At 70.1% G+C, this 57,249-nt stretch carries 48 protein-coding genes, 1 tRNA gene and 1 other annotated feature (2 of these 50 cut by a window edge); of the genes, 21 read left to right on the top strand and 28 right to left on the bottom strand.

From position 1 onward, the window contains the following. The 4 genes in view from MMSR116_RS15500 to MMSR116_RS15485 are tightly spaced (at most 1 nt apart) and all read left to right on the top strand, a layout consistent with a single transcriptional unit that may run on beyond the window. Nucleotides 1-282, top strand: the final stretch of a protein-coding gene (locus tag MMSR116_RS15500) for a branched-chain amino acid ABC transporter permease (protein ID WP_010682203.1). It extends 753 nt beyond the left edge of the window; only the last 282 of its 1,035 coding nucleotides appear in the window; its start codon lies off the left edge, out of view; the stop codon is at nt 280-282. Further along, nucleotides 279-1,094: an ABC transporter ATP-binding protein gene (locus tag MMSR116_RS15495; protein WP_010682204.1), complete on the top strand. Its 816-nt coding sequence runs from the start codon at nt 279-281 to the stop codon at nt 1,092-1,094. The genes MMSR116_RS15500 and MMSR116_RS15495 overlap by 4 nt, the downstream gene beginning before the upstream one ends. Further along, on the top strand, nt 1,087-1,791 hold the full coding sequence (locus MMSR116_RS15490; RefSeq protein ID WP_010682205.1) for an ABC transporter ATP-binding protein: 705 nt from the start codon (nt 1,087-1,089) through the stop codon (nt 1,789-1,791). The genes MMSR116_RS15495 and MMSR116_RS15490 overlap by 8 nt, the downstream gene beginning before the upstream one ends. A gap of 1 nt (nt 1,792) precedes the next feature. Continuing rightward, the gene (locus MMSR116_RS15485; RefSeq protein ID WP_432419909.1) at nt 1,793-2,134 is read left to right on the top strand and encodes a Rieske (2Fe-2S) protein; all 342 of its coding nucleotides are present in this window, start codon (nt 1,793-1,795) and stop codon (nt 2,132-2,134) included. A 62-nt stretch (nt 2,135-2,196) separates the two neighbouring features. Here the strand turns inward: MMSR116_RS15485 and MMSR116_RS15480 are convergent, their stop codons facing one another. Next, a complete protein-coding gene (locus MMSR116_RS15480) occupies nt 2,197-3,093 on the bottom strand; it encodes a LysR family transcriptional regulator (protein ID WP_039892216.1) in 897 nt (298 codons plus the stop codon). Between the two features lie 116 nt (nt 3,094-3,209). On the opposite strand from MMSR116_RS15480, the gene MMSR116_RS15475 reads away from it, so the two are divergent. From MMSR116_RS15475 to atzF, 5 genes are read left to right on the top strand one after another with little or no spacing between them, the layout of a single operon-like run. Next, nucleotides 3,210-4,160 (top strand): ABC transporter substrate-binding protein, encoded by a 951-nt coding sequence (locus MMSR116_RS15475; protein ID WP_010682208.1) that lies wholly within the window; start codon nt 3,210-3,212, stop codon nt 4,158-4,160. Then, complete coding sequence (locus tag MMSR116_RS15470) at nt 4,157-5,014, top strand: ABC transporter permease (RefSeq protein WP_010682209.1); 858 nt, start codon at nt 4,157-4,159, stop codon at nt 5,012-5,014. Before MMSR116_RS15475 ends, MMSR116_RS15470 begins: the two co-directional genes overlap by 4 nt. Next, the gene (locus tag MMSR116_RS15465; RefSeq protein WP_010682210.1) at nt 5,007-5,789 is read left to right on the top strand and encodes an ABC transporter ATP-binding protein; all 783 of its coding nucleotides are present in this window, start codon (nt 5,007-5,009) and stop codon (nt 5,787-5,789) included. The genes MMSR116_RS15470 and MMSR116_RS15465 overlap by 8 nt, the downstream gene beginning before the upstream one ends. Next, nucleotides 5,789-6,703, top strand: a complete 915-nt coding sequence (locus MMSR116_RS15460) for a polysaccharide deacetylase family protein (protein ID WP_010682211.1) — start codon at nt 5,789-5,791, stop codon at nt 6,701-6,703. The genes MMSR116_RS15465 and MMSR116_RS15460 overlap by 1 nt, the downstream gene beginning before the upstream one ends. A 21-nt stretch (nt 6,704-6,724) precedes the next feature. Continuing rightward, complete coding sequence (gene atzF / locus MMSR116_RS15455) at nt 6,725-8,530, top strand: allophanate hydrolase (RefSeq protein ID WP_010682212.1); 1,806 nt, start codon at nt 6,725-6,727, stop codon at nt 8,528-8,530. A 249-nt stretch (nt 8,531-8,779) separates the two neighbouring features. Here atzF and MMSR116_RS15450 read toward each other — a convergent pair whose 3' ends face one another. Together MMSR116_RS15450 and MMSR116_RS15445 are read right to left on the bottom strand one after the other, a co-directional pair. Beyond that, entirely contained in the window at nt 8,780-10,129 is a 1,350-nt protein-coding gene (locus tag MMSR116_RS15450) for a sigma-54-dependent transcriptional regulator (RefSeq protein ID WP_010682213.1), read from the bottom strand. Then, nucleotides 10,126-11,955, bottom strand: coding sequence for an ATP-binding protein (locus tag MMSR116_RS15445; protein ID WP_039892514.1), 1,830 nt, complete (start codon nt 11,953-11,955; stop codon nt 10,126-10,128). Before MMSR116_RS15445 ends, MMSR116_RS15450 begins: the two co-directional genes overlap by 4 nt. Before the next feature lie 340 nt (nt 11,956-12,295). Between MMSR116_RS15445 and MMSR116_RS15440 the strand changes: the two genes are divergently transcribed. Next, the gene (locus MMSR116_RS15440; RefSeq protein ID WP_010682215.1) at nt 12,296-13,639 is read left to right on the top strand and encodes a dicarboxylate/amino acid:cation symporter; all 1,344 of its coding nucleotides are present in this window, start codon (nt 12,296-12,298) and stop codon (nt 13,637-13,639) included. A 473-nt stretch (nt 13,640-14,112) separates the two neighbouring features. On the opposite strand, the gene MMSR116_RS15435 is transcribed toward MMSR116_RS15440, so the two are convergent. From MMSR116_RS15435 to MMSR116_RS15420, 4 genes are all read right to left on the bottom strand, one after another. Then, nucleotides 14,113-15,618, bottom strand: coding sequence for an MFS transporter (locus MMSR116_RS15435; RefSeq protein WP_010682216.1), 1,506 nt, complete (start codon nt 15,616-15,618; stop codon nt 14,113-14,115). A gap of 498 nt (nt 15,619-16,116) precedes the next feature. Beyond that, nucleotides 16,117-16,191, bottom strand: a tRNA-Gly gene (locus MMSR116_RS15430). 108 nt (nt 16,192-16,299) lie between these two features. After that, a complete protein-coding gene (locus tag MMSR116_RS15425) occupies nt 16,300-16,764 on the bottom strand; it encodes an NUDIX domain-containing protein (protein WP_039892218.1) in 465 nt (154 codons plus the stop codon). A gap of 6 nt (nt 16,765-16,770) precedes the next feature. Then, on the bottom strand, nt 16,771-17,466 hold the full coding sequence (locus MMSR116_RS15420) for a fumarylacetoacetate hydrolase family protein (RefSeq protein WP_010682219.1): 696 nt from the start codon (nt 17,464-17,466) through the stop codon (nt 16,771-16,773). 136 nt (nt 17,467-17,602) lie between these two features. Between MMSR116_RS15420 and MMSR116_RS15415 the strand changes: the two genes are divergently transcribed. From MMSR116_RS15415 to MMSR116_RS15405, 3 genes are all read left to right on the top strand, one after another. Next, the gene (locus MMSR116_RS15415) at nt 17,603-19,039 is read left to right on the top strand and encodes an FAD-binding oxidoreductase (protein ID WP_432419897.1); all 1,437 of its coding nucleotides are present in this window, start codon (nt 17,603-17,605) and stop codon (nt 19,037-19,039) included. A gap of 272 nt (nt 19,040-19,311) precedes the next feature. Next, complete coding sequence (locus MMSR116_RS15410) at nt 19,312-19,605, top strand: DUF2218 domain-containing protein (RefSeq protein WP_039892515.1); 294 nt, start codon at nt 19,312-19,314, stop codon at nt 19,603-19,605. Nucleotides 19,606-19,791: 186 nt separating this feature from the next. Continuing rightward, nucleotides 19,792-21,384, top strand: a complete 1,593-nt coding sequence (locus MMSR116_RS15405) for an ABC transporter substrate-binding protein (RefSeq protein ID WP_039892220.1) — start codon at nt 19,792-19,794, stop codon at nt 21,382-21,384. Between the two features lie 14 nt (nt 21,385-21,398). Here MMSR116_RS15405 and putA read toward each other — a convergent pair whose 3' ends face one another. Beyond that, nucleotides 21,399-25,073 (bottom strand): trifunctional transcriptional regulator/proline dehydrogenase/L-glutamate gamma-semialdehyde dehydrogenase, encoded by a 3,675-nt coding sequence (gene putA / locus MMSR116_RS15400; protein WP_010682223.1) that lies wholly within the window; start codon nt 25,071-25,073, stop codon nt 21,399-21,401. Nucleotides 25,074-25,221: 148 nt separating this feature from the next. Between putA and MMSR116_RS15395 the strand changes: the two genes are divergently transcribed. Beyond that, a complete protein-coding gene (locus MMSR116_RS15395) occupies nt 25,222-26,268 on the top strand; it encodes a saccharopine dehydrogenase family protein (RefSeq protein ID WP_039892221.1) in 1,047 nt (348 codons plus the stop codon). 157 nt (nt 26,269-26,425) lie between these two features. Here the strand turns inward: MMSR116_RS15395 and MMSR116_RS15390 are convergent, their stop codons facing one another. The 15 genes from MMSR116_RS15390 to MMSR116_RS15320 form a co-directional block, all read right to left on the bottom strand. Continuing rightward, nucleotides 26,426-27,949, bottom strand: a complete 1,524-nt coding sequence (locus tag MMSR116_RS15390; protein ID WP_010682225.1) for a UxaA family hydrolase — start codon at nt 27,947-27,949, stop codon at nt 26,426-26,428. 35 nt (nt 27,950-27,984) lie between these two features. Beyond that, nucleotides 27,985-29,298 (bottom strand): MFS transporter, encoded by a 1,314-nt coding sequence (locus tag MMSR116_RS15385; protein ID WP_010682226.1) that lies wholly within the window; start codon nt 29,296-29,298, stop codon nt 27,985-27,987. A 75-nt stretch (nt 29,299-29,373) separates the two neighbouring features. Beyond that, the gene (locus tag MMSR116_RS15380; RefSeq protein ID WP_010682227.1) at nt 29,374-30,444 is read right to left on the bottom strand and encodes a malate/lactate/ureidoglycolate dehydrogenase; all 1,071 of its coding nucleotides are present in this window, start codon (nt 30,442-30,444) and stop codon (nt 29,374-29,376) included. A gap of 127 nt (nt 30,445-30,571) precedes the next feature. Continuing rightward, complete coding sequence (locus MMSR116_RS15375) at nt 30,572-30,934, bottom strand: M81 family metallopeptidase (protein ID WP_010682228.1); 363 nt, start codon at nt 30,932-30,934, stop codon at nt 30,572-30,574. A 33-nt stretch (nt 30,935-30,967) separates the two neighbouring features. Next, nucleotides 30,968-31,696 (bottom strand): DUF1194 domain-containing protein, encoded by a 729-nt coding sequence (locus tag MMSR116_RS15370; protein WP_010682229.1) that lies wholly within the window; start codon nt 31,694-31,696, stop codon nt 30,968-30,970. Nucleotides 31,697-32,097: 401 nt separating this feature from the next. Continuing rightward, nucleotides 32,098-32,865: a DUF1223 domain-containing protein gene (locus MMSR116_RS15365; RefSeq protein WP_010682230.1), complete on the bottom strand. Its 768-nt coding sequence runs from the start codon at nt 32,863-32,865 to the stop codon at nt 32,098-32,100. 7 nt (nt 32,866-32,872) lie between these two features. Next, on the bottom strand, nt 32,873-33,889 hold the full coding sequence (locus tag MMSR116_RS15360; protein ID WP_039892224.1) for a lipid A biosynthesis lauroyl acyltransferase: 1,017 nt from the start codon (nt 33,887-33,889) through the stop codon (nt 32,873-32,875). An 86-nt stretch (nt 33,890-33,975) separates the two neighbouring features. Next, nucleotides 33,976-34,998 carry a zinc-binding dehydrogenase gene (locus MMSR116_RS15355; protein WP_010682232.1) on the bottom strand — a complete coding sequence of 341 codons (1,023 nt, stop codon included), beginning with the start codon at nt 34,996-34,998 and terminating at the stop codon, nt 33,976-33,978. A gap of 12 nt (nt 34,999-35,010) precedes the next feature. Further along, complete coding sequence (locus MMSR116_RS15350; protein WP_010682233.1) at nt 35,011-35,322, bottom strand: SH3 domain-containing protein; 312 nt, start codon at nt 35,320-35,322, stop codon at nt 35,011-35,013. A gap of 5 nt (nt 35,323-35,327) precedes the next feature. Next, nucleotides 35,328-36,095 (bottom strand): SDR family NAD(P)-dependent oxidoreductase, encoded by a 768-nt coding sequence (locus MMSR116_RS15345; RefSeq protein ID WP_010682234.1) that lies wholly within the window; start codon nt 36,093-36,095, stop codon nt 35,328-35,330. Continuing rightward, nucleotides 36,092-37,375: a beta-ketoacyl-ACP synthase gene (locus MMSR116_RS15340; RefSeq protein ID WP_010682235.1), complete on the bottom strand. Its 1,284-nt coding sequence runs from the start codon at nt 37,373-37,375 to the stop codon at nt 36,092-36,094. Before MMSR116_RS15340 ends, MMSR116_RS15345 begins: the two co-directional genes overlap by 4 nt. 108 nt (nt 37,376-37,483) lie before the next feature. Further along, a complete protein-coding gene (locus MMSR116_RS15335) occupies nt 37,484-38,773 on the bottom strand; it encodes a Zn-dependent hydrolase (protein ID WP_010682236.1) in 1,290 nt (429 codons plus the stop codon). Between the two features lie 106 nt (nt 38,774-38,879). After that, the gene (locus MMSR116_RS15330; protein ID WP_010682237.1) at nt 38,880-39,341 is read right to left on the bottom strand and encodes a tellurite resistance TerB family protein; all 462 of its coding nucleotides are present in this window, start codon (nt 39,339-39,341) and stop codon (nt 38,880-38,882) included. A gap of 265 nt (nt 39,342-39,606) precedes the next feature. Beyond that, entirely contained in the window at nt 39,607-40,794 is a 1,188-nt protein-coding gene (locus MMSR116_RS15325) for a carboxylate-amine ligase (RefSeq protein ID WP_010682238.1), read from the bottom strand. Nucleotides 40,795-40,883: 89 nt separating this feature from the next. Continuing rightward, complete coding sequence (locus MMSR116_RS15320) at nt 40,884-42,398, bottom strand: CYTH and CHAD domain-containing protein (protein WP_010682239.1); 1,515 nt, start codon at nt 42,396-42,398, stop codon at nt 40,884-40,886. 358 nt (nt 42,399-42,756) lie between these two features. On the opposite strand from MMSR116_RS15320, the gene selB reads away from it, so the two are divergent. After that, the gene (selB, locus tag MMSR116_RS15315) at nt 42,757-44,691 is read left to right on the top strand and encodes a selenocysteine-specific translation elongation factor (RefSeq protein WP_106428224.1); all 1,935 of its coding nucleotides are present in this window, start codon (nt 42,757-42,759) and stop codon (nt 44,689-44,691) included. Here selB and MMSR116_RS15310 read toward each other — a convergent pair. Beyond that, nucleotides 44,679-44,978: a hypothetical protein gene (locus MMSR116_RS15310; protein ID WP_010682241.1), complete on the bottom strand. Its 300-nt coding sequence runs from the start codon at nt 44,976-44,978 to the stop codon at nt 44,679-44,681. The two genes, selB and MMSR116_RS15310, sit on opposite strands and share 13 nt — an antisense overlap. Before the next feature lie 469 nt (nt 44,979-45,447). After that, a complete protein-coding gene (locus MMSR116_RS15305; RefSeq protein ID WP_010682242.1) occupies nt 45,448-46,662 on the bottom strand; it encodes an MSMEG_0565 family glycosyltransferase in 1,215 nt (404 codons plus the stop codon). A 289-nt stretch (nt 46,663-46,951) separates the two neighbouring features. Here MMSR116_RS15305 and MMSR116_RS15300 point away from each other — a divergent pair, with 289 nt between their 5' ends. The 6 genes from MMSR116_RS15300 to MMSR116_RS15275 all read left to right on the top strand — a co-directional run bounded on the left by MMSR116_RS15300 (nt 46,952) and on the right by MMSR116_RS15275 (nt 54,605). Then, nucleotides 46,952-47,755 carry an SGNH/GDSL hydrolase family protein gene (locus tag MMSR116_RS15300; RefSeq protein ID WP_010682243.1) on the top strand — a complete coding sequence of 268 codons (804 nt, stop codon included), beginning with the start codon at nt 46,952-46,954 and terminating at the stop codon, nt 47,753-47,755. A 127-nt stretch (nt 47,756-47,882) separates the two neighbouring features. Continuing rightward, nucleotides 47,883-48,413, top strand: a complete 531-nt coding sequence (gene hslV / locus MMSR116_RS15295) for an ATP-dependent protease subunit HslV (RefSeq protein WP_039892521.1) — start codon at nt 47,883-47,885, stop codon at nt 48,411-48,413. A 320-nt stretch (nt 48,414-48,733) separates the two neighbouring features. Next, on the top strand, nt 48,734-50,404 hold the full coding sequence (locus MMSR116_RS15290) for a methyl-accepting chemotaxis protein (RefSeq protein WP_010682245.1): 1,671 nt from the start codon (nt 48,734-48,736) through the stop codon (nt 50,402-50,404). Between the two features lie 77 nt (nt 50,405-50,481). Continuing rightward, nucleotides 50,482-50,537, top strand: a sequence feature (sul1 is cis-regulatory element that is thought to sense ions involved in sulfur or methionine metabolism; They are found in Alphaproteobacteria). 59 nt (nt 50,538-50,596) lie between these two features. Then, complete coding sequence (locus tag MMSR116_RS15285) at nt 50,597-52,093, top strand: SulP family inorganic anion transporter (RefSeq protein WP_039892522.1); 1,497 nt, start codon at nt 50,597-50,599, stop codon at nt 52,091-52,093. 100 nt (nt 52,094-52,193) lie between these two features. Then, the gene (hslU, locus tag MMSR116_RS15280; protein ID WP_010682247.1) at nt 52,194-53,507 is read left to right on the top strand and encodes an ATP-dependent protease ATPase subunit HslU; all 1,314 of its coding nucleotides are present in this window, start codon (nt 52,194-52,196) and stop codon (nt 53,505-53,507) included. A 210-nt stretch (nt 53,508-53,717) separates the two neighbouring features. After that, nucleotides 53,718-54,605, top strand: a complete 888-nt coding sequence (locus MMSR116_RS15275; protein ID WP_010682248.1) for an EamA family transporter — start codon at nt 53,718-53,720, stop codon at nt 54,603-54,605. A 6-nt stretch (nt 54,606-54,611) separates the two neighbouring features. Here MMSR116_RS15275 and MMSR116_RS15270 read toward each other — a convergent pair whose 3' ends face one another. From MMSR116_RS15270 to MMSR116_RS15260, 3 genes are all read right to left on the bottom strand, one after another. After that, nucleotides 54,612-55,013 carry a PTS sugar transporter subunit IIA gene (locus tag MMSR116_RS15270; RefSeq protein WP_010682249.1) on the bottom strand — a complete coding sequence of 134 codons (402 nt, stop codon included), beginning with the start codon at nt 55,011-55,013 and terminating at the stop codon, nt 54,612-54,614. A 175-nt stretch (nt 55,014-55,188) separates the two neighbouring features. Then, nucleotides 55,189-55,629 (bottom strand): HPr kinase/phosphorylase, encoded by a 441-nt coding sequence (locus MMSR116_RS15265; protein WP_010682250.1) that lies wholly within the window; start codon nt 55,627-55,629, stop codon nt 55,189-55,191. Then, on the bottom strand, nt 55,629-57,249 hold the 3' portion of the coding sequence (locus MMSR116_RS15260; protein WP_432419908.1) for a stimulus-sensing domain-containing protein. The gene runs 137 nt beyond the window's last position; only the last 1,621 of its 1,758 coding nucleotides appear in the window; its start codon lies off the right edge, out of view; the stop codon is at nt 55,629-55,631. Before MMSR116_RS15260 ends, MMSR116_RS15265 begins: the two co-directional genes overlap by 1 nt.

Genomic DNA, 57,249 nt, shown 5'->3' with positions numbered 1-57,249 from the left:
TTCCTGTTCGCCACCACGGTCAGCATGGTCATCATGGTGGTGGCGGGCGGCAAGGGCACCCTGATGGGCCCGGTCGTCGGCGGCCTGATCTTCGGCCTGCTGCCGGTGGCGCTCCGCCCGGTCATGGCGCCGGAGGCGCAGTGGATCGTCTACGGCCTCGTGCTGATCGTGATCCTGTTCGTGATGCCGCGGGGCATCGTGCCGGGACTGGCGGCGCTGCTGGGCCGCCGCCCGGCCCCGGCCGCGCCCGTCCTCGAGGCCAACCCGGCGGTGCAGCGATGAGCGCGATCCTCTCCGTCGAGCATGTTGGGGTCCGCTTCGGGGGCCTGGTCGCCATCGCCGACCTGCATTTCGACGTCCGGGCCGGCGAGATCGTCAGCCTGATCGGCCCGAACGGGGCCGGCAAGACGACGGCCTTCAACGTGATGACGGGCTTCCTCAAGCCCAGCCAGGGCGCGGTCCGCTTCCGCGGCACGTCCCTGAAGGGCCTGCCGCCGCACGCGATCACGCGGCTCGGCCTCGCCCGCACCTTCCAGCGCACCAGCGTCTTCCCGGACGACACGGTGTTCGACAACGTGATGATCGGCCTGCACCAGATGGGCGCCGCGGCGGGCCGCGCGCCCATTCTGGACGCGCTCCTCGGCCGCGCGGGGGCCGGCGAGAGGCAGCTGCGCGTCCGGGCCGCGGCGCTCCTCGACTGGGTCGGGCTCGCCGGACGGGCGCAGGAGAAGGCCGGCGCCCTCGCCTACGGGGAGCAGCGCCTCGTCGGCGTGGCGCTGGCGCTGGCCACCGAGCCCGCCATGCTGCTCCTCGACGAGCCGGTCTCGGGAATGAACGCCTCCGAGACGCGGGTCTTCGTGCGGCTGATCCGGCAGATCCGGGAGCGCGGCGTCACCATCCTCCTCGTCGAGCACGACATGCCGATGGTGATGGAGGTCTCCGACCGCATCGTCGTGCTCAATTACGGCCGCCTGATCGCCGAGGGGCCGCCGGACCGGATCCGCAGCGACCCGGCGGTGATCGAGGCCTATCTCGGCCAGGGCAGCGCCGCCCGGCAGGCCGCCGCGGCGGTTCGGGAGGCGGCCCATGCTTGAAATCCGCGACCTCGTCTGCGGCTATGGCCACGTCACCGCACTCAAAGGGCTGTCGATCGACGTGCGCGAGGGCCAGCTCGTCGCCCTCGTCGGCGCGAACGGCGCCGGCAAATCGACGACGCTCCGGGCGATCTCCGGCCTCGTCCCGCCGCGCTCCGGCACGATCCGGTTCGACGGCCACAGCATCGCGGGCGCGGAGGCCCGCCGGATCCTGGCCGCAGGCATCGCCCATTGTCCCGAGGGCCGGCGCGTCTTCCCGCAGATGACGGTGTCCGAGAACCTCGCCACGGGCGCGTATCTGCGACGCGACCGGGCGGCCGTCGCGGCGGATCTGGAGCGGATCTACGGCGAGTTCCCGCGCCTCGCCGAGCGCCGCGACCAGGCGGCGGGCACGCTTTCGGGCGGCGAGCAGCAGATGCTGGCGATCGGTCGGGCGCTGATGGGGCGTCCGAAGCTCGTGATGTTCGACGAGCCCTCCCTGGGGCTGGCCCCCAACATCGTCGAGCGGATGTTCGCGGTCATCCGGGCGATCCGCGACGCCGGCACGACGGTGCTGCTCGTCGAGCAGAACGCCTTCGCGGCCCTTGAACTCTGCGACTACGCCTATCTCCTCGAGACCGGCCGCATCGTGCTGGAGGGCTCGGGGCAGGCGCTCATCGCCGACCCGCACGTCCGGGACGCCTATCTCGGTGGCTGAGATCGGTCGGCCGACGCGCCTGCGCCTCGGCCCGGCCGACCTGCTCGGCGACCGGGACCTGATGCCGGTCACCGCGGGCGGGCATCACTGGCTGCTCGTGCGCGATGGCGCGCGGATCGTCGCCGCCGAGCGGGCCTGTCCGCACGAGGGGGCGGACCTGGCGCTCGGCCGGTGCGCGGGTGGACGGCTGCTCTGCCCCAGGCATCTCGCCTCCTTCGACCTTCGGGACGGTTCCGTCTCGCCGGGCTGGTCGTTTCGTGCCCTTCGCCTGTTCGCGGTCGAGACCGTATCCGATGGGCTATGGCTCCGGCTGGGAGACAGCGTCCGGAAGCAAACGTCCTGATCAACTCCGAGACGCGTCTCCGACTCTGAGGAGCTGGGCGCGGTATCGACACGCACGACGCGTCAGGGATCGTCACGGTTGAGCCGGACGGCGAGCTGATCGGCAAACTTCGCCGCCGCCACGGAGAGGGATCGACCGCGCAGCTGTGCCAGGACCAGGGTCATCGGCGTCAGGTCGCGGGTGTCGATGGGCCGGCTGTGCAGGCGTGGATCCTGCGGGATGCCGCTCGGGATCTGCAGGCTGACCACATCCTCCCGCAGGGTGAGATTGCGCAGGAACTCCAGGGACCCCGATTCGACCACCGGCCGCAGTTCGACGCCGCGGCGGGCGAGCGTGTGCTCGATGTGGTGGCGGATCGCGAGCGAGCGGTCCGGCAGGGCCAGGGCATGGGCGAGGCAGTCGCGCAGTCGCACCGGGCCGCTCTCCGCCGCCAGGGCATGGCCCCGGCGCATCAGTGCGCAGAGTGTCTGGTGGCCGGAATAGAGCGGGTGCAGCTCCGCCGAGGGCGGCGGCTGCAGGATCAGGGCGAGGTCCGCCTCGAAGGCCGCGAGGGCGGTGACCGCCTGCGCGTGATCGCGGACCTGCACGGTGAAGCCGACCTGGGGAAATCGGCTGCGATAGGCCTCCACCTCCTCCGGCACGACCTGCGTGATGAAGGCCTGGCTGCAGGCCAGCGCCACGTGGCCCCGCCTGACCCCGGAGAGGTCGGCGATCTGCGAACGAACCCGGTCGAGGTCCGCAGCCTGGTCGCGGATATGACGGACGAAGAGTTCGCCGGCCGCGTTGAGCCGCATGCCCTGCGGCAGGCGCTCGAAGATCGGCGTGCCGAGCTCGTGCTCGAGATCCTGGATCTGGCGGGTCAGGGCTGACGGCGTCAGGTTCAGCCGCTCCGCAGCGCGCCGGATCGAGCCGGCACGGGCGACCTCGGCGATGTACGTGACACTGCGCAGGTGCTTCAAACGATCGGCTCCGGTCCGTTTCCCGAAACGCAACACCATGCTCAGATAATAGCACTTCCTTGCAACATCGTGCGCCCCTAGCGTCGTGGACATCGGGACTCTGCAGGAGCCATGCGATGATCCGCCGCCGTACCCTCCTGGCCGGTTTCGGGGCCGGCCTCGTCGCCGGGCCGTTGTCCGGGGCACGCGCCCAGAGCACTCCGGTTACCATCCGGATGGGCTCGCTCAAGCTGATCCACTCGATCGCGCCGAGCTTCTACGAGCGGTTCACCCCCGCGGGCGTGACGGTGGAGGTGGTGCCGTTCGAGAGTCCCACCGAGTGCAAGAACGCCGTCGTCACCAAGTCGGTCGATTTCGGCACCTTCGGAATCGCGGCGGCGACGCTGGGGGCCGCGGCCGGCGAGCCGATCGTCGTCATCGCCTCCACCTGCAACCGCGGGATGGCGGTGATCGCCAAGAAGGATTCCGACATCCGCGCCATCAAGGATCTCCGCGGGAAGCGCGTCGCGATCTGGCCCGGCAGCACCCAGGAGGTCTTCGTCCTGGAGCGGATGCGCATGGAGGGCCTCTCCGTGAAGGACATCACCCCCGTGCGGGTCTCCTTCTCGGAGATGCACATCGCGCTGGCCCGCGGTGACGTCGATGCCTATGTCGGCGCCGAGCCGGGCCCCGGCGTGAGCCTCGCCTCGGGGGTCGGGCAGCTCGTCGAGTACCCGTACGGCACCGAGATGGGCGCGCTGAACATGGTGTTCGGCGCCCATCGCGACACGCTGGCCGAGCGGCCGGACCTCGTCCGGACCATGCTGGAGATCCACCGCAAGGCGACCGACTTCGCGGCCGGCGACCGCAACGCGATGATCGCCATGGCCGTGGCCAAGCTCGGCCAGAAGCGCCAGGCGCTCGAACTCTCGGCCCCGAACGTCGAGCTGACCTGGCGCCTCGGGCCGGACGAGGTCCGTCAGGCCGGCGCCTACGCGCAGCACATGCTGGCGCTCAAACAGATCAAGCGCCTTCCCGAGGCGGGCTTCATCGACACTCGCTTCGTCGACGCGATGGGGCGGGCGTGACCACCGGGGTCGAGGCCGGCGCCCTGCCGGTGACGCCGGCCCCGACCCGCGGGGCCGGCCGGGCCGGGTCCGGGCTCGTCCATCTGCGCCGGCTGGCGCTCGCCGGCGTGGTGCCGGCTCTGCTCCTGGCAGTCTGGCAGGTGACCACCGCGGGCCGGCCCTACAGCCTGATCCCGCCCCCCGCCGACGTCTGGGCCGAGCTGCAGGATCTCGCGGTCGGCGGCGTCAACGACGACGCGTTCAGCGGCACCTTGTGGACCCACCTCGCGGCCTCGCTGGGACGCGTCTACGGCGGCTTCGCGCTCGCGGCCGCCGCGGCCCTGCCGCTCGGCCTGCTGATCGGCCGCGTCCCGCTGATCCGGGCCCTCCTCGATCCGGTGCTGCAGGTGCTGCGGCCGGTCCCGGTTACGGCGTGGCTGCCGCTCGCCATGATCCTGTTCGGCCTCGGGCCGCGCTCGGCCTTCTTCCTCGTGTTCCTCGGGGCGTTCTACCCGATCCTGGTCAACACGGTGTTCGGGGTCCGCTCGGTGGAGCCGCGCCTGTTCGAGGCGGCCGCGATGCTGGGCTGCACCGGGCCTTCCCAGTTCGGCCGGGTGGTGCTGCCGGCGGCGCTGCCGTCGATCTTCACGGGCCTGCGGCTCGGCCTCGGCTTCGCCTGGGTGGTGATCGTCGTCGGCGAGATGACCGGCGTCCAGACCGGCCTCGGCGCGATCATCATGGAGGCGCGCCAGCTCTCGCGCACCGAGATCGTGATCTGCGGCATGGCGGTGATCGGGGTCGCGGGCTTCGTGTCCGACTGGCTGGTCATGCAGCTCGGCCGCCGCCTGCTCGCCTGGAGCCCCACCCATGGCTGATCCCACGATCCCGATCCTCGACATGCGCGCAGTCTCGAAGACCTACACGGCGGGTGGGCGCCGCACGGAGGCCCTGCGCGAGGCGAACCTCACCGTGTCGCGGGGCGAGTTCGTCTGCCTGCTCGGCGCCTCGGGCTGCGGGAAGTCGACGCTGCTGCGGGTCGCCGCCGGCTTCGAGGCGCCGAGCGCCGGGGAGGCCCTGATGTGGGGCAAGCCCATCGCCGGCCCGGGGCCGAGCCGCGGCATGGTCTTCCAGGATTACGGCCTGTTCCCGTGGCTCACCGTGCGGGACAATATCGGCTTCGGCCCGAAGGCGCGGGGCCGCTCCGCCGCCGAGGTGCGCGACACCGCCGAGCGCTACATCGCCCTCGTCGGCCTCCAGGCCTTCGCCGACGCCTATCCGCACCAGCTCTCGGGCGGAATGAAGCAGCGCGTCGCCATCGCCCGGGTACTCGCCAACGAGGCCGAGGTGGTCCTGATGGACGAGCCCTTCGGGGCGCTCGACGCGATGACCCGCGAGCGCCTGCAGGACGAGCTGCTCGACCTGTGGTCGCGCACCGGGCTGACGATCCTGTTCGTCACCCACGCCATCGAGGAGGCGATCTTTCTGGCCGACCGCATCGTGATGATGTCGCCGGGTCCCGGCCGGATCGAGGCGATCCATCCGGTCGAGCTGCCGCGGCGGCGCGACGTGTCGAGCCCCGCCTTCAACGACCTGCGGCGGATGCTGACAGCCCAGCTCCACAGCCACCACGCCCCGCGGGCCGCCGCCTGATGGACACGGCCCCCGACGATCCCCGCCGGCCTGAGAACCGCCTCGCTTACACCGCCGCCATCGACCGGCCGCGGCTGACCCTGCCCGATGGCAAGCACGTCGCGATCTGGCCGGTGGTCAATGTCGAGCACTGGCTGATCGACCACCCCATGCCGCGCCAGATCCTGGTGCCGCCGACCGCCGCGAGCCTGCTGCCCGACATCCCGAACTGGGCGTGGCACGAGTACGGTATGCGGGTCGGCTTCTGGCGCTTCCTCGAGGCCTTCACCAGCCGCGGCATCCGCCCGACCCTGTCGATCAACGGCTCGGTCTGCCGAGCCTATCCGCGCATCGCCGAGGCCGCCCACGCGGCCGGCTGGGAGTTCATGGCCCACGGCTTCCACCAGGTGCCGACCCACCGGATCGACGACCAGCCGGAGATGATCGCCCGCACCATCGCGGCGATCACCGAGATCACAGGGCGCCCGCCGCGCGGCTGGCTGGGGCCGGGTCTCACCGAGACCCTCGACACGCCCGACCACCTGCACGCGGCCGGCCTCGAATATGTCGGCGACTTCGTGGTCGACGACCGCCCCTGCCGCGTCGCGACGCGCACCGGGCCGCTCTTCGCCCTCCCCTACTCGGTCGAGCTGAACGACATCCCGCTGCTGGCCATCCAGCACCACCGGGCCGATGAGTTCGTGGACCGGGCGCTCGCCAACCTCGACCGGCTCGCTCTCGAGGCTGCGAGTCCCGGCCCGCTCGGCGGCGCCAAGGTCATGGGTTTCGCGATCCACCCGTACATCACCGGCGTCCCGCACCGGATCGGCCTGCTGGAACGGTTGCTCGACGCGATGCTAACGCGCACCGACGCGGTCTTCTTGCAGGGGACAGAGATCCTCGACTGGTACCGCGCCACCGGCGACGCATCCTGAGCCGCGACCCGAGGAGCCGCCGTGCCGCCCTTCCCGACGATCCCGCTTCTGCACGCGGCCTATGCCGACGGCCTCGACCCGCGCGCCGTCGTAGCCGCGGCCTATCGCCGGATCGCCGAGGTCGACGATCCCGGCATCTTCCTCGCGCTGGTGCCGGAGGCCGACGCGCAGGCCGCGGCGGCCGCGCTGCCGCCCTTCGACCCCGTGTCGATGCCGCTCTGGGGCGTGCCCTTTGCCGTCAAGGACAACATCGACGTGGCCGGGCTGCCGAACACCGCCGCCTGCCCAGACTTCGCCTATAGCCCTACCGAGACCGCACCCGCCGTGGCGCGCCTCCTGGCGGCCGGAGCGATCCTGATCGGCAAGACCAATCTCGACCAGTTCGCCACCGGGCTCGTCGGTCTGCGCACGCCCTACCCGGCCCCGCGCAACGCGATCGATCCGGCCTTCGTCCCCGGGGGCTCCAGCAGCGGCTCCGCCGTGGCGGTGGCGCACGGGATCGTGTCCTTCGCCCTCGGGACCGACACCGCGGGCTCGGGCCGTGTGCCGGCGGCGCTGAACAACATCGTCGGCCTGAAGCCGTCCCTCGGGGCGGTCTCCAGCCGCGGCATGCTGCCGGCCTGCCGGACCCTCGACACGCTCTCGGTCTTCGCCGGCACCGTCGCCGACGCCGACGCGGCCTTCCGGGTCATGCTGGGTCCGGACAATACCGATCCCTGGTCACGGGCGCTGCCCGTGCCGCCCGCGCCCGCCGGCCTGCCGCCGGGTCTGCGTCTGGGGCTTCCGGATGCGGCGAGCCGGCGGTTTGGCGGCGACGGCCTCTCGGAGGCGGCCTTCGCGGCGGCGGCCGCGGATCTCGAAGCGATCACGGGCGCGGGGGTGCCGGTCGACCTGGACCCCATGTTCGCCGTGGCGGCCCTGCTCTATGACGGTCCGTGGGTGGCCGAGCGCTACGCGGCGGTCCGGCCGGTCATGGAGACACGGCCCGGGATCCTGCACCCGACGACGCGGGCGGTCATCGCCGCGGCCGAGCGCTACAGCGCCGCGGACGCCTTCGCGGGCCTCTACAGGCTGGCGGAGCTGCGCCGGCACGCGGACGCGATCTGGGATCGCATCGACGTCCTCGCCGTGCCGACCTATCCGCGCCCGCGGACCTGTGCGTCCGTCGCCGCCGACCCGATCGGGCCGAACAGCGAACTCGGGACCTACACCAACTTCGTCAACCTGCTCGATTGGTGCGCCCTCGCAGTCCCGGGACGCTCCAGGACCGACAGCTTTCCCTCCGGCGTCACCCTGCTGGCGCCGCGCGGGTGCGACGGGTTGCTCGCCGCTCTGGGCGCGCGCCTGCACGCGGCCTCGGCCGGCCGGATCGGCGCCAGTGCGGCACCGGTCCCGACCGCGAAATCGGGGCCGGCTTCGGCGAGGCCCGGCGAGATCGAGCTGGCGGTCGTGGGAGCGCATCTGTCGGGCCTGCCCCTGAACGGCGAGCTGGTCGCATGCGGCGCCCGGTACCTCCGCGCGGGGGTGACGCGGCCGGATTACCGCCTCTACGCCCTGCCCGGCGGGCCGCCGCATCGTCCCGGCCTGCTGCGGGTGGCCGCCGGTGAAGGAAGCGGGATCGAGACGGAGGTCTGGGCGTTGCCGCCGTCCGCCTTCGGGACTTTCGTGGCCGGAATACCGGACCCGCTCAGCATCGGTACCGTACGGCTCAACGACGGGACCACGCCGAAGGGCTTCCTGGTGGAGGCGGCCGGTATCGCGGGTGCGGCCGATATCACGCGGTTCGGCGGCTGGCGCCGCTACGTGACCGGCTGTGCGGCGGCGTGACCGGCGTGCCGCAGCTGGCCAAAGCAGAATGAGGGCTTCGAGCAACTCCGCCGGGGAGGCGGGCGAACCTCAACCAAACCGACCCTGCTCCGCGAGCGCGGCCGCTCGATTTCCGCAACCCGCCTCGCCTCATCCGGCGTGTCGGTCGTGGACTGCGCGTCAGACAGGTCGGATCGTAATCTGCTGACCTGATCTGGAGGAGGCGCAGCAGAATGAGCCGTTGAGATCAAACGATCCCCAAGATCGCGGCTACCGGTAATCGGCCGGGTTAAGTCGGTGGCGCGTCATCTTATCGTAGAGCGTCTTGCGCGGCAGGCCGAGCGATTCAGCGGCCGCGCGGACGTCCCCGCCCGCGACCTGCAGCTCCTCCCGAATGAGCCGGCTCTCGTAGCGGTCCATCTGCTCGGCCAGCGTTCCGGCGGACCCCTCGGGCGCGACTTGATGCACTTCGACGAAGCCCAGGGCGTAGCGTTCGGCGAAGTGGCCGAGCTCGCGGACGTTGCCGGGCCAGGCGTGCTCCCGAAGGTGATCGCGAATGGCCGGGGTGATCGCCGGCACCGCCTTCCCGAAGCGCTCGGCCGCGCGGCGCAGGAAGTGCTCGAATAGCAGCATCACATCATCGCCCCGGTCGCGCAGGGGCGGGATCGCCACCGTTATGACGTTGAGGCGGTGGTAGAGATCGTCGCGGAACGTGCCCTGCGCCGCCGCTTGCCCAAGATCGACCTTGGTGGCTGCCACGACCCGCATGTCGACCGGCCGCACCTCGTTGGTGCCGAGCGGTTCCACGGCGCGCTCCTGGAGCACCCGCAGGAGCTTGACTTGAAGTGGCAAAGGCATGCTCTCGATCTCGTCGAGGAACAGCGTGCCGCCGTGGGCATGCTCGATCCGGCCCACGCGGCGCTTGACCGCCCCGGTGAAGGCGCCCGCCTCGTGCCCAAACAGCTCGCTCTCCACCACGGAGTCCGGCAGGGCACCGCAATTCATCGCCACAAGATTGCGCCCGGCGCGGCGGCTCCAGCGGTGCAGGGCGCCCGCCACCACCTCCTTGCCGGACCCGGTCTCGCCGAAGACGAGCACGTCGACATCGGCTCGCGCCACCTCGCGCACGAGCGTCCGCAGACGGTCCATCGCGGGGGAATCGCCCAGAAAGGCGGAGTCCTCCTTGACCGCCGCGTCGAGCCGGGCACGCAGCGCCCGGTTCTCCAGGACGAGACGCCGCCTCTCCAGTGCCCGGCGCACCGAGGCGACCAGTGCCTCGGCCGGATAGGGCTTGGCCAGGAAATCGTAGGCACCGCCCTGCATGGCCGCCACGGCCATGCGGATGTCGCCGTGGCCTGTGATCAAGATCACCGGCAGATCCGGATCAACCCGTTGCAGCCGTGCCAGAAGGCCGATCCCGTCGAGGCCCGGCAGACGCACGTCGCTGATCACGACGCCTGGCGGAGAGGCCAGGATCGCCGCGAGGGCCGGCTCGGCCGCCGGGAAGGCCTCGACGGCAAAGCCATCGAGCTCCAGACTCTGGCCGTTGGCCCGGCGCACCTCGGCTTCGTCGTCGATGAACACGACGCGCTCGGGCGTTCCCGCTCCGCCTTCACTCACTGCGCCGCCCCCACGCGCTGCCCCGATGCCCGATCCGCCCCCGCCGCCCGGATGAGCTCCATCCGGAAAACCGTGCCGCCCCCCGGTTCGCAGACCAAAGTCAGGTTCCCACCGCAATCCTCCACGATCCCGCGGGCGATGGCGAGGCCGAGCCCGAGGCCGTCGCTTTTGGTCGTGAAGAACGCATCGAAGACTTGGCCGCGCTCCGCCGTCGGGATCCCGGGGCCGGAGTCAGTCACTTCCACCGCCACGCGCTCGGAAACCGCGGCATCGACGCGCAGACCGACGCGGGCGTCGGGACGTCCGGCCACCGCGTCGAGGGCGTTCTGGAGAAGGTTGACCAGCACCTGCTCCAGACGCGGCCCGTCCCCGAGGACGCGCAGCTCCGGATCGGACGCGTCCGCCTCCAGGGGCACGCCCAGGGCGGCGGCGCGGGCGCGCACCAGTTCCAGTGCGTTGTCCAGCACTCCGCCAAGCGGCACCGGCTCCCGGCGCGGCGAGGCGCGCCGGGCGAACCCCTTGAGCTGTCGCGTAAGCCCGGCGATGCGATCGGTGAGCCGGCCGATGGCGGCGGCGTTCTCGGCCGCGTCCTCCGTCCGGCCGCGGCGGACGAGGACCGCAGTGTTGTCCGCGTAGGAGCGGATCGCGGCGAGCGGCTGGTTGATCTCGTGCGCCATGCTGGCGGCGAACTGTCCGAGAGCCGCAAGCCGGCCGGCCTGGGCGAGCTCGCGGCCGAGGCGCTCGCGCTCGGCCTCAGCGCGCTGCCGCTCCTCGATCTCGGCGCGCAGCTGCGCGTTGGCTTCCCGCAGGGCGCGGGTTCGCTCAGCGACGCGGCTCTCCAGCTCTGCCCGGCGCGAGGCCGCTTCCGCAAGCCGCGCCCGCGTCCGGCGGCCCCGGTCAGCCAGGGCTACGGCCCCGAAGCCCGCCAGCGCCGTGGTCAGGGCAGCGATGATCCAGGCCTGAAGCCGCTCGCGCTCCACTGTGGTTCCGACCGGGGTCAGCGTGTGCAGGGTCCAGCCGGTCCCGGGCACAGGCGCCTGGGTGGTGATCGCCGTCCAGGCCGGGAGCGCCCCACGCCCGATGCGACTGACATCGGCCTGGCCGGTAGCATGCAGGGGCAACCGCTCCAGCGCCGCGGTTCCGAACTCGCGACCCGCCTTGATCCGGGCGCGTTCGGCAGCGTCCAGGGCGTCGAGCGTCCCGAAACGCCAGGACGGCTCGCTGGTGACGAGGACGATGCCGCGGGCATCGGTGACGAACGTGACTTCCTGAGCGGCCCGCCAAGCCGCCTCGACCGCGTCGAATTCGACCTTGACCACCACGACCCCGACCGCCGCGCCGATGCGCCGGGCCAGGTAGAGACCGGGCCGGCCGCTGACGGTGCCGAGGGCGAATTGCGAACCCGCGCCCTCGGTGACCGCCTGCCGGAAGTACGGACGGAATGCGTAGTCGCGCCCGACGAAGCTTCCGTCGCCGCCGGCATTGCTGGCCGCCACAGTTACCCCTTCGGCACCGATGACGTAGATCACCGCCGCGCCGGTGGCCGCTGCCACTTCGGAGAGCCGGCGGTCGACCCGGTCCAGGAGTTCGCGCCCGGCTCCCGATGCGACCGCCGCAGCGACCTCCGGGTCGGCGGCGAGCGCCAGCGGCAGGGATGCCTGCTTCTGCATCTCGGCAAGCAGCAAGCCGACTTGGAGCCCGATCGCCGATCGGGCCCCGCGCCGCAGATCCGTGAGCGCCCAGCGCTCCGCGGCGCGTCCCGCGAGCCAGGCCGCGGTGACGATTGCGCACAGGCAGGCGAGGACGATCAAGCCGCGACCCGGCATGATCCGGGCCGCCCGCTGCCGCGTGGTTTCCGAGGCCTCGATCACGGAACATCCACCGGAGCGGAGAACCAGACCGTTCCGGCCATGCGGGTGCGGATTTCCGCACGACCGGCGACCCGGCAGCCGATCAGCGTTTTGAAAAATCTCATACGGAACAACGTTTTAACAAAAGATCGTCGGCGCCCATCTCGTGGCACGGCCGTTGCCATTCACAGAATGAAACACAGCCATGTCCTCAAGGCAAAGCTGTGTTCCGGAAGGCCAAGACCAAGCGCGGAACCTGCCGGACTACGCCGGCGCCAGCCGCCCCGATGAAACCCGACGACAGGGAGAACGCCCCATGGTTGCCGTACCATCCCCGCTCACAGCACCCCATCCGCCCGCCAAGCCCAGGCCGATCTACAGGACCTTGTACTTCCAAGTCCTGGTCGCGGTGGCGATCGGCATCTTGCTCGGACATTTCTATCCGCAGCTCGGCGCCGAGCTGAAGCCGCTCGGTGACGCCTTCATCAAGCTCGTCAAGATGATCATCGCCCCGGTGATCTTCCTCACTGTTGTCTCCGGCATCGCCGGGATGACCAACCTCGAGAAGGTCGGCCGTGTCGGCGGCAAGGCGCTGATCTACTTCCTGACGTTCTCGACGCTGGCGCTGATCGTCGGCCTCGTCGTCGCCAACGTGCTCCAGCCCGGCAACGGACTGCACATCGACCCGAAGTCGCTCGATCCGAAGGCGATCGCCACCTACGCCGGCAAGGCGAAGGAGCAGAGCATCGTCGATTTCCTGATGAACATCATCCCCACGACGGCTGTCGGCGCCTTCGCGGGCGGCGAGATCCTGCAGGTGCTGTTCTTCTCGGTGCTGTTCGGCTTCGGCCTCGCCTTCCTGGGTGACCGCGGCAAGCCGGTGCTCGACATCATCAAGGTGCTCTCCGAGGCGATCTTCGGCGTCGTCAACATCATCATGAAGGTCGCCCCGATCGGCGCCTTCGGCGCGATGGCATTCACGATCGGCAAGTACGGCATCAGCTCGCTGGCCAACCTCGCCTACCTCGTCGCCGCCTTCTATCTGACGTCGGCGATCTTCGTGCTGGTCGTGCTGGGAGCGGTCGCCCGCTACAACGGCTTCTCGATCATCAAGCTCATCCGCTACATCAAGGAAGAGTTGCTTCTCGTGCTCGGCACGTCCTCGTCCGAGTCGGCGCTGCCCTCGCTGCTGGAGAAGATGGAGCGGGCCGGCTGCTCGAAGCCGGTGGTCGGCCTCGTGGTGCCCACGGGCTACTCGTTCAACCTCGATGGCACCAACATCTACATGACCATGGCGGCGCTGTTCATCGCCCAGGCGACCGACACACCGCTGAGCCTCGGCGAGCAGGCGCTGCTGCTGCTCGTGGCGATGCTGTCCTCGAAGGGGGCGGCGGGCGTCACGGGCTCGGGCTTCATTACCCTGGCGGCGACGCTGGCGGTGGTGCCGTCCGTGCCGGTGGTCGGCATGGCACTGATCCTTGGGGTCGACCGGTTCATGTCTGAGTGCCGGGCTCTGACCAACTTCATCGGCAATGCGGTCGCCTGCATCGTGGTTGCGCGCTGGGAGAACGAGGTCGATGAAGCCAAGCTCGCCGACGCCCTCGCCGGACGGAGCGTGCGTGAAGCTGTGCCGACGGGCGCGCTGCAGCCGGCTGAGTAATGGAAGCCGCAGTCGGTCGCCGCGCGACCGACTGCGGACAGAGCAGGCGGACCGGCCAATCGCTGTCATTGGACCGGTCCCGGCCCTTGAGCGTTCGGCGAACCCGCAGACATCCCGCGCAGGCACAGGTATCCAGTCCTGATCCGACTGGAAAGCGGCACGCCCCATTCGGATCCCATCAGTCCGATCGGCCGGTCGGCGGCAGAGGGCGCGATGCAATCGGCTCGGCTTGGCCGCACGCGGCCTTGGCAGTCGCGGCGCTCAAGTCGGAGAAGCGACGCTCGTTGTGATACGGGGACGGCGCGTTGCGCCGCACGCTGAGCGGCGAAGATTGCCGTGGTCATGATGCCGGCGACACCGGTACGCGGCGTCCGCTGAAAGCGATGCGTTCGGGCGCCGGAGCGCGCCCGGAAACACCCTCCGACCGGCATGCCTCTGCCAGGCGAGCCGACGAAGGCGGATCGGCGAAGGGATCAGGTAGGCTGCGTCCAAGACCACCCTCGATCTTCCAATGATGCGGCAAGCATCGTCGCCACCGCGAGCGCGGTCAGTAGGATCATCACGTCGCTCGCCGCGCCCAACAAGGCGTGCTCGCTCGCCCCAATTGTACGTCCGTGAACGCCAGACGCTAATTCCAAGCGCCATGCGAGCAACGTGGAAGCAGTTGCCACCCCTGTTGCCGTGCCGAATGCCCGCATGAGGTTCAACAGGCCGCCCGCCTGTCCGGCATGCTCGGCCGGTGCCGCCGCTAGAGTGGCGCTGTTGTTCGGGGCGATGAACAAGCCGAGTCCCACCCCATACATGGCCAGCAACATCATCATGGCCGGCTCGCTGCTGGGATTGCCGGTGAGCGTTCGGCTCAGACCGACAGTCGCAGCCGCGCACAATCCCATGCTGACCTTTGTCGTAAGACGCGGCCAGTGCTCTGAGAGGCTGCCGCTAAACGGCGCCACCACGCCGAGCGCAACGGGTATGATGGCGAGCCGCAGTCCCGCCGAAAGCGGCGCGTCGTGGTAGCCGCGCACCAGCGCGAACGACATGGTGAAGAACATCCCGTACAGCATCGCGTAGGACAGCAAGGTGGCGACCGTCTTGCCGGTGAAGGCCCGCGACCGAAACAAGCGCAAGTCGATCAGCGGTGCAGGGGCACGCTTCTCCCACCAGACAAACCCTGTCAGCAAAACGGCTGCTGACGTCGCGCAGATGAGCATCGCGGGCGAGTATGGCCACCAGGCATTCAGCTCGGTGAGCGTCATCATCAACGCGCTCAGGGCTGGGATCAGCAAAAGCGCGCCCCACCAGTCGAACGTAACTGCCTCGCTGAGCCGCGCGCTCACCGGCACGAGCACCCAGCCCAGCACCGCTCCGAGAGCAGCGAACGGCACGGTCACCCAGAAGATCCAGTGCCAGCCGAGGTTGCTCAGCAGCAGGCCACCGAGTGCTGGTCCCGTACTCACACCGATGGCCTGGGCGCTGGCGAACAGTCCCATCGCACGTCCACGCTGAGATTGATCTGTGGCTGCCACGAGGATGACGATGCTGTTCGCCCCGAGTAGAGCTCCGCTCATGCCTTGCAGCACGCGAAAGGCGATGAGCCACGGCAGACTCGGGGCTAATCCGCATAGAGCCGAGAACAGCCCGAACAGCGCGAAGCCGAGAAGGTACATCAGCTTGCGCCCGGCAATTTCGGCCAGCCGAGCGTAGACGGGCAGCACCGCGGCGAATGCGAGGCTGTAGCCCACCGCGACCCAGCTCACCTGATCGAGCGACGCATCGAAGGCTTGCTCCAGAGCTGGCAATCCCAGCTGGACGATGCTGGCATCGATCTGCCCAGCTGCGGCGCCTAGACAGGTGACGCAGACGACAAGGCAAGTATAGACGCCGAGCCGAGAGAAGGACTTGCTCGGAACCGGCTCCTGCAAGATAAACCTGGCTCGCTGACGCTGCACTTCCGGTGCGACAGGAACCTGCCTTTCCATGTCGAACTCCCGGCTCAGCCTTCGGGAGTAGAGCCCAGCAGACAGGCCAGATTCAAGCCGAAATCACCGGACCGGCCGGTCGTCGATTAACGGGGATGAGCTTGTTGTGGGCTCGCAAAGCCTATAATGCCGCTGCTGCATCAATATCAGCGTCATTCTTGAGCTAACACCGCGACCGTCTTTGGTAGTACATAAATTACAAGCAATCGTCGGTGATCGGACGTATAAAGGGGGCTCTCGTAATTTCGGCTTCCAAGATGCTCTGGAGGCCTGCTCGGTAGCTGTGATGGGCGCAACGCTGCCGGGCTGGCTTCGGGCCCGTCGCGCAGTGCCCCCGGACCCGGCAAAGTGGACCGCGCTCAGCGCAATGTTCTCGGTGATCCTGCACCAACGTTCGGATCAGACCGCCCGGTGGGGTAGGACGATCCCGCAACCGGTCAGGAACGACAAAGGCCGCGAAGGTGCGGCCTCGTAAATCAATAGATGGGTTGGGAAAACTGGAGCGGGCGAAGGGATTCGAACCCTCGACCCCAACCTTGGCAAGGTTGTGCTCTACCCCTGAGCTACACCCGCTCACTAGTGCCGCGCCGCCCGAACTTTCGTGCCGGCGGCCCCCGGCGGCGCTCTCTAAACACCATTCCGCCGGACGACGCAAGCGTCTCTTTTGCCCCGGGCGCCGATTCACCAATTCGGGGCGGGCGGACGTCCCAGGCGGAGTTCGTCGAGGCGGGTCCGCGTCCCGCGTGTCGTGTCGTCAGGCAGCGCATCGATCGGAAAGAATGCGCAGGCGGCGATCTCGCGGTCCGGGACCTTCGGCTGCGGGATGGTGAAGGCCTCAAGGATGAACAGCGCGACGTGGTCCCGCGGAGCCGCGACCACATTGCGGTAGAGGCCGTGGAGGCGGAGCCGCTCCCCGGCGACGATCCCCGTCTCCTCGCGGAACTCCCGGACCATCGCGTCGTGCGCCGTCTCGCCCCGCTCCACGCCGCCGCCCGGCAGGTGCCACCCGCTGACATAGGTGTGACGTACCAGCGCTACGCAGCCCTGCGCGTCCAGGGCGATGCCGCGCACGCCGAGCGTCATGCCTCGGGACGCGAGAGCCCCGAGGTGAAACAGGTGCCGGAACAGCGGCCGATCAAGGATCATGTCGGATCAGGCGACGTCGAGCGTGATCGCGCCGAGCCCGTCAATGGCCGCCACCATTCGCTGTCCGCGCTCGACGGGACCGACGCCGGAGGGCGTGCCGGTGAAGATCAGGTCGCCCGGCTGGAGGATGAAGTACTCCGACAGGTAGGCGATCTGCTCGGCCACCGACCAGATCATATCGCCCAGATCACCCTTCTGGCGCGTCTCGCCGTCCACCGACAGGGTGATCGAACCGCGCCTCGGGTGCCCAATCTCGGAAGCCGGGTGCAAAGCGCCGATCGGGCCCGAGCCGTCCGCTGCCTTCCCGAGGTCCCAGGGCCGCGCCATCTTCTTGGCCTCGTCCTGGAGATCGCGGCGGGTCATGTCGAGGCCGACCGCGTAGCCGTAGACGTGGTCCAGGGCGCTCGCCACCGGGATGTCGCTGCGGCCGCCGGCGAGCGCAGCCACCATCTCGACCTCGAAATGGTAGCTCCGCGTCTTCGGCGGGTACGCATGGGGCGTCGGCTCGGCACCGACGATCTGGAGCGCGTCGGCGGGCTTCATGAAGAAGAACGGCGGCTCGCGGTCCGGGTCCGCACCCATCTCGCGGGCATGGGCGGCGTAGTTGCGGCCGACGCAGTAGACGCGCCGGACGGGAAAGAGGTCGCTGCTGCCGACGATCGGAAGCGCGACGCGGGGCGGGTTCTGAATGACGGAGAGCATCTCTGCCTCTGCGGTGGATCGTTCGACGGCCGGACGACGCTCCGCCCGGCAACTACCGGACCGTTGTAAGCTCCGCGCCGGCCCGCGCCATCCCGGCGCTTGCCACGACGGCGCTGTGGCCTACAAAATTTTACCGATGACTCCGATGGCCGCCTCCCTCGACACTTTGCTCGCCGCGCTCCGGGATGGCCTGGGCGATCGGCACGTGGTGACCGATCCGGAGGACATGGCGCCCTATCTGGTCGAGAGCCGGAAGCTGTTCACCGGCTCGGCTCTCGCCGTCCTGCGCCCTGGCAGCACCGAGGAGGTCGCCTTCGCGGTCCGCGCCTGCACGCAGGCGGGCGTCGCGGTGGTTCCCCTCGGCGGTAATACCGGGCTCACTGGCGCCGGGGTGCCGCACGGTGGTGTCGTCCTCTCCCTGGAGCGGCTGGCGCGGCTGCGCGCGGTCGATCCCGTGGACGCCACCATCACCGTGGAGGCCGGGATGATCCTGCAGGAGGTGCAGGCGGCGGCCGACGCGGCCGGCATGCTGTTCCCGCTTTCCTACGCGTCGCGCGGCTCAGCCCGGATCGGAGGCGGCATCAGCACGAACGCCGGCGGTATCGCGGTCCTGGCCTACGGCAACGCGCGGGACCTCGTCCTCGGTCTCGAAGTGGTCCTGGCCGACGGACGGGTCTGGAACGGGCTTAAGGCCCTGCGCAAGGACAACGCCGGCTACGACCTGAAGCAGCTTTTCATCGGGTCCGAGGGCACGTTGGGCATCGTGACCGCGGCCGTGCTCAAGCTGTTCCCGAAGCCCAGGACCACCGGCGTCGCCTTCGTCGGCCTGGACTCGGCCCGGGCGGCCCTCGATCTGTTCGTGTTCCTCCGGTCCCGGCTGGACCGGGACCTCACGGCCTTCGAGTACCTGCCGCCCTTCGCCCTGGAGATCGTCCTGCGGCATGTTCCGGGTACGGTCCGTCCGCTGGCGGATCCGCACGGCGCCTACGCGCTGATCGAGGCGGCCTCGGCGCGGCCGGATGCCGATGCGCGTGCCGGGTTGGAGGCCGCCCTTTCAGACGCCATGGCGGATGGCCTGATCGCCGACGCGGCAATCGGCGCGAGCGGCGCGCAGGACGACGCCCTCTGGCGCCTGCGCGAAGGCGTTCCCGAGGCCCAGACGCGGGAAGGCGCTTCGATCAAGCACGACGTTTCGGTGCCGCTCTCGCGCCTGCCCGACTTCCTGGAGCAGGCCGAAGACGCCTGCATCGCCGTGATGCCGGGTCTCAGACCCTGCGGCTTCGGGCATTTCGGCGACGGCAACATCCACTTCAACCTGACGCAGCCCGCGGAGATGCCGCCTGCGGACTTCCTGGCGGAATGGGGTCGGTTCAACCGAATCGTCCACGACATCGTCCACGGCCTCGGCGGCTCGATCGCGGCGGAGCACGGGGTCGGCCTGATCAAGCGCGACGAGCTCGAACGCTACGGCGATCCGGTGGGTCTCGACCTGATGCGCCGGCTGAAGGGCGCGATCGACCCCCTTAACCTTCTCAATCCCGGCAAGGTCATCGCGCTCAGGCCGGACAGCTGACAGCGTCACGCGGCGCGATTTTGTGCGCCGCGCCATAATTCGGGACGCAGATGGGTGCAGGAGAGCCACGCGTCGTCGCGATCCGTCGCGGGCGCCTGAGGTGTTAAGCGGCCGCTAACGCTTCGGACCGACCTTCGCAGAGAGACGACGGCGACGTGTCCGTCACCGCTGGGCATGGCAATTGCTCTGAGGCTTTCCTATCTCGCATGTGCGAGATCGAGACACGACCCGTCCCCGACAGACAGTTCTTGATCCTTCTGGAGACCGACGGAATGCCTACCTCACAGGCCCGCGTGCAGACCACCGAAGCGAGCCGCTACCTGCAGCAGCTCTGCCGGCACTGGAGCCACAAGTTCAAGGTCGAGGCGACCTCCATGCACGGCACCGTGCCCTTCGGCGAGGACCGTATCTGCACCTTCGACGCCGAGCCCGACGCGCTGCTGATGCGGATCGACAGCGCCGACCCGGTCAACCTCACCCGGCTGGAGAACGTGGTCTCCGACCACCTCGCCCGCTTCGCCTTCCGCGAGAGTCTCGGCGACATTCGCTGGTCTCGCGCCGCGTGAGCAACCGCCTCCGGACTTGCCGCTAGACCTATAGGAAGACGCGCCGCGCGGGGCGCGTAGGCCCATTCGGCGCGACGCCGGACGGGCCTGCACGTTTTCGGAGCAAGCCATCTCTGGCGTACCATTTGCGAGCGATACGCGCCCCCCGCCGGGGCGACGACCTGCAGATGCGACCGGGATGGATCGATGAAGCGACGCACCCTGCTGCAAGGCGCGGGAGCGCTGATGGCCGGAGCCCTCGCGCGGCCAGCCCTGGTCCGGGCGGCCTCGGCGACGACGCTGCGCTTCGTGCCCTACGCCGATCTGGCCCTGCTCGATCCGATCATCACGACCAACTACGTCACGCGCACCCACGCGCTGATGGTGTTCGACACCCTCTACAGTCTCGACGCCGCCTACCGACCGCAGCCGCAGATGGTGGCCGGTCACACGGTTTCGGCGGACGGCCTGACGTGGCGCCTGAACCTCCGCGACGGCCTGCGCTTCCACGACGGCACACCGGTGCTCGCCCGCGACGTGGTGGCGAGCCTCAGGCGCTGGTCACAGCGGGATGCCTACGGGGGCGCGTTGTTCGCGACAGTGGACGCGCTGACGGCCCCATCCGATGCGGTGGTGGAGTTTCGGCTCAAGCGGCCATTCCCCCTCCTGCCGGACGCACTGGCCAAGCCGACCTCCTACGTCCCGGTGATCATGCCCGAGCGGCTGAGCACGGTGCCGGCCACGCAGGCGGTGCCAGAAGTGGTCGGCAGCGGACCCTACCGCTACGTCGCCGACGAGCGGGTGCCGGGTTCACTCAACGTCTACCGCCGGTTCGAGGCCTATCGGCCCCGCCAGGACGGTACGCCGAGCTTCACGGCCGGTCCGCGAATTGCACATTTCGACCGGGTGGAGTGGCGCACGATCCCCGATGGCGGCACTGCCGCCGCAGCCCTCCGCTCCGGTGAGATCGACTGGTGGGAGCAGCCCCTTGTCGACCTCGTCCCTGATCTGATGCGCCAGAGCGCCGTGCGCGTCGAGCTGGTCGAAACCGCGGGACTGATCGGACAGATCCGGCTCAACCACACGCTGCCGCCCTTCGACAACCCGGCGATCAGCCGCGCCCTGCTCTCGGCCGTCGATCAGGGCGAGATGATGGATGCTGTCGCGGGCAGCGACCCGGCCATTCGGCGCGGCCCGGCAGGCGTGTTCACGCCGGGCGGCCCGATGGCCTCGGACGCCGGACTTCACGTGTTCGCCGGCCCGCGCGACTTCGCGGCGTCCAAGCGTGCCCTGGCGGAGGCGGGCTACAAGGGTGAGCGTGTCGTGCTGCTCTCGGGCACCGACGTGCCGCGGATCAACGCGATCTGCGAGGTCATGGCCGACGTCTGCCGCAAGCTCGGGATGAACGTCGATGTCGTGGCCACCGACTGGGGGACGGTCAATCAGCGGATCCTCAGCCCGAAGCCGCTGGACCAGGGCGGCTGGTCGATGTTCGGGATCTTCTCCGGCGGACTCGACCACCTGTCGCCGGCCTACCATCTGGTGATCCGCGGCAATGGTCGCGCCGGGGTCCCGAGCTGGCTGACCGACGCGCCCCTCGAGGACCTGCGCGCGGCTTGGTTCGCGGAGCCCGACCTCGCGGCCCAGAAGGTCGTGGCCGCGCAGATCCAGGAGCGCGCCCTCGGCGTCGGCGCCTACATCCCGTGCGGCCAGTACTTCCAGCCAACCGCGTATCGGTGCGACCTCGACGGCATGCTCACGGGCCTGCCCCTGTTCTGGAACCTGCGCCGCGCCGCCTGACGAATGGCGGCCGCCTAGCCGATGCTCATGAGGCTGGCATTCCCCCCGGCCGCGGCGGTGTTGATCGCGGTCGAGACCTCCTCAATGAGGCCGGCCGCACCGTAGAGGTCGCCTGCGTTCAGCGCCTCCGACGTGCGCGCCTGGACAGGCACGATCGCCCCGGGGCGCGCCGCGACGGCCTGGTTCAGGCGAAGCAGGCCGGCCGCATCACCTTCGAACAGGACCGCGTGGAGCGCCGGTGCGGCCTCGAGATCTGCGGCCAAAGTAATCCGTGCGGCGCACGCGGGCGGAAGCCCAGGGAGGCTGAATCGCTCGTTCTCCGGGGTGACGACGATCGCGCTGTTCCCGCTGCCTAGAATCGTCCCGAGTTGCACGAGGAGTCCCGTCTCGGTCAGGGCGATTGCGGCGACGCGGCCTCGGGGACGGACCGTGTGAAGGTTGCGCTCGCCGACGGGCCCTTCCAGGATCGTTTCCGCGAAGGTGGGGAAGTGGACGGCCGCGAGACGGTCGGCGATCCGGCCGTGGCCGTTCGAGCGCAGCCAGTCCAGGAACGGGCGGATCGCCGCACCACCGGCTGCCCACTCGCTAACGGCGGCGCTCGACGGCCGCCGGGAGAGCCGGCCGAGATAGAGGGGGCCGCCGGCCTTCGGCCCGGTGCCGGACAGGCCTGAACCGCCGAAAGGCTGCACCCCCACCACCGCGCCGATCACGGTCCGGTTCACGTAACGGTTGCCAGCGCGCACCTGTCCGAGAACATGCGCGATCGTCTCGTCGATGCGGCTGTGCAGCCCGAAGGTAAGGCCGTAGCCGGTGGCATCGATGTCCCCGAGCAGCCGGTCGAAGTCGGTCCGGGCGTAGCGCAGGACGTGCAGGACCGGTCCGAACACCTCGTGCCCGACGTCGGCGACGCGCTCGATCTCGATCAGCGTCGGCGGCACGAAACTCCCGTCTCCCGTGCCCGGCGGAAGGGGGACCTGGTGCACGGCGAAGCCGCGGGCGCGCATCATCGCCACGTGGCCGGCAATGGCCTCGGCGGCCGCGACGGTGATGACTGGGCCGATATCCGTGGAGAGGCGGCGGGGATCCCCGATCGCCATCTCGCGAAGCGCCCCCAGCAGCATCGCGAGCGTCCGGTCGGCGATGTCCTCCTGCAGGCACAGGATGCGCAGGGCCGAACAGCGCTGACCCGCGGAATCGAAGGCCGAGGCGATGACATCCGCCACGACCTGCTCGGCCAGGGCCGAAGAATCGACGATCATGGCGTTCTGGCCGCCGGTCTCGGCGATGAGCGCGACGGGCTCGCCGTGACGATCGAGGCGGTCGGAGAGCACGCGCTGGATGCCTTTCGAGACCGCCGTCGAGCCCGTGAACATCACGGCCTGCACCCGCCCGTCGCCGACCAGAGCGCCCCCGACCGCGGCGTCACCGGGCACGAACTGGAGCGCTTCCTCAGGGACGCCTGCGGCATGCAGCAAGCGGACGGCCTCGGCGGCGATCAGGGGGGTCTCCTCGGCGGGCTTGGCGAGGACCGCGTTGCCCGCCGCGAGCGCCGCAGCCACCTGGCCGACGAAGATCGCCAGCGGGAAATTCCAGGGCGCGATGCAGGCGACCGGACCGAGCGGTGCGTGGTCGCCATCGCGCGTCCGCTCGGCCTCGACGGCATAGTAGCGCAGGAAGTCGATGGCCTCACGGATCTCCGCCACGGCGTTGGCGTAGGACTTCCCGGCTTCGCGCACGATCAGGCCGATCAAGACCGGCATTCTCGCCTCGAGGGTGTCGGCCGCGCGACGCAGCGTGGTGGACCGATCGCTGCAGGGGGTCGCAGCCCAGGCTGCAGAGGCGGCAGCGGCGCGTGCGATCGCTCGCTCGATCTCGGCCGGCGTGGCCGGCCGCCACGCGCCCACCCGGTCCCGTCGATCCGCCGGATTGATGACGGCCGCGTCGGCCGAAGCGGGATCGCTGCCAGACGGTACGGCGCGCCACTCGATTTGCCCGCTCACAGCAAGTCCTTCGGCGAGACAGCTGAGCGCCGCCTCGTCGGTGAGGTCGAGGCCGGCCGCGTTGGCACGGGTCGAACCGTAGAGAGCCCGCGGCAACGCGATGCGCGGGTGCGGCGCGCCCGGATGTGCCGCAGCCTCTACCGCGGCGACCGGATCGGCGATGAGCGTCTCCACCGGCACGGTGGCGTCGGCGACCCGGTTGACGAAGGAGGTATTGGCCCCGTTCTCCAGCAGGCGCCGGACCAGATAGGCCAGCAAGGTCTCGTGCGTGCCCACGGGCGCGTAGATCCGGCAGGGCCTCTGCAGGATCTCCCCGGACACCACCGCCTCGTAGAGGGGCTCGCCCATGCCGTGCAGGCACTGGAACTCGTACTGGCCGAGCCGGAATGCCGGGCCCGCCATCTCCACGATTGTGGCGAGTGTCTGCGCGTTGTGGGTCGCGAATTGCGGGAAGACGGCGTCCGGCGCGTTCAGGAGGCGGCGCGCGCAGGCGAGGTACGAGACGTCCGTGTGAACTTTCCGGGTGAAGACCGGGAAATCCGCGAGCCCGTCGACCTGAGCCCGTTTGATCTCGCTGTCCCAGTAGGCGCCCTTCACGAGACGCACCATCAGCCGGTGCCGGCTGCGCCGGGCGAGGTCGATCAGCACGTCGATCACGAAGGGACAGCGCTTGCCGTAGGCCTGCACGACGAAGCCGAGGCCGTCCCAGCCGGCGAGGTCCGGATGGGTCGCGAGGGCTTCCAGGACGTCCAGCGACAGATCGAGGCGGTCGGCCTCTTCCGCGTCGATGTTGAAGCCGATGCCACGCTCCTTCGCCAGGCGCGCGAGCCCAAGCGCCCGCGGCGTCAGCTCCGCCAGGACGCGTGCGCGCTGCATCCGCGAGTAGCGGGGATGCAGCGCCGACAGCTTGACCGAAATTCCGGGTCCGAGAAGCGCGCCGCGACCGGCCGCGGCATCCCCGATCGCCCGGATGGCCTCTTCGTAGGCGCGGAAGTAGGTTTCGGCGTCGTGCGCGGTCAACGCGGCCTCGCCGAGCATGTCGTACGAGTAGGTGAAACCCTTCGCCTCCTGCCGCGCGGCGTTGCGGAGAGCCTCCTCGATGGTCCGGCCGGCGACGAATTGCTCACCCATCATCCGCATGGCGAGATCGACGCCGCCACGGATCACCGGCTCGCCGCCGCGGGCGATCAGCCGCGTGAGCGCCGCGGACAGGCCGGCCTCGTCCCGGGTCGCTGTGAGACGGCCGGTGACGAGCAATCCCCAAGTCGCAGCGTTCACGAAGGGCGACCGGCTGTGCCCGAGATGGGCGCGCCAGTCGCCGCCCGCGATCTTGTCGCGGATCAGCGCGTCGCGCGTCGCGGTGTCGGGGATGCGCAGCAGCGCCTCAGCGAGGCACATCAGCGCCACGCCCTCCTGGCTCGACAGGGCATACTCGTGGATCAGACCCTCGACGCCCCCGCGGGGCATCCGGCGCCGCAGCGATTCGACGAGTTGTCGGGCTTGATCGGCCACGCGCCGGGCGGCATCGGACGGCAGGCGCGCTTGGTCGAGGAGCGGTCCGACGCAGTCGGGCTCCGGCCGCCGACAGGCCTCGACCACGGCCGCGCGCAGGGGCGACAGGGACGGCAGCGCGGCGGCAAAGGCCCTGAACGGACCGGCGGCACGCTCTGAGTCACGGGCGTCACGCATGAGCCATCCCCGAAGCGGGCCGAAGCTTCGCACCTCAGGCCTGCCGCAGGCTACGCCCTCCGGCGTCGCAGTTTAACAGGCGGCGTCTGCCCGTTTGCCCCGCGCCGCGCGCTTTGATACCGGCCGTCGCGGTGGCAGAAGCCCGGACATGACCGCGATCATGATCTACGGCGCCACAGGCTACACCGGCCGGCTCCTGGCCGAGCACGCCGTCGGACAGGGACTGCGACCGATCCTGGCCGGTCGCGACCCCGAGAAGCTCCGTCCCCTCGCCGCGCGGCTCGGGCTCGCGTGGCGCGCCTCCCGCCTCGACGATCCGGACGGCCTGCGCGCCGCCCTGGCGGACGTCGCGGTGGTGATCCACGCGGCCGGCCCCTTCTCGAAGACGGCACGCCCCATGGCCGAGGCCTGCCTCGCCGTGGGCGCTCATTACAGCGACATCACCGGCGAGATCAGCGTCCTGGAGGCTCTGGCCGCACGGGACGCGGACGCGAAGGCCGCCGGCATCGTCCTCCTGCCCGCGGCGGGCTTCGACGTGGTGCCGAGCGACTGCCTCGCCGCGCATGTGGCGGCGCGACTGCCCGGCGCGAACCGCCTGCGGATCTCGATCGGTGGGTTTGGCGGGTTCAGCCGCGGGACCGCCCGGACCATGGCCGAGGGGATCGCCTGGGGCACGCGGGTGCGGCGCGGTGGCCGGATCGTCGAGTTGCCGAGCCCGCCCCGCGGAAGCGCCGATTTCGGCCGCGGATCCCGGCGCACGGTCGGGCTCGGCTTGGGCGACGTGTCGAGCGCGTGGTACTCGACCGGCGTTCCCGATATTGATGTCTACTTCGAGGCTTTCCCCGCCATGGCGGCGGCGGCGGGGCTGCCGGCCGGCCTCCGCCGGATCATCGCCGCGGAGACGGCGCAGCGGCTGATCAATCGCGGGATCGACCGGCTGCCGGAGGGACCGTCCGCCGCCGCGCGGGCCTCGGCCCGCAGCACGTTCCTGGCCGAGGCCTGGGATGCGACGGGACGGCGCGTTGCCAGCCGGATGGAGACGCCCGAGGGCTACACCTTGACGGTCCGGACCGCCTTGGAGGTTGCCCGACGCCTCGCGGCCGGCGCCGTGGCCGCGGGATTCCACACGCCGGTCACCGCCTTCGGCGCGGATTTCATCCTGGGCTTCCCGGATGTGGTGCGGACGGATCTCTGATCGCGCATTTGTCCCCGCTCGCGCCGTCATCACGAGCGGAGCGAAGTGACCCAGGGCGGCGCGCGATCGAAGGGCGTGGCGCGACACTGGGTTGCTTCGCTTCGCTCGCAAAGCCGGTTTGGACATTCGCACGCGTGCTTGGCGGCAGCCTTCCGGCTCACACCGTCGCGCCGATCTGCCAGGGCGCGAACTCCGACGATCCGAAATCGAACTGCTCGCTCTTCGTCCGCTCGCCGCCCGCCACCCGCAGGATCAGATCGAAGATCCGCTGACCCGCCTGCTCGACGGTCTCGGCACCCTCGAGGATCGTGCCGCAATTGACGTCCATGTCCTCTTCCAGCCGCTTGTACATGGCCGAGTTGGTGGCGATCTTGATCGACGGCGAGGGTTTGCAGCCGAAGACGCTGCCGCGGCCGGTGGTGAAGCAGACGAGGTTCGCGCCGCCCGCCACCTGCCCGGTGGCCGAGACCGGGTCGTAGCCGGGCGTGTCCATGAAGACGAAGCCCTTGGCCGTCACCGGATCGGCGTAGCGCACGACGTCGACGAGGTTGGTGCTGCCGGCTTTCGCCATGGCGCCCAGCGATTTCTCGAGGATCGTCGTCAGGCCTCCGGCCTTGTTGCCCGGCGACGGGTTGGCGTCGATCTCCGAGCCTTCCTTGCGGGTGTACTCCTCCCACCAGTGCATCAGGTCGACGAGCTTCTGGCCCACCTCCGGGCTCACGGCGCGGCGGGTGAACAGGTGCTCGGCCCCGTAGGTCTCGGTGGTCTCCGACAGGATCACCGTGCCGCCGTTCCGGACCACGAGGTCGCTGGCGACGCCGAGCGCCGGATTGGCCGAGACGCCGGAATACCCGTCCGAGCCGCCGCACTGCAGGGCGACGATCAGCTCGCTCGCCGGCACCGGCTCCCGATGGACGACATTGGCCTCGGCCAGGATGCCCTTCACGAACGCAATGCCGGCCTCCACGGTTCTCCGGGTGCCGCCGAGGCTCTGGATGTTCATGCTGCGGATCCGGTCGCCGAGCCCCTGCTCCTCCAGGAACGCGCCGATCTGGTTCACCTCGCAGCCGAGTCCGATCATCACGATATGCGAGAAGTTGACGTGCCGGGCGTAGCCCGCGAGCGTCCGGCGCAGGAGCCGCAGGGGCTCGCCCATGGCCATGCCGCAGCCGGTCTTGTGCGTCAGTGCCACGACGCCGTCGACGTTCGGATATTCGGCGAGGGGATCGAGGCCGAGGATCGGGTGGCGGCGGAACGCGTCGGCGATCAGGTCCGCGACGTGCGCGCTGCAATTCACCGAGGTGAGGATGCCAACGTAGTTGCGGGTCGCCACGCGCCCGTCCGGCCGGCGGATGCCCTGAAAGGTCGCGGGCGGCGCGACGAGCCGCGTCGGCCGCGCGTCGACACCGAAGGCGTAGTCGCGTGCGAAGTCGCCCATGCCGAGATTGTGCACGTGCACGTGCTGCCCGGCGGCGATGTCGGCCTTCGCGAAACCGATGATCTGGCCATACTTGGTCACCGGCTCGCCGACGCGATGGGATCGGACCGCGACCTTGTGGCCGGCCGGAATGCGCTCCGCCACCGTCACGCCGTCCGTGACCGCCGTGCCGGACTCGATCGCGCCACGCGCCACGACGACGCCGTCGTCCGGACGCAGGGTGATGACGGGATAGCTGGACATCGGTCTCTCCTCACGATCCTCTCGCGCGGTACCGCTCACCGGGCGGCGCGCGGCTGAAGGGCCGGCGCAGATGCATCACGCACCGGCAGCGGCGCGATCTCGCCGACCACGAACAGGTAGATGAAGGCGCCCAGGAGGCAGAACCCGCCGGCCACGATCAGGGGGATCGCAAACGAGCCCTGCGTGATCGTGAGCATGACCCCGGTGAAGGTGGTCGTCACGATCCCCGCGACGTTGGAGGCGAAGTTCTGGATGCCGCCGATCGACGCCACGTGGGCGGGAGTGGGCGCCACGTCCCCGGGCAGCGCCCAGATGGAGGCGGCCGTGAAGGCGAGGCTGCCGTAGGCCACCGCGAAGCACAGCAGCGCCACGTAGATGTTCGGGGCGATCAGCGACAGGGTGATCACCGACGACATCAGCATGCCGCCGACCAGGCAGGTCTTCCGGGCGGCCGTGAGGCTCCAGCCGCGGCGGTAAAGGGCGTCCGACGCGAAGCCGCCGAGCCAGCCCGCCGGGATCGAAGCGAGCGCCGGGAGGCTGCCGAGGGTGCCGAGTTCGGCCAGCGAGAAGCCGCGGGCCTTGACGAGGTAGGTCGGGAACCACGTGATGAAGAAGTAGATCACGAAGTTCAGGCAGAAGAAGCCCGCCATCATCCCCCACACCGTGCGGTAGCGGAACAGTGAGAGCCAGGGTACCGCCCCCTGGGGCGCGTCCCGCGTCTCGGTCACCTGGGGCCGCTCCTGGCCGGCCCGGAGGCGGGCGAGTTCCTCGCGCGACACCCCGGGATGGTCCTCCGGCTCCCGGTACAGCCACATCCAGAACACCGCCCAGGCGAAGCCGAGCAGGCCGGTCACCACGAAGGATTCGCGCCAGCCGAGGGTTGCGATCACCCAGGTCACCAGGGGGATCGCCAGCGCCGAGCCGACCCGGGAGCCGCTGTCGAAGATGCTGCTGGCGAAGCTCCGCTCGCTGCGCGGGAACCACGAGGCCGCCACCTTGGCGAAGGAGGGATAGGCTCCCGCCTCCCCGACACCGAGGAGCATGCGCAGGCCGAGCAGCGACAGGAAGCCTCGTCCCACGGCCGTGAGCGCCGTGCAGGCCGACCACCAGACGACGGCGACCATCAGAGACAGTCGCGGGCCGACGCGATCGGCGACGTACCCGAAGGGCAACTGCATGATCGCGTAGGTCCAGAAGAAGCCCGACAGGATCAGGCCCATGTCGGTGGCGTCGAGGCCCAGCTCCTTCGACATCGACGGCGCGGCGACCGCAAGGTTGGCGCGGTCGATGTAGTTGATGGCGTTCGCCGCCATGCAGAGGCCGATCATCAGCCAGCGCAGTCTGGGCATGCTGTCACTCTCCGGAATTCCGGACGCGGCGTCCCGGTCTTCCCCGGGTCGCCGCGCGCGTCACGTCGGGCCGGCTCAGACGCGATAGGCGTCTCCGTCGAGCCCGTGCGGCCGGCCCGCCGCGAGGAGGGTCTCCCAGACGGGTTCCGGCAGCGGCACGCCTTCCGCGAGGCGCTGGGCGCGCATGCGGCGCTCCGGCTCGCCGGGCAGCAGCACCTCGGCTCCCGGCATCGGTCGGGCGCTCTTGAAGAAATCGAGATAGGTGCGCGCCTCGGTCGCCAGAACTTCCTCGGTGCCGAGGGCGGACGGCGTCACGTAGATCGACAGCATGCCGTTGCAGATCCGCCGCCGTCCGGGCCCCGCGGTGCCGGACCCGGTGAGCGCGCCGGCCAGGAGCTCGCACATGAGCGCGAGGCCCGAGCCCTTGTGCTCTCCGAAGGCCCGGATCGCGCCCGCGCCGCGCTGGTTGTCGCGTTCGACGCCATCCAGGGGACCGAACAGAGTCGCCGGGTCCGCGCTGAGCCGGCCGTCCGGCTCGATCAGCGCACCCTCCGGCAGCGGCTTGCCACCTCGGGAGGCGACCAGCACCTTGCCCTCGGCCACTGCCGAGGTGGCGAAATCGAGGATGATCGGCTCCGCTCCCGGCACCGGGAACCCGGCCGCGAAGGGCGCCGTGGAGAAGCGGCGCTCCACCGAGCCGAAGGGTGCCACCAGCAGGCTGCCCGCCACGTTGACGAAGTGCACCGAGACCAGCCCCGCCGCGGCCGCCCGCTCGGCCCATTCGCCGATCCGTCCGAGATGACCGGCATGGCGGAGCGCCACGATGGCCACACCACTCTCCTGAGCCTTGGCGATGCCGAGATCGGTGGCGAAGGGTCCCGCGGTCTGTCCGAAGCCGTACTGGGCATCGAGCAGCGCGAAGGACGGCGCGTCGGTGACGATCTGTGGCGTGCGGCCAGCCTCGACCTCGCCCGTGCGCAGCCACTCGACGTAGCGCGTGACGCGAACGACGCCGTGACTGTCATGCCCGGTGAGGTTGGCGGCCACGAGGAAGCGGCCGATCCGCTCGGCCTCCGCCTCCGGACAACCTTCCCGGATGAAAATGTCCCGTACGTAATCGGACAGCCTGTCGGCTGAAATCCGCATTGCCTCGCCTCCCTGGGCCGCGCCTCACCGGGCGCGTTCGGGATGAGCCTAGCGCCCTCGGACTTGCGGCGCGAGCATCGGGGGTGACGCTGCGCGGCACCTGTCGTCTCGGCGGTCGGGCTCCCGCTCACGGGCCGGGCGCCAGCGGTCCGGGCGAGTCGCCGTAGGGCGCCATGTAGACGCCATCGAAGGGCCCCTGCCCCCGTAGATCCGACAGCATGAGGGCCACGAAATGGGCGTAGGCGTCGGCTGTGATCCAGCCCGAGGCGGTGCCGGTACGCGGCCACAGCGGTGACGTGATGCCGACGAGCTCGACGTCCTGTTGCTCGCGCGCGACTTGTACGAAGCCGCCTATGTAACCCTTCGGATCGGTGGCCAGCAGGCCCGGACCCGAAGCGGGCGACCCGGGATAGATGAAGTCGTCCCGGATCGTGTCGTTGGGCAGGAACGTCACGGTCTCGTGCGTGAACTGGAGCACGGCAAGGCGCATCGGCGGAGTTCCTCGGGTCAGCGGGAGGGCGGGTCAGGAGATCTCGCGCACCAGTTTGGCGACCAGGGCGCGTCCGAAGGCTTCGAAGTTCTCCGCTGTCATGACGAAGGCCCCGTCCCCGCCGATCACGATGGCCCGGTAGTAGGCAGCCAGGCCGCCTGCCGGATTTGTGTGGTCCTTCAGGAAACTCGGCATGCCCTCCGGGTCGGTGAGGATGACGATGCCGTTGACGGTGATGCCGGCCGCTACGGCGGCATCTCGCGCCTCCGCGATGGAGCGACCGCTGTTGCCGGTGCCGTCGCCCGAGATGTCGATGACCTTTCGCCCGGTCCGGAACGGAGCCCGCGCCAGCAAGTCCGTGGCGAATGCAATGGCCGACCCGATGGCCGTGCGGCCGTAGAATGGGCGCGGCGCGGCTTCGAGCCTGGCCGAGAAAACACCGGCATCCTGTTTGGACCCGATGACCATCCAGTCGACCGCGACCTGCTGCTCGCCGGGGCCGGCCCAATCGAACAGGGCGACACCGATCCGGCCGGTCTCGCCCTCGCCGATGGCACGCAGCACCCGCGGATCGCTGAAGGCCTCGGCATAACCGCGCCGCTCCAGCTCGAACCGTGCCTCGCTGATGCTCAAGGAGACGTCGACGGCGAGGACCAGAAGGACGTCGACGGCCTGATCGGCGGCGTTCGCGCTGCGAAGCGCCGGTGACAGCGGCGCGAGAAGGCCGGAGAGGAGCCCGGATAGGAGGTGGCGTCGCCGCATGGCCGGGGCTCGTTTGGGGGGACGCCAACCCCGATCGGCGGACGGCCACCTGCATGCAACGAGCCTGCCGTCCCTGCGGTTCTATGGCGAGCCGGTGCCGGCATTCCGTGGCTCGGCCTCACCGCGATCCCTCTCGACGCCGGGGAAAACGTCCGCACGTGCCGCTCAAGGCAACACCGCGTCCGGCCCGATCACGCCGCTTCAGGCTGGCCCCGCCTCGATGCGACAAACGACGCTGCCGGCGCTGCCATCGATCGTGAGGGCCGGCGTATTGTTCACTGGCTCCGACGCGTCACTGAGCGCCTCGATGGGCGGATGGTGGTTCTCGCCCGCGAGCCGAGCGCGCACCGAGGGCGGACTGACTTTGCCAACCTGAAATAGCATCGTCGGCTTGCGCGGGCTCAGCGCTCGAGCCCCGGTCCCTTGGCCGCACCGAGAATCCGGCCGGGCCGCCCGTCCGCCGCTCCCTGGACCAGCACGACCCAGCTGTCGGCGTCACCCATCTCGGCCTGGAGGACGGGCACGTCGAAGCGCAGCGCCTGCCCGGTCCAGGCGCCGAGGCGTTGGAGACCCCGCACGACGTTGACGTAGGTCGCCGTCCGGCCGCCATTCTCGCCGGACTGGATCGCGATCGCCCGGCTGCGCAAGACCGGCAAGAGCCAGACCTCCCCGCGTGTGTCAGTCTTGACCTCCGGCGCGGCGCCGATCTCGACCACGATCCGGTCGCCTCGATTTTCTCCGCGCACGGGAACCGGCAGTCCGCCGCGCTGCACGGCATCGCGCAGCAGCCGGTCGAGGGCCGCCTTGTCCGAGCCCAGCGCGAAACCGCTGCCGTCGACCACGATCTGCGGCGTGAAGACCTGGCGGGCCCCGCGGCCGCGGGCGTAGGCGCGCTGGCGCTCGGTCAGCGGGCGCAGCGCCAGGGTGTCCTTCCAGCCGAGGTAATCCCAGTAGGTGACGGGAAGGGTCAGGGCGATCACGCCCGGCTGCCGGGCGAGATCGCGCAGGACCGGTTCCGCCGCGCGGCAGGCGCCGCAACCCTGGCTGGTGAACAGCTCGACGACGGCGCGGACCGGCTCGGCCCGGGCCGCGGACGCCGACACACAGATCAGAGCGGCTGCGCAGAGCGCGCGGCGGTCGCGAAGGCGGGCGCGGTGCCGGGGCGTCATGGCCGTATCAGAGCGTCTGTGACGCGGTCTGTGAAATCACGTTGGCTTGAGAGGCTTCCACCAGCGGTTGAGCCGGTGCCGAGTTCGTCCGAGCCTTGGGCAGCATGTCTGGGCGCCAGCGGCGATGCATCCAGAGCCATTGGCCGGGATGCTCGCGAACCCAGCCCTCGACCACCGCGGTCATCGCCTGCATGGCGCCCGTCACGTCGATGGTGCCGTCCGCGGCCCGGGGCAGGTCCAGGGGCGGCGTCAGTTCCAGCCGAAAGCGGCCCTCGGGAAGCCGCACGACGCGCACGCCGTGGACCGGGCACTCGTAGTGCCGGGCGAGCTTGGCGAGCAGCGGGTTGGCGAGGCAGGGCCGGCCCAGGAACTCGACCACGACGCCGCGGGTGAAGTGCTGGTCGATCAGCTGACCGAGATGTCCGCCGTTGTCGACCACGTCACGCATGGCGAAGACCGCGCCCGGCTTGGACGCCGCCAGCCCGCCCATGGACCTGCGGCGGACCTCCTGCACGAGCCGGGCGGCCGCGGGGTTGTTGGGCGGCCGGAACACCGCGGTGGCCTCCAGCCCGAAGCGGGCTGCGCAGATCGCCGGAAGCTCCCAGTTCGCCAGATGAGCCGAGAAGATCAGGCCCGGCTTCCCGTCGTCGCGCAGGGCGAAGAAGTGCTCGATGCCCGAGACCTCGGTCCGCAACGGCCCGCTCGCGGCGGGATCGTAGTCGAACAGGGTGTCGAGATGCGCGTACTCGGCGCCCGTCCGGCCGAGATTGTCCCAGGCCTCCAGGGCGACGCGCTTCCGCTGCTCTTCCGGCATGTCCGGAAACGCCGCGCGCAGGTTCGCCAGGGCGGTGCGGTGCGCCGGCAGCAGTGGGCCGACGCGGCGCAGGATGGCGGCGCCGAGCGCGGTCGACCGGGCCGCCCCGAGCGCGCGCGCGAGCCAGACGAGCGCGCGGATCAGCGGGACCATCGCGAAACCCGCGAGGCGCGGGTACGACCGTTTCAGGAGGAGGGCGAGACGCAGCACAATCGGTTCCCGGGCGTTCGCTTGCGGCCCCCGACGCGCGCGTAAAGCGAAGCTTAAGCCAAGTCTCTCGCAGCGCGAAATTGCGACTACAGGCTGACCAGGATCTTCCCGAAGACGCGGCGCGACTCGAGCCGTTCCAGACCCTGGGCGAAGTCGGCGAGCGGGTAGACCGTGTCCACGACCGGCCGGATCCCGGCGGCCATCTTGTCGAGCGACTGGGCGATATTGGCGAGCGAGCAACCGAACGATCCGGTGATTCGGTATTGCTGCTGAAACAGCTGCATCAGGTTCATGGTGGCCGAGACGCCCGAGGTGGATCCGCAGGTCACCAGCCGCCCGCCGCGCTTGAGGCAGAGCAGCGACCCGTTCCATGTATCTGCGCCGACATGTTCGAAGACGACGTCCACGCCCTTGCGCTTCGTCAGGCGCCGGACCTCGCCCTCGAACCGCTCCGTGCGGTAGTTGATCACATGGTCGGCGCCCAGGTCGGCCGCCTTACGGCCTTTCTCGTCGTCGCCGACGGTGGTGTAGACCGTACAGCAAATGGCCTTGGCCATGCGGATGGCTGCGGTCCCGATTCCCGAGCCGCCGGCATGGACGAGGACGCTCTCGCCGGGTTCCAGCCGGGCATTGTCGAACAGCATGTGCTGGACGGTGCCGAAAGCGATGCCCGCGCAGGCGGCGTCAGTATCGCCGACGCCGTCCGGGACCTTCACGACGAGGCGTTCCGGCAGGGTCACCAGCTCGCGGGCGAAACCATCGAGGTGGAAGCCCATCACACCCGAGACGTCCTCGCAGAGGTTGTCGCGGCCGTCTCGGCAGGCCCGGCACCGGCCGCAGGTCATCGCGCCGTACGGCACGACCCGATCTCCGGGTTTGAGGCCCGTGACGCCGTCGCCGATCGCCTCGACCGCGCCTGCGGCCTCCGCCCCGACGATCAGGGGCATCTTCCGCTTGGCGAACGCCATCCCGCGGAAACCCCAGACGTCGATGAAGTTCAGTCCGACGGCGCGGATGCGGATCCGGACTTCGCCCGGCCCCGGAGCGGGCGGTGGCTCGATCTCGGTCAGGCGCAGGTCGCGGTCGCCGAACAGCTGGAGGGCTTGCATCCTGTCTCTCGTTCAGTCCGGCGCCAGGTACCGCCGCCGCGCCCAGCCGAGCACCCGGCCAGCCTTGACCCGGCACCACGTGGTGCGGCTCGGCGTATCGTTGGTGCAGCCGAAAACCAGCGCCCGGGAGCGGATCTCGCCGATCTGCTCGGCGGACGGATCCGGCTCCGCGCGGATGCTCAGCGGCTCGCCGGGCGGCAGGCCCGAAATCCGGTAGGACTCGGGCTCGGCCCGGGCCTGGCTCACGACGAGGGTTGCCCCGAGGCAGAGGGCGGAGAGGGCGAGGCGGGCGCGCATCGGCAGGATCGTCGGGTTCGCTTGCATCACCGTCAGGTCCGATGGACGCCCATCATCGCCGTCAGGCCGCCGTCGACGGGCAGCACGGCCCCCGTGATGTAGGAAGCCCCCTCGCCCATCAGGAAGGTGGCGAGCGCGGCCACGTCGTCCGGCCGGGCGAAGCGTCCGGCGGGGATCTGCCGCTCCATACCGTCCCGGTAGGCGGCGTAGCGCGCCATCATGGCCGTGTCGACGAAGCCCGGCGCGATGACGTTGACGGTGACCCCGCGCTTGGCCGATTCGATCGCCAGGGTGCGGCAATAGGCGATCAGCGCGCCCTTGGTGGCCGCGTAGGCGGCATTGCCGGCATTGCCCCGGAGCGCCGCGACCGATCCGATCGCGACGATCCGGCCGGAGCGCGCCCGGATCATCTCGCGCATGAGCGCCTTCGCGAGCCGGGTCAGGGAGAAGAAGTTCACCTGCATCGCGGCCTCGGCGCGGTCCTGATCGAGCATCGCCGCCAAGGCGTCGCAGGGCTGACCGGCGTTGTGGACGAGCCCGGCATACCCGGCCGCCTCCGCGGTCTCGCAGAAGCCGTCGAGCGCGGCCTTGTCGGCGAGATCCACCGCATAGGCTTCGAAGGTGCGGGCCTGATGGGCCGTCCGAAGGTCTTCGAGCAGTGCCTGCGCGGCCTCGGCGGAGGCGCGATAGGTGAAGTCGACGGCGTATCCGGCTTCCGCCAGGGCGCGGACGGTCGCCGCGCCGATGCCGGTGGCGCCCCCGGTGACGAGGACGCGGCGGGGTGGGGATCCGGCGCTCACGTCGGCTCCGCGCCGAAGACCAGGCAGGTGTTCTGACCGCCGAATCCGAAGGAGTTGGACAGGACCGTACGCACCGGCAGGTCGCGGGCGGTCTCGACCACGTCGAGGGCGATCGTCGGATCCGGCACCCGGTGGTTGATCGTCGGGGGGATGCGGCCGTTGCGAATGGTCAGCAGCGACACCGCGGCCTCGATGGCGCCAGCGGCCGTGAGGGTGTGACCGATCATGGACTTGTTGGAGGTCACCGGCAGGACGGCCGCGCGGTCGCCGAACACCGCCCCGAGTCCCAAGGCCTCCATCTTGTCGTTCTCCGGTGTCGAGGTGCCGTGGGCATTGACCGTGTCGATGGCGTCGGCCTCGAGCCCGGCATCGTCCAGGCTCGCCCGGATCGCCGCGATGATCGGCGCGCCGTCCGGGCTGGAGCGGGTGCGGTGAAAGCCGTCACCCTTCTCCCCGCAGCCGAGCACGTAGCCGAGGATGGTCGCCCCCCGGGCAGCCGCGGCCTCCGCGTCCTCCAGGACCAGGGCGGCGGCGCCCTCGCCCATGACGAAACCGTCCCGGTCCTTCGAGAACGGCTTCGAGGCCGCCGCCGGATCGTCGTTGCGGGTCGAGAGCGCCGAGAGGAGAGAGAAGCGGATCAGCGATTCCGGATTCACCGACCCGTCCGTCCCGATGCAGAGCGCCGCCGCGGTCTCACCGCGGCGGATCGCCTCGACGCCGAGCTGGATCGCCGTCGCCCCCGACGAGCAGGCGGTGGAGAGTGAGATCGGCGACCCCTTCGTGCCGAAGCGGTCGGCGATGCGATCGGCGACGGTGCCGAAGATGAAGAGGTCGTGCCAGGGATCGAAGCGGCGCGTCGCGGCCGCCCGGAGCAGCCCCGCGTAGTCGACCGGCCCGTCGCCGCCCGCCGCCTCCGCGAGAGCCTGCCGCTGCGGCCACTCCATCTCGACCGGCGGCACCGCGATGAAGAGGGCGCCCGGAAACTCGCCCTTCGCGCCGATCCCGGCCTGCGCCACGGCCTCCTCGGCGGCCACCGCGGCGAAACGCTCTGACAGTAACGGTGCGACGAGGGGTTCGGTGTCGAGAAAGTCTACGGTGCCGGCGATCCGCGTGCGCAGGCCCTCCGTGGAGAACCGGTCGATGGCATGGATGCCCGACCGGCCCGCCACCATGGCCGCCCAGGTCTCCGCCTGTCCCTGACCGAGGGAAGAAACGACGCCGAGGCCGGTGACAGCCACGAGCGGCCGGCCTCTGGCGTCGCGATAGGATCGCGCGCTCATGCAGCGGTCCTTACGGGATTTTAAGGCGCGGTACACCTCCGGCCCGAACGGGTCACCGTCGCGGTGCGGGCTGACCCGACCGGGGCCGGGGCCGGGCCCGGTCCGTCGCTACGGACCTGACGGACCCGTGTGATCGCGCGCGGGCATGTTGGCGAGGCGCAGGACCGTCTGCAGCAGCACGTCGGCGCCGGCCGCGCAGTCGCCCTGCGTGGCGGATTCCGACTCGTTGTGGCTGACACCGTCCTTGCAGGGCACGAAGATCATCGCGGCGGGCACCTTCGCGGCGAGATTGCAGGCGTCGTGGCCGGCCCCCGAGATGATGCGACGGCGGGCGTGCCCGAGGCTCTCGGCCGCGGACTCGATCGCCGCCACGATGGCGGGATCGAACGGCACCGGCTCCTTGCGCCAGATGCGGTTGAGCGCGATCTCGACGCGTCGGCGTCCGGCGATCTCGGCCGCCGCTTCGTTCAGGGCCGCCTCCATGGCGTCGAGGGTCGCGGAGCGCGGGTCGCGCACGTCCACCGTGAAGGCGATCCGGCCCGGCACGACGTTGCGGGAGGGCGCCAAGATCACGGCCTCGCCGATCGTCGCCACCGCGGAGGGCGCGTGCGCCAGGGCGATCCGCTCAGCGGCCAGCGCGAATTCCGACAACGCCAGCAGCGCGTCCCGACGGCGCGGCATCGGCGTCGTGCCGGCATGGCTCTCGAAGCCCGTCACGACGCCGTCGAACCACATGATGCCCTGGCCGCCCTCGACGACGCCGATCGTTTTGCCTTCCGCCTCCAGGATCGGTCCCTGCTCGATGTGCAACTCGACGAAGGCGCCGATGTCCCGCGTGCCGACAGCTTCGACGCCGCGGTAGCCGATGGCGTCGAGAGCCTCGGCCACGGTGGTCCCGGCGGCGTCGCGCTTGGCCAGGATCTCGTCCGTCGTGAACGCGCCGGCATAGGCCGCCGAGGCCATCATGGCGGGGGCGAAGCGCGACCCCTCCTCATTGGTCCAATTCACCACCAGGAGGGGCGCCTCGGTCTCGATCCCGGCGTCGTTGAGGCTGCGCATCACCTCCAATCCGGCCAGAACCCCGAGCACGCCGTCGAACTTGCCACCCGTGGGTTGCGTGTCGAGATGAGAGCCGAAGGCGATGGGTTTCCGGCTCATGTCGCGGCCGGGGCGCAGGGCGTATTGAGTGCCGAGGGCGTCCACCGAGACCGTCAGGCCGGCCGCCTCGCAGGCATCGCGGAACCAATCGCGGACGCGCCCATCCTCGGCCGAGAGTGTCAGGCGGTTGATGCCGCCGGCCGGCGTGCCGCCGAAAGCGGCGGTCTCCAGGATCGTGGACCACAGGCGGGCGCCGTCTGCGCGCAGGTTGTGGGTCGTGCTGAGGCTGATTTCGGCCATGCCGGTTCCTTTCACGGCGCGACGCCGTGCGACACGTTAACGGTGAGGGAGCACCACCGGATTGGCGGAGCGCCCCCTATGAGCAACGGCGATGCCATCGCGTCGATCACGTCGGCGGTCGCCGCACAGGATTGGCGCGCAGCAGGCTCACGCCGTCGACCCGAAGGGCCGCGGCGATCTCGCCGAGCGCGCTCGCCTCAATGTTGCTGATCCCGTCCTGATCGGCGACATCGGCGGCTATGAGGAAGACGTTCTCGCGCTGGTTGGCCGGGCGCGCCACGACCGCCGCGACGTGCCGGAGGTTCTCGGCCCGGCCGAGGCGGGTGCGCGCCCGGGCGATGCCCTCATAGAGTTCGGTTTCCAGCATCAGCGCGTCGTAGCCCTTCATCAGGACCGGGTCGGCGCGCAGGCCGTGGAGCGCAGCGTCGAATTCCTGGCCGGCCACCTCGCCGTCGGCCACGATGACGTTCGCGGCGGCGGAGACGGCCGCCAGCATGAGCGCCCTGTCGCCCGCATAGGCCGTCACGGTGCGGCCGACTTGGCCGAAGAGGTCGCGGAGAAGGTTCATGCCGATGGGTCGAGTGACCGGAGGTCGAGGGTGGCCGCGGAAACGTGTGAGGGATAGCAGACGATGGCGCGGAGGAAAGCGTGTGGTGCGCATGCGGTGACCGCGACACGAGCCCACGCTGACACGTGGCGACCCCTCCCACCGTGCTGACGAATCGACGGGCCGAACCCGTGCAGACATCCTTCGGAAACGTGACCGTGCGACTCGATCGGTCGACCGTGCACTCCAGCGCGGCCGACGGATTGCGGGCTCAGCTAACCCCCCCTCAGCCGGATCCGTTTCCGTCGCTACGCCGTCGGCTCGACGTCCGGACGCCCCCAGGTCCGAGCTTCGAGCCGGCGGCGGTTTCTAAAGCCAAATGGTCCACCACGGCGGAGAGCGCCGCGCGCTCCTGCGCGCCGGACCTGCGGGCCGCGGCGAAGACCGCCATCTGCCTGTCGGCGCTCGTGCCTTCGGCGACGATGTGGCGGGCCCGATTGCAGGCCGCGACACAGTCCAGCGCCTCCGCATCCTCCGCGATGAGGGCCAGGACATTCTCGACCCATTCCCCGAGCGGCACCGCGCGGACCCGCGCCTCGTCGATGAGCGTGGCCCGGGTTCCGTCGCGCTCGGCCCGCCACAGGTTCTCCATGACGAATCCGCGGGACGCCGCCGTCATGCCGGCGTTGAGCCTCCGGTCCCGTACCACCCGGCGGACGAGACAGCGGAACAGGGCGGCGATACAGACCGCGTCGTCGACATGCGTGCAGCTGTCGGCGACCCGCAATTCGAGGGTCGGATACTTCACCGAGGCGCGGAGATGCCACCAGAGATAGCTGGCATCCGCGATGGCCCCTGCCTTGGTCATCACGTCGACGTAGTGGGCGTAGTCGGCAGAGTCGGCAAACAGCTCTGGCACGCCGGTGCGGGGCAACTCGGCGTAGGCGCGCATCCGGTAGCCGGCCATTCCGGTTTGCTGGCCTTGCCAGAACGGTGAGGAGGTGGAGAGCGCGAGCAGGACCGGCAGGAAAGGAAGCAGGCGATTCATCAGCCCGAGGCGGGCTTCCGGATCCGGCACCTCGACATGCACATGGAGCCCGCAGACCAGATTGCGCCGGCCGAGCATCCGAAGGTCGGCCATGATGCCGTGATAGCGGGCCTTGTCGGTGGGACGCTGGTCCCGCCACCGGGCCGTGGGGTGCGTCCCGGCCGCGAAGGTCAGGATCCCGCGCTCGGCGCCGATCTCCGCGAGGCTGCGGCGCAGCTGCGTGAGGTGCTCCGCAGCCTCGCCGACATCGCCGCTCGGCGGTGAGGCGATCTCGACTTGGCATTGCAGCTGCTCGCGTTCGGCGTCGTCGAGCCGGGCCCGCACGGCCGCGTGGAACGCACGGAGCCGCGCGCGCGGTGTGCCCCGGGAGCGGGCGTCGGCGAGGAAGAACTCCTCCTCGATGCCGAACCTGTACGCGTGGGCCATACACACTCCCTGCCCGCCTGATCGCGCACATCACCCGGCGAACGCTGCCGCAACGGCCGGGTTCCGGCCGGGCCCTGGCGCAAAAAGCGTCAGCGCCAGAACGGCTTGACGTCGAGGAGCTCGGCCCTCGCATCCGCCGCGGCCTCCAGCAGGTCCTGCGTGCTGGTCTCGTCGGCACCCGGCATGGGCGGACCCGAGAGCCTCTCGGTCATCGACCGGGCTGTCTCGAGGTCGTTCAGGATGCCGAGATGGTCCTGCAGGTCCGACAGGGCAGCACCGAACTTGTCCTGCCGGCGCCGCGCCTTCTTCTTCTGATAGAGGCCCGCGAAGAACTCGGCGCCGTAGCGGAGCTTCTTGGCGGCGATGCGGGCGCGATGGCGGGTATGCGGGTCCAGGCGCTTGAGGCCGCGCCCGCGCTTCTTCAGCCGCAGGCGGGCCCGATCGAGCACCCGCGCCGCGAAGGCGCGCCCGTCCTCAGCGGCGGCCTCTTGCGCCGTCCAGGCGCCGGCCTCGACCCAGCCGGCAAAGTCGATGACGAGGCCGCGCCATTGCGGACTCTCAAGGGTTGCCAGGACAGCGTCGTAGGCCCGTTCCCGCTCCGCCTCGGCACGTTCCCGCAGCCCGTCGAGGCCCGGCTCGTCCGGCCGTTCCTTCGCCAGAGCCGGGAGCGTCTGGCCAAGGAACACGTCGAGGTTGCGGGCATGGCCGAACGGCTCGGTGACCCGCTTGATCTCGTCGTTGAAGCCGTCCGCCCGTGGATCGCCTTCCAGCATCGGCGCGAACAGCGAGAGCGCCGATCGCAGCCGCCGCAAGGACACGCGGATCTGGTGCAGGGCCTCGGGCGCCCGCCCGCCCTCCAGGAACGCCGTCTCGTTCAGCCGCATGTGGCGCAGGCACGCCCGTGCGACCCGGCGGAAGACCTCGCCGGCGCTCGCGCCATCGGGCAGGTCCACCGGCTCGGCTTTCACCACGCCCGGGCCGATGCCGTCGATCAGCGCGAAACCGACCCCGCTCTTGGCGTTGACACTCAGGCGCAGCGGAACGGTCTCGGCGAAGGCCTGCGCCACGACAAACAGGTCTGCGGGATCGCCCTCCTGGAGCTCCAACTCGAGCCCGCACAGCGGCGCGTCGCCGGCCGGGCTCTCGACGCGTCCCTCGTCCAGCGTGACCAGAATGCGGGATCGGCCATGCTCAACGGGAACCTCCCGTCGCATGACGATGGTGGAGAACAGGCGCTCCGGCGCAGCCTCGGCCTTCTGCAGAACCTCCTCGGCCGCCGTGCCGGCCCAGGCCGCGGGATCGGGCGTCTCGCCGCCGATCTCGGTCTCCCACTCGGCACGGTCGAACAGCCCGACAGCGCCGCTCCCCGCCTTCACGGTCTGGATATGTCGCCCGCCCTGCGCGCGGATCCGCAGCGTCAGGCCGGCCGCCCGCAGATCGCGGTTCGGCGTGTCGTAATAGGTCGTGACCAGCAGGTCCGGCTCGGAGGACGCGCCCTGGAGCCGCGGATGACCCGCCAGGGCCGTGAGATCCGGTCCCGCGCAGTCGAGCTTCAGCTCGATCTCCCGGGGCTCCGTGCCGGATTCGCTGTCGATCTTGCTCATGCTCTCCTCTTTGTGACCCGCACGCCCAACACTGAAGAGCCGTCGTCCGGTTGCACGGGACTCTCGCGCGACCGCGGCTCGGCTTGGGCGTCCGTCGCTCTGTCCCGAGAGAAGGTGGACACCGCGACGGCGTCAAGCGCGACGCACCCGCGTTTGTCCCGAGGATGCGCATGGTGCAGTGCGTTAAAATCGCGCTTTTCCAAATCGATCCGGCGTGGCAAGGTAAATTGTCCACAATTGATCTGCCTACGGCATTCGGTCCCGACTGTCTGACGGCGCACGGCTCGGCGGTGAGCCAGCGGGGCGGATACCCTGTTGAACGAGCGTTGCGCCCCGCGTGGAGGGTGGCACCGCGGAGATGGTCCGGTCGGTGACTGCGTTGAAGACACTTCTCGTCGGCGTGATCGGGCACGTCGATCACGGCAAGACCGCGCTGGTCCGGGCCCTCACCGGTGTCGAGACCGATCGGCTGAAGGAAGAGCGCGCGCGCGGCGTCTCCATCGTCCCGGGCTTCGCCCTGCTGTCCTCCGAGATCGGCGAGATCGACCTCGTGGACCTGCCCGGTCACGAACGCTTCGTCCGCGCCATGGTCTCCGGCGCCACCGGCATGCGGGCCGTGCTGCTGGCGGTCGACGCGCACGAGGGCATCAAACCCCAGACGATCGAGCACCTGGAGATCGCGCGGCTCATCGGCGTGCGCCGGGGCGTGCTGGCTCTGACGAAGGCGGACCTGGCCACGCCCGACGTGCTTGATGCGCGTGCGGCCGAGATCGCCGCGGCCGCATCCCGCGCCGGGATCGAAGCAGGTCCGGTGATCGCGACATCGACTGTCACGGGCACCGGCATCGCCGACCTGAAGGCGGCGCTCACGGGCCTGCTCGGGGACGCGGCGCCCGGCAGCGACGACGGCTTCCCCTATCTCCCGGTCGACCGGGTCTTCTCCCGCGCCGGCTTCGGCACCGTCGTGACCGGCACGCTGCGGCGCGGACCGCTGGCGGTGGGCGACACCGTGGAGATCGCCCCCGGCGGCCGGACCGCCGTGGTGCGCGGCCTCCAGATCCACGGTCGCCCGGTCGAGCGCGCGGAGCCCGGACGGCGCACCGCCGTCGCCCTGCGCGGCATCGGCCTCGACGAGATCCGCCGCGGGCAGGCCCTGTCGATGCCGGACCTGCTCGCGCCGAGCGCGTGGCTGGACGTGTCGATCACGGCGGCGGCCAGCGCCGACGAAGCCCTCGCGGGCGGCACCGCCTGCCGCCTCCTGTTCGGCACGACCGAGGTCGAGGCCCGGCTGCGGCTGCTCGACCGCGACGCGCTCGAACCCGGTGGCCACACCCAGGCGCAGTTGCACCTCGCCGAGCCCGTAGCGGTACCGGCCCGCGAGCCCTTCGTGCTGCGGCTCGATTCGCCCCCAGCAACCGTGGCGGGTGGCCGGATCCTCGATCCGGCGAGCCGCCGCCGGCGGAGGCGGGATCCGCGCGTCACGGCGGACCTCGCAGCCCTGGCATCGGGGGGCCCGGCCGACGCGCTGACGATCCGTCTCGGGCAGGCCGGCGCGGCCGGCGCGACGCTGCCGGACCTCGCCCGCCTCGCCGGCACGGCGCCCGACCGGGCGCGCCGCCTACTCGCGGAGGCGGAGGCCCGCGAGATCGGCGAACGGTTCATCGGTGCGTCGGCTTTCAGCGCGCTGCGGACGGGAACCCTGGCCGCCCTGTCGCAGCATCACCGCGACAATCCGATGGAACACGGGATCGCGGTCGAGCGCCTGTCCCGCACGCTGGCGCTTCCGGAGGCACTCGCCGGCACGGTCCTGCGCGAGTTGGCCGCCGCCGGCGCGGTCACCCAGATCGGCAGCCTGTGGCGGCGGGCCGACTTCGATCCGGCCCGCAACGAGAGCGAGGTCGCCCGGAAGCTGGAGCAGATGTTCCGGCGGGCCGGCCTCAATCCGCCCGATGAATCCGAGGCCGTCGGCCGGGATGTCCGCCGCCGTGAGGCGCTGACCTACCTTGTGGGCGCCGGCACGGTGATCCGTGCCGTCGACCGCGTGCAGCGCCGCGCTGTGCTGTTCCACCGGGAGGCGGTGGCGGGCGCGCGGGCGCGTCTCGCCCAGGCCTTTCCCAACGCCGCGACGCCCGAGTCGGGCTTCCTCGCCCGGGAAGCCGGCGCAACGCTAGGGATCAGCCGCAAGTTCTCGATCCCGCTCCTGGAGCACCTCGACGCCACCGGCTTCACCCGACGCGCCGGAGACCGGCGGATCATCGTCGGGCTCGAGGCGGGCCCGACTCAGAAGCCCTGACCGGGCCAGTCGTCGAAGCCGGGCTCGTAGCAGGTGTAGCCGATCAGGCAGTTGGGATTGTCGCGCGTCGGCCGGAAGGCGCGCTTGGCGATCTCGGTGGGCTCGCAGAACGAGCGGTCGCGGACGAACCGATCGTAGGTCATGCCGCCGGTCCCAATGACTAGGGCGCCGCGCGCCTGGACGAGGCGAACCGTCTGCTGACAGGTCATGGTCGTGGTCGATGGCCGGGTCTGCGCCATGGCGGGCGCTGCGGCCAGCACGAGCGCTGAAACGGTCCGGATCACCATTGCGACTGTCTTCCGTTGCGATGCTGGCGAATAACCACGCCGGTGCGGACCATTGTTCCGTGCCCGCTCGTCGCGGGGTCGGTCGGAGCATCTCTGCGATGCGATGACCTCGGGGGCCGGCCGGGCGCCTCCCGAACCGGAAACAATCGGGTGGCTCGTTCGGGCCATCGCATGCGCTTTTCGGTCCGCGGTCGCAGGCCTTCAGTCATCGACGGAAAGGCAGCCTGGATCGAAGCGAGCCGTTCCGCCGCGGAAGGCTGTTTTTGGATCTCTCGATCGCCGACAAGCCTTCGCGCAGCCGTCATCGCAAGGGGAGCGAAGCATTCCAGTCGACGCCATGCCGTCTGAGCTCCCGATGTGCTGTGTCGCTCCGCTTCCCTGGCCATGAAAGCGGGGACGGATCACTGGGACCATCGGAGTGGGAATCCGATTGGGCGAAGCCGCGTGGCGCTGGCGCCGGCCGTTGTCATCAACCGTCGGTCGGCATCCGCTTGATGTTCCAGGCTGCCGAGCCCGTGGCGAAGGATGCTGCCGCGACCGGAGTCGGCACGAGTGCCGCGTAGCTCGGGAGGTGGCGCGCCGCGCAGGCCGCCCACGCGTTGTCACGGACAAGATCGCGGCCGACGTTCCGCATCCGGGCGCGCCGCGCGGGATCGAGACTCGCCCGCATGGCGGAAGCGATCGCGCCTGGCTCGTCGGGCGCGATCCAGAGGGCCGAGCCCGGAGTAAGGTACTCGCTGAAGGGCGGCCGGGCCGGGACGATCGGCGGGGTGCCGCACGCCAAGGCTTCCAGCACGCAGACGCCGAAACTTTCTGCCAGAGAGGGAAAGACCAGCGTGTCCGCCAGTCGGTAGAGCCGCGGCATATCTGCCTGCGCCACCAGTCCGGTTAGGATCACCGGCCGACCGGGACCGACTTCCAAACCTTCGCGTTCCAGTGTGGCCCAACAGCGGGCTGCGTAGCCCGTCCGATCGAGCGCGGCGTCGCCGCCCGCGAGGATCAATTGCGCCTCTGGAATCTCCCGCCGCAGGGTCGCAAAAGCTTCGATGATCGCGAGCGCGTTCCGGCGCATTTCGAAGCCGCCGATGCTGAGGAAGATCGGCCCGGCGCGGAGGCCGAGGCGGTGGCGCAGGAGGGCGTCACCGGAGTCGGGCTCCGGCTTGTAGACCGCGCCGTCGACGCCGTTTCCGACCACCTCGACGTCCACGCCATAGTCGGCCGCGAGGCTCGCGGCCCCGAATGCGCTCACGCACAGCAATCGGCCAGCATCGCCGATCGCGCGATCCTGCCAGCGGGCGAGCGCCGGGTCGTCGAAGGTCTCGACCCTGTGTACGGTGCGCACGAAACCCTGAATCAGCCGCCGCCGCGTCAGGGTGGCCAGCGCGTTGCCGCTGATGCTGCACTGGGCATGGAAGACATCGAAATCGCAGGCCGCGGGCGTCGCGAAATGGGCCAGGTAATCGGCGATCCGGGCGCCGAAAAGGGCGGCGACAGAACCGACGACCGGCTTGGCGGCCACCGAGACCAACGGGCAGGTCGCATCCCGGTAGAAGCCGCGGCCGATCGGGTCGGGGGCGTGGACGACGGCCTCATGCCCCAGGGCGCACAGGGCCTCGCCGAGGGACAGGGCGTGGGCGACCTCGCCCCGGGGTGCCGTCGCATGGGTGAGGATCGCGATACGCAAGCTGTCGACCCCGGGGCCGGCTCACGATGGTCCGCATCCAATCGGGAAAGAATCCCGATATTCCGGACCGCGCTCTCCGCCGCCCACCGGAGATCCGCTCCGGGTCCACGCATCGTTCGTGCCGGTTCCTCTGGGGCGAGCGCACGCGGATGATGGTGGCCATTAATTTTGTGTTACGAATTCAGTCAGCTTTCAAGCGGGCCGCGGAACCGCTCTTCCAAAGCTGTGTGTCAAATTGTATCCGTCGCTCGCGAGAGCCGGAGCTGTCCGTCCCGTGTCCCACGTTTTGATGCATGCGATGTCTGGCCGGCCCCTGCGCAAGGGGCTGCGTCGTCTCGGGCTGATCTGCGGCCTGCTCGTCCTTCCGACTGCGGTTCTCGCCTACGCGGATCTGCTGCCCGAGTCGCTGGATCTGATCGGGATCGATACCCGGGAGAGCCCGGATCTGCCCCACGTCGCCCGCCAGATCGCGATCGGTGCGCCTCTGAAGATCGTCGCCTTCGGCTCCTCCTCCACGGAGGGCGTGGGAGCGTCGAGCCCGGCCAACGCCTATCCGGCCCGCCTGCAGATCGATCTTCGCAAGAAGCTGCGCGGGATGGATGTGGCGGTCATCAACCGCGGCATCGGCGGCGAGCACGTGGACGACATGCTGAAGCGCCTCGACCGCGACGTCATCGCGGCCGAGCCGCAGCTGGTTATCTGGCAGACCGGGAGCAACGATCCCCTGCGCGGCGTGTCGATCGACCATTTCCGCGAGGCCACCGTGGCGGCGATCCGGCGGATCCGGGAGGCTGGCATCGACGTGGTGCTGATGGAGCCGCAATGGTGCCCCAAGCTCGAGGCGACCCCCGGCTCGGCGCGCTTCCTTGAGGCGGTGCGCAGCATCGGCGATGAACTCGACGTGCCGGTGATCCGCCGCGCCGACCTGATGCACGGCTGGGTGCGCGAGGGCAAACTGACGACGAAGCAGCTCTTCGCCTCCGACGGCCTGCACATGGCCGACCGCGGCTATGCGCTTCTCGCCGAGGCCGCGGCCCAGTCGATTCTGCAGGATGCCGGGCCGCTCCGGACCGCCGAAGCCGTGGCCGAGTAAGACGGCACGCGTCGACGCCCCGGGTGGACTCGGCCGATAAAGCTCCCCATCTCGGCGCCAGCGAGAGCGGAGCCGAATCTTGAGCCAGGACGCATTCAGGTACGACGACCGGGGCTCCGTGCCCCAGATGCACGCGACCACGATCCTGATGGTCCGGAAGGGCGGCCGGGTCGTGCTGGGCGGCGACGGTCAGGTCAGCCTCGGGCAGACGATCGTGAAGGGCAATGCCCGCAAGGTCCGCCGTCTGGCCAAGGGCTCGGTAATCGGCGGCTTCGCGGGTGCCACGGCGGACGCCTTCACCCTGTTCGAGCGTCTGGAGGCCAAGCTGGAGCAGTATCCCGGCCAGCTCACCCGCGCCTGCGTGGAACTCACCAAGGACTGGCGGACCGACCGCTACCTGCGCCGCCTCGAAGCCATGATGCTGGTGGCCGATCGCGACGTCAGCCTGCTCCTGTCCGGTTCCGGTGACGTGCTGGAGCCCGAGAGCGGCGTCATGGCCATCGGCTCCGGCGGCAATTATGCCCTCGCGGCGGCCCGCGCCCTGGAGGACGGCGACCTTGATGCGGAGGCGATCGTTCGCCGCGCCATGGCGATCGCGGCCGAGATTTGCGTCTACACCAACGGCAACTTGGTCATCGAAGCCCTCGACGCGGGCTGAGTCTGGTAGGTCGCGCAGGGCCTCCTTCGGTCCTGCCTCGCGTGGATGCACCGCCAAAGTCGGATCCGCGCACGAGCCGGCGTCGCGAACGGTTCGCGGTATTCCGCCGGCGCTGATCCCGCCCGCCCAGCAAGGGACGGTCCGCCTCCCGGTATCGAGCAGAGCCCTTCTCCTGAGGAAGCGCACACCTCGCGATCGTTGTTCGGTCCGGCACGCCAGAGCGGCTCGGAATGCGGCTCTGGTCAGCCGACTTCAGTTAATCTCGTATTGAATAATTGGAGGCATTTTGCATTCATCCTTGCCTGGGCAGTAAAACAATCATGAAGATCGGCGGAAAAGTGCTAGGCTTCGTCGGCGCCTGCAGCCTGACGACGCTGGTGGTTGCGGGCGTGAGCGTGGCGACGCTCAACAGCTTCGAGCACGCCCTGACATCCGTCGAGAGCGCCTCGACCCGTGCCCTGAACGCGGCGAACTTCAACCGGCTCGCCGCCGAGGTCACGATGGACTCCCGCGGCGTCTACGCCTCAGCCGACCGCGCCGAGGCCGCGAAATACGCGGCCGGTATCCGGAAGGGGCTCGCCAAGATGGATGACCTGCGCGTCGCCTGGGCGCCGACCGTCACGGATGCCGAGCGCCCGCTCTTCGACGCGATGGCGCACAACGCCGACGCCTTCCGGACCTTGCGCAGCGCCCTCGCCGATGCCGGCGAGACGGTCGGTCCGCGCGCTGCCGCCGATCTCGGGTTCAACGAGGCCAATCAGGGCAATCGCCGGGCCTTCCAGGCCAGCATCGATGCCCTGGTGAACCAGGGCAAGGCGGAGATGACTGCGGTCCAGGCCGACACGCGGGCGCTGTTCGAGGCCCGCGCCCTGCTCCTCCTCGCCCTCGCTCTCGCGGGTTCGCTGATCTGCGCCGCCCTGGGTCTGCTCGTGGGGCAACGCCAGATCGCCCGGCCGCTGCAGTCGGTCTCCGACGCCATCCAGCGTTTGGCGCGGGGCGAGCACGCGTTCACCGCGGCCAAGCCTGGCCGCGACGAGATCGGCGCGATCTGGGCGAGCATGGCGGTGCTCGCCGAGGCCATGCGCGGCGCCGAAGCGCTGCGGCTGGAGCATCAGCGCACGGGTGCCGAGGCGGCGACCCACAAGCGGGCCGAGATGGGCGGCCTCGCCGACCGCTTCCAGGGCAGCATCGGCAGCCTCGTCGATCATCTCGCCGGCGCGGCGTCCGGCCTGGAGCGCGCCGCTGCCGCCATGGCCGGCAATGCCGAGCACACCGGCACCCAGTCGCAGGCCGTGACGCGCGCCGCCGAGGTGACGGCCCGCAACGTCGAGGCCGTCGCGGCCGCCACCGAGGAACTCGCCGCCACCGCGAGCGAGATCGGCGTCCAGGTCACGCAGACCTCGACGGCGGCCCAGAGCGCCGTGGAAGCCGCCCAGCGCACCCGGTCGAGCGTGCAGACCCTGGCGCGCACCGCGGACGGGATCGGCAAGGTCGTCTCGCTGATCTCGACCATCGCCGGCCAGACCAACCTGCTGGCGCTCAACGCCACCATCGAGGCCGCTCGTGCCGGCGAAGCGGGCCGCGGCTTCGCGGTCGTCGCCACCGAGGTGAAGGACCTCGCCACCCAGACCGCCAAGGCGACCGAGGAGATCGGCGGCCAGATCGCCGCGATGCGCAACGCCACGCAGGAGGCCGTCCTGGCCATCGAGGAGATCGGCGGGACAATCGAGCAGGTCCACGGCATCGCCCTGGGTGTCGCCGCCGCCGTGGAGGAGCAGCAGCTCGCCACGCAGGAGATCGCCCGCAGCGTCTCCGAGGCCGCGAGCGGGACCCGCGCCGTCACCGAGACGATGGCGGCGGTCCTCGGCGCCGCCCGCGAGACCGGCGCCAGCGCTGCCGAGGTGCTCGACGCCGCGGCCGACATCGCCCGGCGCTCGACGGGCCTCGGCGGGGAAGTCGCGGGTTTCGTCGCTCAGGTGCGCGCTGCCTGAGCCGTCCCATGCGAGGTCGGAACGCCCGCCCGGATGTTGCATTGCAGCGCGGCTGCCCCTAAGGCTCCGCGCATTCGCAAGGACCCGGTGAAAGCCCGGGTGGCTCTTCCGGCCGCCGATCCGCCGGACAACGCATTCGAGACGCTCCTCCGTCCGCCCCAAGGCGGACACGCCTCTCGTGCGGACTCGCTCATGACACGCAGCATTTCGGGACACGCCGGGCTTTTCCGGTCGTGGACATCCAACATTCGCGGCGACACCCTGTCGGGGATCGTCGTCGCCCTGGCTCTGATCCCCGAGGCGATCGGTTTCTCGGTCATCGCCGGAGTCGATCCGAAGGTCGGGCTCTACGCCTCGGTCGTCATCGCCTGCACCATTGCCTTCGCGGGCGGACGCCCGGCGATGATCTCGGCCGCCACGGCCGCCACGGCGGTCGTGATGGTAGATCTCGTGCGCGCGCACGGCGTCCAGTATCTCTTCGCCGCCACCATTGTGATGGGCCTGTTCCAGATCCTGGCCGGCCTGCTGCGGCTCGGCCGGCTGATGCGGTTCGTCTCGCAATCGGTGATGACCGGCTTCGTCAACGCCCTCGCGATTCTGATCTTCCTGGCGCAGATGCCCGAGCTGACCGGGGTCACGCCGGCGACCTACGGGCTGATCGCCCTCGGCCTCGTAATCATCTACGGCCTGCCGCGGTTCACGCGGGCCGTTCCCTCGCCCCTGGTGGCGATCGCCGTCCTCACGGCGGTCACGGCCGCCTTTCACCTCGATGTGCGCACCGTGGCGCATCTCGGCGCGCTGCCCTCGGCTCTGCCGCACTTCGCCCTGCCGGACGTGCCGCTGACATTCGACACCCTGCGGATCCTCCTGCCCTACGCGGCGACCCTCGCCGCCGTCGGCCTGCTCGAGAGCCTGCTCACCGCTCAGATCGTCGACGACATGACCGACACCGGCAGCGACAAGAACCGCGAATGCATGGGCCAGGGCGTCGCCAACATGGCCTCGGCGGTCTTCGGCGGCATGGGTGGGTGCGCCATGATCGGGCAGTCGGTGATCAACGTGTCCTCCGGCGCCCGCGGCCGACTGTCCACGCTGGTGGCCGGGGCCTTCCTGCTGGTGCTCCTCGTCGCCCTGCAAAGCCTGCTCGCCGTCGTCCCTGTGGCGGCGCTCACCGCCGTGATGATCATGGTCTCGATCAACACGTTTTCCTGGCGTTCATTGCTGCGGCTGCGGACGAACCCGCTGCCGTCCTCCGCGGTGATGCTGGTGACGGTCCTGGTGGTCGTGGCGACGAAGGACCTCGCCGTCGGCGTTCTGGCCGGCGTGATGCTCTCCGGCGTGTTCTTCGCCGGGAAGGTCTCACGGCTGAATCAGATCACCTCCGAACTCGCCCCCGACGGCAATACCCGGACCTACCGCGTCGCCGGGCAGGTCTTCTTCGCCTCCGCCGGCACGTTCCAGGGCGCTATCGATGTGCTGGAGCCGGTGGAGCGGCTGGTGATCGACGTTCACGCCGCCCATTTCTGGGATATCTCGGCGGTCGCGGCCCTCGACCGGGTGGTGATGAAGGCGCGCGCTCGCGGGCGCACCGTCGAGGTCATAGGTCTGAACGCGGCGAGCATGACCCTGGTGGAGCGCTTCGCCCAGCACGACAAGACCGGCGCCGCGCCGGTGCCGGCGGCTCATTGAGACGGCTATCCGTCCCCCCCGCGCCTCTTGCGCGGCGCCGCGCGGGACCCCATTCCCGGCGCGGGGCCGCTTTCAGGCCGGGAACAGGGATGGCACAGCGGTGACGACATTCTCTCCGCGCGAGATCGTGTCCGAACTCGATCGCTTCATTGTCGGGCAGCACGACGCCAAGCGCGCCGTGGCGATCGCGCTTCGCAACCGCTGGCGGCGCCAGCAACTCACCGGGCCGCTTCGCGAGGAGGTGGCGCCCAAGAACATCTTGATGATCGGGCCGACCGGCTGCGGCAAGACCGAGATCGCCCGCCGACTCGCCCGGCTGGCCAACGCGCCGTTCCTGAAGATCGAGGCGACCAAGTTCACCGAGGTCGGCTATGTCGGCCGCGACGTCGAGCAGATCGTCCGCGACCTCGTGGAGGTGGCGATCGGCTTGACGCGCCAGCAGAAGCGCGAGGGCGTGAAGGCCAAGGCCGAGGCGGCCGCCGAGAACCGGATCCTCGACGCCCTCGTGGGACCGACCGCGAGCGCCGCGACACGCGACAGCTTCCGGCGCAAGCTGCGCAACAGCGAGCTGGACGACAAGGAGGTCGAGCTGGAGCTGACCTCCGGCGCCCCTGCGGGCCTGCCGATGTTCGAGATTCCCGGCGTCCCCGGCGCGTCCATGGGGGCGATCAACATCGGCGACATGCTGGGCAAGGCCCTCGGCGGTCAGCGCGGCAAGCCGCGGCGGATCCTGGTGCGGGACGCCTACGCGCCGCTGATGGCCGAGGAATCCGACAAGCTCGTCGATGACGAGGCGCTGGTGCGTGAGGCGATCCGCGAAGTCGAGAACAACGGCATCGTCTTCCTCGACGAGATCGACAAGATCTGCGCCCGCGAGGGCCGCTCCTCCGGCGACGTGTCCCGCGAGGGCGTGCAGCGCGATCTGCTGCCGCTGATCGAAGGGACCACCGTCGCCACCAAGCACGGGCCTGTGAAGACGGACCACGTCCTATTCATCGCGTCGGGCGCCTTCCACGTCTCGAAGCCCGCCGACCTGTTGCCGGAGTTGCAGGGCCGGCTGCCGATTCGCGTCGAGCTGCAGCCGCTCACCGTGGAGGATTTCAAGCAGATCCTCACGTCGACCGAAGCGAGCCTGATCAAGCAGACCGTCGCCTTGATGGAGACGGAGGGCGTGACCCTCGACTTCACGGACGACGCCGTGGATGCGCTCGCCCGCGTGGCGGTGGAGGTGAACGCCTCGGTTGAGAACATCGGCGCCCGCCGACTTCAGACCGTGTTGGAGCGGGTAATTGACGAGATCTCATTCACTGCCACCGACCGGTCCGGCGAGACCGTGCCGATCGACGCCGCCTATGTGCGCGCGCGGGTCGAGGATCTCGCCGCGAACGCGGATCTGAGCCGCTTCATTCTGTGAGGATCGGGCTGGCGCGGAATCCTTCCTGAGCGCACCGATGATCGTGCCTGTCCTCCGGTGTCGCCCGAAGCGGACTCGGAAGTCGGAACCGCGGTCGTGCCGGGATCATCACGATCCCGGTTCTGGAGTGACCGGGCGACGATCGCGGCCGCCGACGGATGCGGCGCCGGTACCAGTCTCGTCGCACCGCATCCTTGAGAGAAGCGTCGCGTGTCACGCAACAGGTTCGGACTCGGTGACACCGTGCTCTCGGTGATGGCCCTCGTCACCGGCATGGTGTCGCTCCAGTGCGGCGCGACCTTCGCCAAGAACCTGTTCCCGGCGGTCGGCCCTGCCGGCACATCCGCCCTGCGGGTCGGTTTCTCGGCGCTGATCCTCGTCGCCGTCTGGCGGCCGTGGCGGCGCAGCCTGCCGGCGCGGGAGGCCGGCTGGATCGCCCTGTACGGGGGCGTCCTCGGGCTGATGAACCTCCTGTTCTACCTCGCTCTGGCCCGGCTTCCGCTGGGACCCGCCGTGGCGATCGAGTTTATTGGCCCGCTCGCCGTAGCGCTGATCGCCTCGCGCCGTCGATCGGATTTCCTGTGGATCGGGGTGGCCGTCCTCGGCCTCACGCTCCTCCTGCCGATCGCCGCCACGGACGGCCTCGATCCCATCGGCATCCTGCTCGATCTCGGCGCCGCGTTCGCTTGGGCGCTGTATATCCTGTTCGGCCAGCGGGCCGGGCGGATGGACGGCGGTCAGGCCGTCTCTCTGGGGATGCTCACCGCGGCGCTGGTCGTGGCGCCCTTCGGCGTGTCAGAGGCCGGGCCGGGGCTGCTCGCCCCCGGCATCCTGGTTGCGGGCCTCGCGGTGGCGCTGATGTCGAGTGCCCTGCCCTATTCGCTCGAGATGGTCGCGCTGCGGCGGCTCGACCGGAAGAGCTTCGGCGTGCTGATGAGCTTGGAGCCGGCGGTCGCCGCCTGCGCGGGCCTTGTCCTGCTGGGTGAGCGTATCAGCGCCGTGCAGTGGCTCGCGATCGGCCTCGTAATCGCGGCCTCTGTGGGGATCACGATCGGTGCGCGGCGATCGGTTCCCGCGACTCCGGCGCTGGAAGCGTGACGACGCCTATTTGCCCGCGAGAACCCGCGAGGCGACGTTGATATACTTGCGGCCGGCTTCTTGAGCGTGAAGCACCGCGTCGCCGAGCTTCTCCTCGTCGCGGACGCTGGCTAGCTTGATCAGCATCGGCAGATTGATGCCGGCCACCACCTCCACCGACCCGCCGTTCATGCAGGAGAGCGCGAGATTGGAGGGCGTGCCGCCGAACATGTCGGTGAGCACCACCACCCCGTCTCCGGTATTCACGCGACAGACCGCGGACATGATGTCCCGGCGTCGCAGCTCCATATCGTCTTCCGGCCCGATCGTGATCGTCTCGATCTGATCCTGGGGGCCGACCACGTGCTCCAGCGCGGCCTTGAACTCGGTCGCAAGCAGCCCGTGGGTGACGAGCACCATGCCAATCATCGACACGTGTTCCAACGTCCCATCTGTGCCGCCATGTTGTGCATCGCACAGCCCCCCACAAGGCGAACGCGACTTTTTTGCCCGGACATTGCTGGGATCATGACACGGTCGCTTTCTGCGCGCCATGGGGGGATACCACTGTTGCGCGACTCCAGCGGCTTGTGCGGCTGCGAAGTCACGGCCGTTGCTTCCGCAGTGCCGCACGGATGAGCAGCGGGGCCAGACCGGCGGCGCGCACTCCCGCGTCCAGCACGAGGCGCGGCAGGGCGATCCCGAAGTATTCGGCATCGCCGGGCGGATCCGGCAGCCGCGGCGTCGAGTCGACCAGATCCACTGCGATGTGCAGGACCGTCTCCTCCCGGCAGGAGACGCCCAGTTCCGTCACCGCGAGAATGCCCTGCCCGCGCACCTCGACGCGACCGGCCAGGGCCGCGTGCGGCCGGGCGAGAAGCCGACCGGCCTGGACTGTGCAGATGACCCGGTCGTCGGCCACGAAGGCCCCGTCCGCCGCCGCGGCGAGCAGCAGGGCGAGGCTCGACTTGCCTGAACCCGCAGCTCCGCGAATCAACACGCCGGCGCCGCCCAGCACACAGCAGGCGGCGTGGAGGGTGACCATCAGGCGTGGAGTTGGCGCGGAGCGGCCGGCAGGCGCACGATGAAGCGCGCCCCGCGCACGGTCGGCTCGCCGTCCTCGTCGGGAGCGCCCGGCCGATTCTCGGCGCGGATCGTACCCCGATGGGCCTGCACGATCTGGCGGGAGATCGACAGGCCGAGGCCGGAATTCTGGCCGAACCCCTGCTCGGGCCGGTCCGTGTAGAAGCGCTCGAAGATCCGCTCCAGGGCGTGCTCCGGGATGCCCGGCCCCTCGTCCTCGCAGACGAGTTCGACCTCGCCGCGCACCCTTCGCAGCACCACCCGGACCTTCGCGTCGGACGGCGAGAAAGAGCGGGCGTTGTCGAGGAGGTTGTTGACAACCTGCCCGAGCCGGCTGTCGTGGCCGATGATCGTGAACGGTGCGTCCTGCTCCGACGCGACCGCGTCGACATCAAACTGGATCAGGCAATCCTTCGGGCGCCGCCGCTCATTCGCCACCGACACGACCGTGGTGAGCAGGCGCCGCAGGTCGACCCGCCGCGCCTCGGCACGCGCCAGCTCGGCATCGAGGCGCGAGGCGTCGGCGATGTCGCTAATCAACCGGTCGAGGCGCTTCACGTCGTGCTGGATGATCGCCATCAGGCGTCCGCGCGAATCATCGCTCTTGGCCAGCGGCAGCGTCTCGACGGCGCTGCGGAGCGAGGTGAGCGGGTTCTTCAATTCGTGGCTCACGTCGGCCGCAAAACTCTCAATGGCGTCGATGCGCCGGTAAAGCGCCTGGGTCATGTCGCGGAGCGCCCCGGACAGGTGGCCGATCTCGTCGGTGCGCTCGGTGAAGTCCGGGATTTCTTCCCGGGTCTTGATGCCCATGCGGACTTTCTCGGCGGCTTCGGCGAGGCGGCGTACCGGACCCGCGATGGCGCCCGCCAGCAGGAACGACAGCACCACCATGACGGCCGAGGCCACCAGGAACACCTGCAACAGACCGAATCGCTCGGAGGCGATGACGCGATCGATCGCATCGCCCTGCGTGGAGATCAGCAGGGCGCCCCGGACCGAGCCGGCCCGGTGGATCGGCACCGCCACCGAGACGGTGGTCTCGCCGAGCTTGTTCCGGCGCACGAGGCTCGCCCGGTTGCCGCCCAACGCCGCCTGGACCTCCCGGAGGGAATGGCCGTTCACCGGCCCGGTTTCCTCGACCTGCTCAGTGCGACCGCGGAACAGGCCGCCCAGCTTCGACTGGATGGTCTCGAAGGCGGATTCGAGCATCCCCGGCTTGTGCGGCCGCGGCTCGAGCGGATCGGGCCGTCCGGCGTCGCCGCGCTTGAACAGGGTGCGCGTGTCGAACAGGAGGCCCCCCTCCTGATCGTAGACGCGGGCGCGGTTGCCCGTGGGCGTGACGAGGCGCGAGAGCAGCGGCGCCACCTTCTCGGGATTGAGCGAGAAGGCGAGCGGCTGCGATTCCTCCTCAGTCGCTGCCTCGCCGGCCTGCTGCTGGAGCAGCTTGTCGGGGTCGATGCGGATCGTGTCGGTATCCACCGACGCGGAGGCCGCGATGGCGCCCGCGATGATCTCGCCCTGGATCGCGAGGCTCTGGGTCCGGGCCTGGATCAGGCCCTGGCGGAACTGGTTGAGGTAGAGG

Source organism: Methylobacterium mesophilicum SR1.6/6, from assembly GCF_000364445.2.
Classification (GTDB): Bacteria; Pseudomonadota; Alphaproteobacteria; order Rhizobiales; family Beijerinckiaceae; genus Methylobacterium; species Methylobacterium mesophilicum_A.
The sequence above is the reverse complement of the archived record's forward strand: the minus strand, read 5'-3'. Positions and strand labels throughout refer to the sequence as shown.

Bases quoted from the DNA above. Each gene is read 5' to 3' on its own strand.
- MMSR116_RS15350 (WP_010682233.1), bottom strand. From the start codon at position 35,322: ATGCAAGCGAACCCGACGATCCTGCCGATGCGCGCCCGCCTCGCCCTC.
- MMSR116_RS15405 (WP_039892220.1), top strand. From the start codon at position 19,792: ATGAAGCGACGCACCCTGCTGCAAGGCGCGGGAGCGCTGATGGCCGGA.
- MMSR116_RS15310 (WP_010682241.1), bottom strand. From the start codon at position 44,978: ATGGTGATCCGGACCGTTTCAGCGCTCGTGCTGGCCGCAGCGCCCGCC.
- MMSR116_RS15490 (WP_010682205.1), top strand. From the start codon at position 1,087: ATGCTTGAAATCCGCGACCTCGTCTGCGGCTATGGCCACGTCACCGCA.
- MMSR116_RS15395 (WP_039892221.1), top strand. From the start codon at position 25,222: ATGACCGCGATCATGATCTACGGCGCCACAGGCTACACCGGCCGGCTC.
- MMSR116_RS15435 (WP_010682216.1), bottom strand. From the start codon at position 15,618: ATGGAAAGGCAGGTTCCTGTCGCACCGGAAGTGCAGCGTCAGCGAGCC.
- MMSR116_RS15290 (WP_010682245.1), top strand. From the start codon at position 48,734: ATGAAGATCGGCGGAAAAGTGCTAGGCTTCGTCGGCGCCTGCAGCCTG.
- MMSR116_RS15320 (WP_010682239.1), bottom strand. From the start codon at position 42,398: ATGAGCAAGATCGACAGCGAATCCGGCACGGAGCCCCGGGAGATCGAG.
- MMSR116_RS15340 (WP_010682235.1), bottom strand. From the start codon at position 37,375: ATGAGCGCGCGATCCTATCGCGACGCCAGAGGCCGGCCGCTCGTGGCT.
- MMSR116_RS15445 (WP_039892514.1), bottom strand. From the start codon at position 11,955: ATGCCGGGTCGCGGCTTGATCGTCCTCGCCTGCCTGTGCGCAATCGTC.
- MMSR116_RS15440 (WP_010682215.1), top strand. From the start codon at position 12,296: ATGGTTGCCGTACCATCCCCGCTCACAGCACCCCATCCGCCCGCCAAG.
- MMSR116_RS15415 (WP_432419897.1), top strand. From the start codon at position 17,603: ATGACTCCGATGGCCGCCTCCCTCGACACTTTGCTCGCCGCGCTCCGG.
- MMSR116_RS15325 (WP_010682238.1), bottom strand. From the start codon at position 40,794: ATGGCCCACGCGTACAGGTTCGGCATCGAGGAGGAGTTCTTCCTCGCC.
- MMSR116_RS15460 (WP_010682211.1), top strand. From the start codon at position 5,789: ATGGACACGGCCCCCGACGATCCCCGCCGGCCTGAGAACCGCCTCGCT.
- hslV (WP_039892521.1), top strand. From the start codon at position 47,883: ATGCACGCGACCACGATCCTGATGGTCCGGAAGGGCGGCCGGGTCGTG.
- MMSR116_RS15265 (WP_010682250.1), bottom strand. From the start codon at position 55,629: ATGGTCACCCTCCACGCCGCCTGCTGTGTGCTGGGCGGCGCCGGCGTG.
- MMSR116_RS15390 (WP_010682225.1), bottom strand. From the start codon at position 27,949: ATGTCCAGCTATCCCGTCATCACCCTGCGTCCGGACGACGGCGTCGTC.
- MMSR116_RS15420 (WP_010682219.1), bottom strand. From the start codon at position 17,466: ATGCTCTCCGTCATTCAGAACCCGCCCCGCGTCGCGCTTCCGATCGTC.
- MMSR116_RS15270 (WP_010682249.1), bottom strand. From the start codon at position 55,013: ATGATTGGCATGGTGCTCGTCACCCACGGGCTGCTTGCGACCGAGTTC.
- MMSR116_RS15475 (WP_010682208.1), top strand. From the start codon at position 3,210: ATGATCCGCCGCCGTACCCTCCTGGCCGGTTTCGGGGCCGGCCTCGTC.
- MMSR116_RS15380 (WP_010682227.1), bottom strand. From the start codon at position 30,444: ATGCGGATTTCAGCCGACAGGCTGTCCGATTACGTACGGGACATTTTC.
- MMSR116_RS15410 (WP_039892515.1), top strand. From the start codon at position 19,312: ATGCCTACCTCACAGGCCCGCGTGCAGACCACCGAAGCGAGCCGCTAC.
- MMSR116_RS15375 (WP_010682228.1), bottom strand. From the start codon at position 30,934: ATGCGCCTTGCCGTGCTCCAGTTCACGCACGAGACCGTGACGTTCCTG.
- MMSR116_RS15370 (WP_010682229.1), bottom strand. From the start codon at position 31,696: ATGCGGCGACGCCACCTCCTATCCGGGCTCCTCTCCGGCCTTCTCGCG.
- MMSR116_RS15355 (WP_010682232.1), bottom strand. From the start codon at position 34,998: ATGCAAGCCCTCCAGCTGTTCGGCGACCGCGACCTGCGCCTGACCGAG.
- MMSR116_RS15335 (WP_010682236.1), bottom strand. From the start codon at position 38,773: ATGGCCGAAATCAGCCTCAGCACGACCCACAACCTGCGCGCAGACGGC.
- selB (WP_106428224.1), top strand. From the start codon at position 42,757: ATGGTCCGGTCGGTGACTGCGTTGAAGACACTTCTCGTCGGCGTGATC.
- MMSR116_RS15385 (WP_010682226.1), bottom strand. From the start codon at position 29,298: ATGCCCAGACTGCGCTGGCTGATGATCGGCCTCTGCATGGCGGCGAAC.
- MMSR116_RS15330 (WP_010682237.1), bottom strand. From the start codon at position 39,341: ATGAACCTTCTCCGCGACCTCTTCGGCCAAGTCGGCCGCACCGTGACG.
- MMSR116_RS15285 (WP_039892522.1), top strand. From the start codon at position 50,597: ATGACACGCAGCATTTCGGGACACGCCGGGCTTTTCCGGTCGTGGACA.
- putA (WP_010682223.1), bottom strand. From the start codon at position 25,073: ATGCGTGACGCCCGTGACTCAGAGCGTGCCGCCGGTCCGTTCAGGGCC.
- MMSR116_RS15465 (WP_010682210.1), top strand. From the start codon at position 5,007: ATGGCTGATCCCACGATCCCGATCCTCGACATGCGCGCAGTCTCGAAG.
- MMSR116_RS15300 (WP_010682243.1), top strand. From the start codon at position 46,952: ATGCATGCGATGTCTGGCCGGCCCCTGCGCAAGGGGCTGCGTCGTCTC.
- MMSR116_RS15365 (WP_010682230.1), bottom strand. From the start codon at position 32,865: ATGACGCCCCGGCACCGCGCCCGCCTTCGCGACCGCCGCGCGCTCTGC.
- MMSR116_RS15495 (WP_010682204.1), top strand. From the start codon at position 279: ATGAGCGCGATCCTCTCCGTCGAGCATGTTGGGGTCCGCTTCGGGGGC.
- MMSR116_RS15425 (WP_039892218.1), bottom strand. From the start codon at position 16,764: ATGATCCTTGATCGGCCGCTGTTCCGGCACCTGTTTCACCTCGGGGCT.